Source organism: Arthrobacter sp. efr-133-R2A-63, assembly GCF_030209795.1.
Taxonomy (GTDB): Bacteria; Actinomycetota; Actinomycetes; order Actinomycetales; family Micrococcaceae; genus Arthrobacter; species Arthrobacter bambusae_A.
In genome coordinates, this window is the sequence record NZ_JARVRG010000030.1 from 56,784 (window position 1) to 110,786 (window position 54,003).

59 protein-coding genes, 3 tRNA genes and 1 pseudogene (1 of these 63 cut by a window edge) are annotated in these 54,003 nt (G+C 65.2%); 39 read left to right on the forward strand and 24 right to left on the reverse strand.

What is annotated here, in order from left to right; all coding sequences use genetic code 11:
- The 3 genes in view from QRN45_RS16535 to QRN45_RS16545 are tightly spaced (at most 30 nt apart) and all read right to left on the reverse strand, a layout consistent with a single transcriptional unit that may run on beyond the window.
- Positions 1-328, reverse strand: the beginning of a protein-coding gene (locus tag QRN45_RS16535) for a macrolide family glycosyltransferase (protein WP_284764057.1). 962 nt of this gene lie to the left of the window's left edge; only the first 328 of its 1,290 coding nucleotides appear in the window; its start codon is at positions 326-328; its stop codon lies beyond the left edge, outside the window.
- 28 nt (positions 329-356) lie between these two features.
- Positions 357-1,070 (reverse strand): DNA alkylation repair protein, encoded by a 714-nt coding sequence (locus QRN45_RS16540; RefSeq protein WP_241707270.1) that lies wholly within the window; start codon positions 1,068-1,070, stop codon positions 357-359.
- Between the two features lie 30 nt (positions 1,071-1,100).
- Entirely contained in the window at positions 1,101-1,250 is a 150-nt protein-coding gene (locus QRN45_RS16545; protein ID WP_171983445.1) for a hypothetical protein, read from the reverse strand.
- Between the two features lie 133 nt (positions 1,251-1,383).
- Between QRN45_RS16545 and QRN45_RS16550 the strand changes: the two genes are divergently transcribed.
- The 4 genes from QRN45_RS16550 to QRN45_RS16565 are packed head-to-tail and all read left to right on the forward strand — an operon-like array spanning position 1,384 to position 4,475.
- Positions 1,384-2,172, forward strand: coding sequence for a hypothetical protein (locus QRN45_RS16550; protein ID WP_241707272.1), 789 nt, complete (start codon positions 1,384-1,386; stop codon positions 2,170-2,172).
- Positions 2,172-2,921 (forward strand): LamB/YcsF family protein, encoded by a 750-nt coding sequence (locus QRN45_RS16555; protein WP_241707273.1) that lies wholly within the window; start codon positions 2,172-2,174, stop codon positions 2,919-2,921. Before QRN45_RS16550 ends, QRN45_RS16555 begins: the two co-directional genes overlap by 1 nt.
- Positions 2,905-3,552, forward strand: a complete 648-nt coding sequence (gene pxpB, locus QRN45_RS16560; RefSeq protein WP_284764061.1) for a 5-oxoprolinase subunit PxpB — start codon at positions 2,905-2,907, stop codon at positions 3,550-3,552. Before QRN45_RS16555 ends, pxpB begins: the two co-directional genes overlap by 17 nt.
- Positions 3,552-4,475 (forward strand): 5-oxoprolinase subunit C family protein, encoded by a 924-nt coding sequence (locus QRN45_RS16565; protein WP_284764062.1) that lies wholly within the window; start codon positions 3,552-3,554, stop codon positions 4,473-4,475. Before pxpB ends, QRN45_RS16565 begins: the two co-directional genes overlap by 1 nt.
- A 196-nt stretch (positions 4,476-4,671) precedes the next feature.
- Here the strand turns inward: QRN45_RS16565 and QRN45_RS16570 are convergent, their stop codons facing one another.
- A complete protein-coding gene (locus QRN45_RS16570; protein ID WP_502870728.1) occupies positions 4,672-5,877 on the reverse strand; it encodes a DUF445 domain-containing protein in 1,206 nt (401 codons plus the stop codon).
- 206 nt (positions 5,878-6,083) lie between these two features.
- On the opposite strand from QRN45_RS16570, the gene QRN45_RS16575 reads away from it, so the two are divergent.
- Complete coding sequence (locus QRN45_RS16575; RefSeq protein ID WP_284764065.1) at positions 6,084-6,980, forward strand: glycerophosphodiester phosphodiesterase; 897 nt, start codon at positions 6,084-6,086, stop codon at positions 6,978-6,980.
- A gap of 69 nt (positions 6,981-7,049) precedes the next feature.
- Here QRN45_RS16575 and QRN45_RS16580 read toward each other — a convergent pair whose 3' ends face one another.
- Positions 7,050-7,787 (reverse strand): fumarylacetoacetate hydrolase family protein, encoded by a 738-nt coding sequence (locus QRN45_RS16580; protein WP_284764067.1) that lies wholly within the window; start codon positions 7,785-7,787, stop codon positions 7,050-7,052.
- A 183-nt stretch (positions 7,788-7,970) separates the two neighbouring features.
- Between QRN45_RS16580 and QRN45_RS16585 the strand changes: the two genes are divergently transcribed.
- The 3 genes from QRN45_RS16585 to QRN45_RS16595 are packed head-to-tail and all read left to right on the forward strand — an operon-like array spanning position 7,971 to position 9,522.
- Positions 7,971-8,465, forward strand: a complete 495-nt coding sequence (locus QRN45_RS16585; RefSeq protein ID WP_284764068.1) for a DoxX family protein — start codon at positions 7,971-7,973, stop codon at positions 8,463-8,465.
- On the forward strand, positions 8,462-9,214 hold the full coding sequence (locus QRN45_RS16590; RefSeq protein WP_264637240.1) for an AzlC family ABC transporter permease: 753 nt from the start codon (positions 8,462-8,464) through the stop codon (positions 9,212-9,214). Before QRN45_RS16585 ends, QRN45_RS16590 begins: the two co-directional genes overlap by 4 nt.
- A complete protein-coding gene (locus QRN45_RS16595; RefSeq protein ID WP_078106844.1) occupies positions 9,211-9,522 on the forward strand; it encodes an AzlD domain-containing protein in 312 nt (103 codons plus the stop codon). The genes QRN45_RS16590 and QRN45_RS16595 overlap by 4 nt, the downstream gene beginning before the upstream one ends.
- 55 nt (positions 9,523-9,577) lie before the next feature.
- On the opposite strand, the gene QRN45_RS16600 is transcribed toward QRN45_RS16595, so the two are convergent.
- A complete protein-coding gene (locus QRN45_RS16600; protein ID WP_241707286.1) occupies positions 9,578-10,198 on the reverse strand; it encodes a TetR/AcrR family transcriptional regulator in 621 nt (206 codons plus the stop codon).
- 70 nt (positions 10,199-10,268) lie between these two features.
- On the opposite strand from QRN45_RS16600, the gene QRN45_RS16605 reads away from it, so the two are divergent.
- Genes QRN45_RS16605 through QRN45_RS16620 form a run of 4 tightly spaced genes read left to right on the forward strand, consistent with a single transcriptional unit; the run spans position 10,269 to position 12,794 of the window.
- Complete coding sequence (locus QRN45_RS16605) at positions 10,269-10,592, forward strand: thiamine-binding protein (protein WP_241707288.1); 324 nt, start codon at positions 10,269-10,271, stop codon at positions 10,590-10,592.
- 40 nt (positions 10,593-10,632) lie between these two features.
- Entirely contained in the window at positions 10,633-11,316 is a 684-nt protein-coding gene (locus QRN45_RS16610) for an O-methyltransferase (protein ID WP_264637241.1), read from the forward strand.
- Between the two features lie 15 nt (positions 11,317-11,331).
- Entirely contained in the window at positions 11,332-11,835 is a 504-nt protein-coding gene (locus QRN45_RS16615) for a GNAT family N-acetyltransferase (RefSeq protein ID WP_284764069.1), read from the forward strand.
- A gap of 56 nt (positions 11,836-11,891) precedes the next feature.
- Positions 11,892-12,794 carry a spermidine synthase gene (locus QRN45_RS16620; protein WP_264637243.1) on the forward strand — a complete coding sequence of 301 codons (903 nt, stop codon included), beginning with the start codon at positions 11,892-11,894 and terminating at the stop codon, positions 12,792-12,794.
- Between the two features lie 49 nt (positions 12,795-12,843).
- Here the strand turns inward: QRN45_RS16620 and QRN45_RS16625 are convergent, their stop codons facing one another.
- On the reverse strand, positions 12,844-13,740 hold the full coding sequence (locus tag QRN45_RS16625) for a LysR family transcriptional regulator (protein WP_078106838.1): 897 nt from the start codon (positions 13,738-13,740) through the stop codon (positions 12,844-12,846).
- A 129-nt stretch (positions 13,741-13,869) separates the two neighbouring features.
- Here QRN45_RS16625 and QRN45_RS16630 point away from each other — a divergent pair, with 129 nt between their 5' ends.
- The 3 genes from QRN45_RS16630 to QRN45_RS16640 are packed head-to-tail and all read left to right on the forward strand — an operon-like array spanning position 13,870 to position 17,173.
- The gene (locus QRN45_RS16630; protein WP_284764071.1) at positions 13,870-15,246 is read left to right on the forward strand and encodes an MFS transporter; all 1,377 of its coding nucleotides are present in this window, start codon (positions 13,870-13,872) and stop codon (positions 15,244-15,246) included.
- Positions 15,243-15,986, forward strand: a complete 744-nt coding sequence (locus QRN45_RS16635; RefSeq protein WP_078106836.1) for a 3-hydroxybutyrate dehydrogenase — start codon at positions 15,243-15,245, stop codon at positions 15,984-15,986. The genes QRN45_RS16630 and QRN45_RS16635 overlap by 4 nt, the downstream gene beginning before the upstream one ends.
- A gap of 44 nt (positions 15,987-16,030) precedes the next feature.
- Positions 16,031-17,173, forward strand: a complete 1,143-nt coding sequence (locus QRN45_RS16640) for a GGDEF domain-containing protein (protein ID WP_284764072.1) — start codon at positions 16,031-16,033, stop codon at positions 17,171-17,173.
- 42 nt (positions 17,174-17,215) lie between these two features.
- On the opposite strand, the gene QRN45_RS16645 is transcribed toward QRN45_RS16640, so the two are convergent.
- The gene (locus QRN45_RS16645; protein ID WP_502870727.1) at positions 17,216-17,416 is read right to left on the reverse strand and encodes a helix-turn-helix domain-containing protein; all 201 of its coding nucleotides are present in this window, start codon (positions 17,414-17,416) and stop codon (positions 17,216-17,218) included.
- Between the two features lie 35 nt (positions 17,417-17,451).
- Entirely contained in the window at positions 17,452-17,736 is a 285-nt protein-coding gene (locus tag QRN45_RS16650) for a hypothetical protein (protein WP_241707303.1), read from the reverse strand.
- A gap of 251 nt (positions 17,737-17,987) precedes the next feature.
- Here QRN45_RS16650 and QRN45_RS16655 point away from each other — a divergent pair, with 251 nt between their 5' ends.
- On the forward strand, positions 17,988-18,653 hold the full coding sequence (locus QRN45_RS16655; protein WP_284764073.1) for a hypothetical protein: 666 nt from the start codon (positions 17,988-17,990) through the stop codon (positions 18,651-18,653).
- Positions 18,654-18,686: 33 nt separating this feature from the next.
- On the opposite strand, the pseudogene QRN45_RS16660 reads toward QRN45_RS16655, so the two are convergent.
- Both QRN45_RS16660 and QRN45_RS16665 read right to left on the reverse strand, forming a co-directional pair.
- Positions 18,687-18,963: pseudogene (locus QRN45_RS16660) on the reverse strand (LysE family transporter); the annotation flags it as partial.
- Positions 18,964-19,052: 89 nt separating this feature from the next.
- Positions 19,053-20,525: an amino acid permease gene (locus QRN45_RS16665; RefSeq protein WP_284764074.1), complete on the reverse strand. Its 1,473-nt coding sequence runs from the start codon at positions 20,523-20,525 to the stop codon at positions 19,053-19,055.
- Positions 20,526-20,812: 287 nt separating this feature from the next.
- On the opposite strand from QRN45_RS16665, the gene QRN45_RS16670 reads away from it, so the two are divergent.
- From QRN45_RS16670 to QRN45_RS16685, 4 genes are all read left to right on the forward strand, one after another.
- Complete coding sequence (locus QRN45_RS16670) at positions 20,813-21,616, forward strand: IclR family transcriptional regulator (protein WP_078106826.1); 804 nt, start codon at positions 20,813-20,815, stop codon at positions 21,614-21,616.
- A gap of 209 nt (positions 21,617-21,825) precedes the next feature.
- Positions 21,826-23,568 (forward strand): urocanate hydratase, encoded by a 1,743-nt coding sequence (gene hutU / locus QRN45_RS16675; RefSeq protein ID WP_241707306.1) that lies wholly within the window; start codon positions 21,826-21,828, stop codon positions 23,566-23,568.
- 94 nt (positions 23,569-23,662) lie between these two features.
- Positions 23,663-25,255, forward strand: coding sequence for a histidine ammonia-lyase (gene hutH, locus QRN45_RS16680; RefSeq protein WP_284764076.1), 1,593 nt, complete (start codon positions 23,663-23,665; stop codon positions 25,253-25,255).
- Between the two features lie 194 nt (positions 25,256-25,449).
- Positions 25,450-25,698 (forward strand): hypothetical protein, encoded by a 249-nt coding sequence (locus tag QRN45_RS16685; RefSeq protein ID WP_078106823.1) that lies wholly within the window; start codon positions 25,450-25,452, stop codon positions 25,696-25,698.
- 105 nt (positions 25,699-25,803) lie between these two features.
- Here the strand turns inward: QRN45_RS16685 and QRN45_RS16690 are convergent, their stop codons facing one another.
- The 3 genes from QRN45_RS16690 to QRN45_RS16700 all read right to left on the reverse strand — a co-directional run bounded on the left by QRN45_RS16690 (position 25,804) and on the right by QRN45_RS16700 (position 28,764).
- Positions 25,804-26,025 carry a hypothetical protein gene (locus QRN45_RS16690; RefSeq protein WP_284764078.1) on the reverse strand — a complete coding sequence of 74 codons (222 nt, stop codon included), beginning with the start codon at positions 26,023-26,025 and terminating at the stop codon, positions 25,804-25,806.
- Positions 26,026-26,281: 256 nt separating this feature from the next.
- The gene (hutG, locus tag QRN45_RS16695) at positions 26,282-27,247 is read right to left on the reverse strand and encodes a formimidoylglutamase (protein ID WP_284764079.1); all 966 of its coding nucleotides are present in this window, start codon (positions 27,245-27,247) and stop codon (positions 26,282-26,284) included.
- Positions 27,248-27,321: 74 nt separating this feature from the next.
- A complete protein-coding gene (locus tag QRN45_RS16700) occupies positions 27,322-28,764 on the reverse strand; it encodes an NCS2 family permease (protein WP_284764080.1) in 1,443 nt (480 codons plus the stop codon).
- A gap of 115 nt (positions 28,765-28,879) precedes the next feature.
- Between QRN45_RS16700 and QRN45_RS16705 the strand changes: the two genes are divergently transcribed.
- Complete coding sequence (locus tag QRN45_RS16705) at positions 28,880-29,542, forward strand: copper resistance CopC family protein (RefSeq protein WP_264637248.1); 663 nt, start codon at positions 28,880-28,882, stop codon at positions 29,540-29,542.
- Here QRN45_RS16705 and QRN45_RS16710 read toward each other — a convergent pair.
- Positions 29,539-30,267, reverse strand: a complete 729-nt coding sequence (locus QRN45_RS16710; RefSeq protein ID WP_372489604.1) for an NAD(P)/FAD-dependent oxidoreductase — start codon at positions 30,265-30,267, stop codon at positions 29,539-29,541. The genes QRN45_RS16705 and QRN45_RS16710 overlap by 4 nt on opposite strands.
- Positions 30,268-30,657: 390 nt before the next feature.
- On the opposite strand from QRN45_RS16710, the gene QRN45_RS16715 reads away from it, so the two are divergent.
- Together QRN45_RS16715 and QRN45_RS16720 are read left to right on the forward strand one after the other, a co-directional pair.
- Positions 30,658-31,710, forward strand: a complete 1,053-nt coding sequence (locus tag QRN45_RS16715) for a universal stress protein (RefSeq protein WP_241707312.1) — start codon at positions 30,658-30,660, stop codon at positions 31,708-31,710.
- Between the two features lie 39 nt (positions 31,711-31,749).
- A complete protein-coding gene (locus tag QRN45_RS16720; protein ID WP_284764081.1) occupies positions 31,750-34,533 on the forward strand; it encodes a PEP/pyruvate-binding domain-containing protein in 2,784 nt (927 codons plus the stop codon).
- 1 nt (position 34,534) lies between these two features.
- Here QRN45_RS16720 and QRN45_RS16725 read toward each other — a convergent pair whose 3' ends face one another.
- Positions 34,535-35,077 carry a metallopeptidase family protein gene (locus QRN45_RS16725; RefSeq protein WP_264637249.1) on the reverse strand — a complete coding sequence of 181 codons (543 nt, stop codon included), beginning with the start codon at positions 35,075-35,077 and terminating at the stop codon, positions 34,535-34,537.
- Between the two features lie 159 nt (positions 35,078-35,236).
- Here QRN45_RS16725 and QRN45_RS16730 point away from each other — a divergent pair, with 159 nt between their 5' ends.
- Together QRN45_RS16730 and QRN45_RS16735 are read left to right on the forward strand one after the other, a co-directional pair.
- The gene (locus QRN45_RS16730) at positions 35,237-36,289 is read left to right on the forward strand and encodes a LacI family DNA-binding transcriptional regulator (RefSeq protein WP_264637250.1); all 1,053 of its coding nucleotides are present in this window, start codon (positions 35,237-35,239) and stop codon (positions 36,287-36,289) included.
- A gap of 48 nt (positions 36,290-36,337) precedes the next feature.
- Positions 36,338-37,258, forward strand: coding sequence for a carbohydrate kinase family protein (locus QRN45_RS16735; RefSeq protein WP_264637251.1), 921 nt, complete (start codon positions 36,338-36,340; stop codon positions 37,256-37,258).
- Positions 37,259-37,330: 72 nt separating this feature from the next.
- Here the strand turns inward: QRN45_RS16735 and QRN45_RS16740 are convergent, their stop codons facing one another.
- Complete coding sequence (locus tag QRN45_RS16740) at positions 37,331-38,254, reverse strand: DMT family transporter (RefSeq protein ID WP_264637252.1); 924 nt, start codon at positions 38,252-38,254, stop codon at positions 37,331-37,333.
- A 288-nt stretch (positions 38,255-38,542) separates the two neighbouring features.
- Between QRN45_RS16740 and QRN45_RS16745 the strand changes: the two genes are divergently transcribed.
- From QRN45_RS16745 to QRN45_RS16785, 9 genes are all read left to right on the forward strand, one after another.
- Positions 38,543-38,615: transfer RNA gene (locus tag QRN45_RS16745), tRNA-Glu, on the forward strand.
- Positions 38,616-38,714: 99 nt separating this feature from the next.
- Positions 38,715-38,788 (forward strand) — tRNA-Asp (locus QRN45_RS16750).
- Positions 38,789-38,838: 50 nt separating this feature from the next.
- Positions 38,839-38,914, forward strand: a tRNA-Phe gene (locus tag QRN45_RS16755).
- Positions 38,915-39,112: 198 nt separating this feature from the next.
- On the forward strand, positions 39,113-39,586 hold the full coding sequence (locus tag QRN45_RS16760) for an Asp23/Gls24 family envelope stress response protein (RefSeq protein WP_241707318.1): 474 nt from the start codon (positions 39,113-39,115) through the stop codon (positions 39,584-39,586).
- Complete coding sequence (locus QRN45_RS16765) at positions 39,583-39,774, forward strand: DUF2273 domain-containing protein (protein ID WP_078106814.1); 192 nt, start codon at positions 39,583-39,585, stop codon at positions 39,772-39,774. Before QRN45_RS16760 ends, QRN45_RS16765 begins: the two co-directional genes overlap by 4 nt.
- Positions 39,771-40,154 carry a hypothetical protein gene (locus QRN45_RS16770; protein ID WP_241707319.1) on the forward strand — a complete coding sequence of 128 codons (384 nt, stop codon included), beginning with the start codon at positions 39,771-39,773 and terminating at the stop codon, positions 40,152-40,154. The genes QRN45_RS16765 and QRN45_RS16770 overlap by 4 nt, the downstream gene beginning before the upstream one ends.
- Entirely contained in the window at positions 40,151-40,864 is a 714-nt protein-coding gene (locus tag QRN45_RS16775; RefSeq protein ID WP_241707320.1) for a DUF6286 domain-containing protein, read from the forward strand. The genes QRN45_RS16770 and QRN45_RS16775 overlap by 4 nt, the downstream gene beginning before the upstream one ends.
- On the forward strand, positions 40,861-41,472 hold the full coding sequence (locus tag QRN45_RS16780) for a hypothetical protein (RefSeq protein ID WP_241707321.1): 612 nt from the start codon (positions 40,861-40,863) through the stop codon (positions 41,470-41,472). The genes QRN45_RS16775 and QRN45_RS16780 overlap by 4 nt, the downstream gene beginning before the upstream one ends.
- 200 nt (positions 41,473-41,672) lie before the next feature.
- Positions 41,673-41,978 (forward strand): hypothetical protein, encoded by a 306-nt coding sequence (locus QRN45_RS16785; RefSeq protein ID WP_078106810.1) that lies wholly within the window; start codon positions 41,673-41,675, stop codon positions 41,976-41,978.
- A 115-nt stretch (positions 41,979-42,093) separates the two neighbouring features.
- On the opposite strand, the gene QRN45_RS16790 is transcribed toward QRN45_RS16785, so the two are convergent.
- Positions 42,094-43,842 carry a glycoside hydrolase family 13 protein gene (locus tag QRN45_RS16790; RefSeq protein ID WP_241707367.1) on the reverse strand — a complete coding sequence of 583 codons (1,749 nt, stop codon included), beginning with the start codon at positions 43,840-43,842 and terminating at the stop codon, positions 42,094-42,096.
- Between the two features lie 239 nt (positions 43,843-44,081).
- On the opposite strand from QRN45_RS16790, the gene QRN45_RS16795 reads away from it, so the two are divergent.
- The 5 genes from QRN45_RS16795 to QRN45_RS16815 all read left to right on the forward strand — a co-directional run bounded on the left by QRN45_RS16795 (position 44,082) and on the right by QRN45_RS16815 (position 48,788).
- Positions 44,082-45,362: an ABC transporter substrate-binding protein gene (locus QRN45_RS16795; RefSeq protein ID WP_284764084.1), complete on the forward strand. Its 1,281-nt coding sequence runs from the start codon at positions 44,082-44,084 to the stop codon at positions 45,360-45,362.
- Positions 45,363-45,449: 87 nt separating this feature from the next.
- The gene (locus tag QRN45_RS16800; RefSeq protein ID WP_241707323.1) at positions 45,450-46,469 is read left to right on the forward strand and encodes a carbohydrate ABC transporter permease; all 1,020 of its coding nucleotides are present in this window, start codon (positions 45,450-45,452) and stop codon (positions 46,467-46,469) included.
- Positions 46,466-47,341, forward strand: coding sequence for a carbohydrate ABC transporter permease (locus QRN45_RS16805; protein ID WP_078106806.1), 876 nt, complete (start codon positions 46,466-46,468; stop codon positions 47,339-47,341). Before QRN45_RS16800 ends, QRN45_RS16805 begins: the two co-directional genes overlap by 4 nt.
- A complete protein-coding gene (locus tag QRN45_RS16810; RefSeq protein WP_241707324.1) occupies positions 47,338-47,610 on the forward strand; it encodes a hypothetical protein in 273 nt (90 codons plus the stop codon). The genes QRN45_RS16805 and QRN45_RS16810 overlap by 4 nt, the downstream gene beginning before the upstream one ends.
- 119 nt (positions 47,611-47,729) lie before the next feature.
- Complete coding sequence (locus QRN45_RS16815) at positions 47,730-48,788, forward strand: LacI family DNA-binding transcriptional regulator (RefSeq protein WP_241707325.1); 1,059 nt, start codon at positions 47,730-47,732, stop codon at positions 48,786-48,788.
- Positions 48,789-48,822: 34 nt separating this feature from the next.
- Here the strand turns inward: QRN45_RS16815 and QRN45_RS16820 are convergent, their stop codons facing one another.
- From QRN45_RS16820 to QRN45_RS16845, 6 genes are all read right to left on the reverse strand, one after another.
- On the reverse strand, positions 48,823-49,692 hold the full coding sequence (locus QRN45_RS16820) for a DUF8083 family protein (RefSeq protein WP_078106804.1): 870 nt from the start codon (positions 49,690-49,692) through the stop codon (positions 48,823-48,825).
- 33 nt (positions 49,693-49,725) lie between these two features.
- Complete coding sequence (locus QRN45_RS16825) at positions 49,726-50,532, reverse strand: exodeoxyribonuclease III (RefSeq protein ID WP_241707326.1); 807 nt, start codon at positions 50,530-50,532, stop codon at positions 49,726-49,728.
- A 64-nt stretch (positions 50,533-50,596) separates the two neighbouring features.
- Positions 50,597-51,166, reverse strand: coding sequence for an HdeD family acid-resistance protein (locus QRN45_RS16830; RefSeq protein ID WP_284764086.1), 570 nt, complete (start codon positions 51,164-51,166; stop codon positions 50,597-50,599).
- 148 nt (positions 51,167-51,314) lie between these two features.
- Positions 51,315-52,520: an acetyl-CoA acetyltransferase gene (locus QRN45_RS16835; protein WP_284764087.1), complete on the reverse strand. Its 1,206-nt coding sequence runs from the start codon at positions 52,518-52,520 to the stop codon at positions 51,315-51,317.
- Positions 52,517-53,200, reverse strand: coding sequence for a CoA transferase subunit B (locus tag QRN45_RS16840; RefSeq protein ID WP_284764088.1), 684 nt, complete (start codon positions 53,198-53,200; stop codon positions 52,517-52,519). The genes QRN45_RS16835 and QRN45_RS16840 overlap by 4 nt, the downstream gene beginning before the upstream one ends.
- Before the next feature lie 26 nt (positions 53,201-53,226).
- Entirely contained in the window at positions 53,227-53,973 is a 747-nt protein-coding gene (locus QRN45_RS16845) for a CoA transferase subunit A (protein ID WP_284764090.1), read from the reverse strand.
- Positions 53,974-54,003: the final 30 nt, after the last annotated feature.

Genomic DNA, 54,003 nt, shown 5'->3' on the forward strand with positions numbered 1-54,003 from the left:
CCTCCCTCGCGCCCTTGAGGATCCGCTCGAGCAGTCCCGACATCATTCCGGACGGCATTCCCGCGAACATCCCCGTCATCGGCGAAGGTGCCGGAGCCCCCTCGGCCGGCGCCGGGCCACCCTCTGCGGAACGCTCGCGCGGCGGGAGGAAGGCCGCCAGGTCCTCTCCACTCGGAAAGAACGCGGCGCCGGCGGATTCAACGGCCTTCGCGTACTTCGCCGACGTGGCGTACGTGACCCGGTGGCCTCTACGGACCAGCTCTGCGACCACTGGCAAGGTCGGGTTCACATGTCCCGCGGCAGGCAAACAAATGAAGGCTATATGCATGGCGCCACTTCCTCGGGTGTCGGATGCTTCACTTGGAGAGATCGGTGCCATGAACGCTGCGCCGGCGTGATTTCAGCCCAGTCTCCAACTTGGTCCGCACCTCGCGCTTCACCCGCGCGGCAAGCTCGGTCTCATGCATTTCCAGGAAGGTCCGGACGGCGCGCGGATCCCACGGCACCAAGGACCGCAGCGCCCAACTGACTGCCTTGACCACGGTGTCGTCGCGATCATTGATCAAGATCCCGACGACGCCGAGCGTCCGCTGTGTGTCGCCCGTTCCCCACCGGGACCTCGTGTTCAGGACTGTCGTGGAGACAAGCGCAATGCGCCGCCACCAATGGTCCGGGCTCCGTGCCCAGCGGTCGACGACGGTGTCCGGGATGAGCCCTTCCCGCCACGCGGGTCCCACCAAGACGGTCGCAAAAGCATCGGCCTGCCCCCAAGTGGTGATGCCTTCTCCCAAGTGTTCAAGCCGGGCTGGCGTCAGCTCGGCGAAAGCCGCCTGGTGGGCATTGATGAATTCCCATCCCTCCCAGGCAAAGCCGGCTCGCACAAGCCCTTCGGCGAGATTGAAGACGACGGCGGCGTCCATCGTGGCGATTTCCGCTGAAACCCGGCGGCGGACGGTGCGGAAGCTCGCGGCGTCGTGCTTCTCCAAAGCGCGCAGTTCCCCGAGGACGCGCGCCAATAATTGCCCCGGTTGGGTATCCCCCGGAGAGACGAGTACTCCGTGCGAAGCCACTTTCGGCCCCCCGATTTCGCCGGCTGAACGCTATTTTGCGGGGGCGTCGTCGGTATCCGGCCCTTCGGCGGGTTCCTGGCTGTGAAGGCCCGTATCGTGGGGCACCCAGCCCTCGGTTTCCCCTTCGGCAGGGGCGTCACTGTGGTGGCGGACGTCGTTGGTCTCTGCTGCCTTGTTCATTCCGGATACTTCCTGTCCTTCGTTGGACTGTTCCCGCGAACGCCTTAAAGTCTACGCCGGGGACGCGGCGTGTGGCCTAGGCTAGGCCAAGGAACTACCGAACGAATCCAACGGCTGAATGCAGAGGTGAAGAATGGCAAAACGACCCAACCCGGCAGTAAAGATTGCGCAGGAAACCGCGCACAACGCCATGTTCGACGCCAGCGGCAAAGCCAAGCCCGGTGTCCATAACGTGCTGCTTCGCGCCGTCGAAGTCCAGCGTCCCCTTGTCCTGGCCAACCTGCGACGCCTGCAGCGCAAACACCCGCAGGCCACGGCGGCCCAGTTGGCCGCGAAACTGGAGCGCGACTACCTCCGCGCAGTCACCGGTGGGGGTGCCGCGGTCGGGGCAACCGCCGTCGTGCCCGGGATCGGCACCGCAGCCTCGCTGGGACTGTCCGCGGTGGCCACGGTCGGCTTCCTGGAAGGAACCGCGCTGTACGCCGCTTCCCTGGCCGAACTCCACGGCATCCGCCTGACCGATCCGGACCGTGCACGAACCATGGTCATGGCCATCATGCTCGGCGAGGAAGGCACCGCCCTGCTGGGCGCCCTGAGCGGACAATCGCTCGGCAAGGGCAGAGGCGTCACGCAGGCCTGGGGCAAGACCCTCACCAAGAAGCTGCCTGGCGGAGGATTCGGCGTCATTCGCGACGCCATCCAGCGCGCCTTCCTCAAGCGGCTCGTCCGGCGCCAAGGTGCCGCTTTCCTCGGCCGGGCCCTCCCTTTCGGCGTCGGGGCCGTGGTGGGCGGCGTCGGAAACCGCGTCATGGGGCGTGCCGTAGCGGCCTCGGCGAGGGAAGCATTCGGTCCCATGCCGGATATCATCCCGGGCGAGTTGCTCCCAGCCGCCCGCCAGAACGCGCTGGAAGGCGGAAAATAGTGGATCTCAACGCTGATTCGGGGGAGTCGTTCGGCTCCTGGACCATGGGGAACGACGCGTCAATGTTCCGGATTGTCAGCAGCGCCAACGTTGCCTGCGGCTTCCACGCCGGAGATCCGGTGACCATGCTGGACAGTTGCCGGGCCGCCTTCGAACTCGATGTCCGGGTGGGCGCCCACGTGGGCTACCGGGACCTGCACGGCTTCGGGCGCCGATCGATGGACATGTCCTTCGATGAGCTCTTCGGCGACGTCCTCTACCAGCTAGGTGCACTGGACGGCATGGCCCACGCTGTCGGAGCCTCCGTGGACTACGTCAAACCGCACGGCGCCCTGTACAACCGGATCGTCAACGACGTCGAGCAGGCCGAAGCCGTGGTGGCCGCAATTCACGCCTACGATCCCGGGCTTCCCGTCCTTGGCCTACCGGGTTCGGCATTATTGCGGCTCGCCGAAGAATCCGGGCACCCGGTGTTCCGGGAGGCTTTCGTGGACCGCGGCTACATGCCGGACGGAACGCTGGTGCCGCGCTCGCAGGACGGCGCGGTGGTGCACGACGCCGCCGCAGTCGTCGAGCGGGCCGTGCGCTTTGCCGTGCGGGGCGAGGTGCTGGCGGTGGACGGCACAGTGGTGCGCGTGAAGCCCGATTCGTTGTGCATCCACGGTGACACCCCGGGCGCTGTCGAGCTGGCTGCGGCGGTGCGCGCCGGCCTCGAGGAAGCTGGTGTGGAGATTGAATCCTTCGCCTGACCGGGAGCTTTTGCCCTGCGGCGACAGCGCCTTCTTGGTGGAATTGCCGGAACTGGCAGCCGTCGTCGCGTACTACCGCGGGCTGACCGGGGCCGAAACATCGGCCGGCGTTTCAGCGCCGGAGGGGATCATCGACGTCGTGCCCGCCGCCCGCACTGTCCTGGTCACCTTCGATCCCGAAACGATCCGTCCTTCGGAAGTCCGCGACTGGCTGCAGTCCGCAGAACCGGCATACGACGTTGCAGCTTCGGGCCGCGAAGTGACCATCGAGGTCTCTTACGGTGGCCCGGACCTCGCGGAAACGGCGCGGTTCCTGGGCATGGGCGAGGCCGACGTGGTCAAGCTCCACTCGAGCTCGGAGTGGACGGCCGCGTTTTCCGGCTTTGCGCCCGGCTTCGTGTACCTGGTCACGACCCATGAGCGGCTCCGCGTCCCGCGTCGGAACACTCCACGCACCGCCGTGCCGGCTGGCTCTGTTGGCCTCGCCGGTGAATTCAGCGGGGTCTACCCGCGATCCTCCCCGGGCGGTTGGCAGCTGATTGGAACCACGACGGCGGCACTATGGGATGCGTCCAAAGCCGAGCCCGCCCTGATCCGGCCGGGCGACCTGGTCCGGTTCGTGGAGGCCTGATGGGGATCGTGGTGGTGAACCCCGGCCCGCTCACCTTGGTGGAAGACCTTGGCAGGCAGGGCTGGGCCTCGCTGGGGCTGAGCCCCTCCGGCGCCCTGGATCGGCAATCCCTTCGCCTTGCCAATCTGCTCGTGGGGAACCCAGCGGAAGCGGCCGGGCTGGAAACATTGCTGGGCGGGCTTCGCCTGCGGTTCGTCACGGCGTCGACCATTGCGGTGGCGGGCGCCGAGGGGATCGTGACCCTGGACGGTGCCGAGATTCCGCTGAACCAAGCCGTCCGGGTGGCTCCGGGCGCCGTGCTTGATTTCGGTTCGCCGCTGTTCGGACTGCGGTATTACCTGGCAGTACAGGGCGGCATCGACGTGCCCACGCTCCTCGGTTCAAGCAGCACGGACATGCTCTCCGGTGAAGGCCCCGCACCGTTGACCTCGGGTGGGCAGTTGGGAATCGGGCGGGCTTCCGCTGGCAACGGCCCGAGCTCCGGAGCCAGGACGGGGGCTGGAACCGGGGCTGGAGCCGGGGCTGGAACCCGCGGCAAGGCACATGTCCTCCCTGCTATCCGCCGCGCTCCTGATCCGGGGCGCGCCATCACGGCCCGCGTGGATCGCGGCCCCCGTGCTGACTGGTTCGACCTCGACTCCTGGCGCCGCCTGGTCAGCCAGGAATGGACCCTGTCGCCTGATTCGAACAGGATCGGTGCCCGGCTGGTGGGCCGTCCGCTCACCCAGACCCGGCTCGAAGAACTGCCCAGCGAAGGCATGGTGCTCGGCGCTCTGCAAGTGCCGCCGTCGGGCCTTCCCACGGTATTCCTGGCAGACCATCCCGTGACGGGTGGCTACCCGGTGATTGCGGTGGTGCGTCGCACGGACCTGGACTTGTTAGGCCAAGCCCGCCCCGGCCAGCGGATCCGTTTCCTGGGCTGAGGATCCCCATCACTGGACATGCCCCTTCTGGGCTGCGAGGAGTGGACATGTCCCTTGTTCGTGCCCACGCCGCGTTGGACATGCGCGTTCCTGGGTAGGTGGAGTGGACATATTGGCATCATGTCCGTTGCTCAGGGGCAGGGGTGGGCATGTCCCTTCCAGCCCGCCGGTACCGATGCCCGCACGGGTACCCGCGTCAGCCGAACACCAAGTGCGCCACTGCGAAGATCGCGAGACCGGCCAGGGACCCCACCACCGTGCCGTTGATCCGGATGTACTGCAGGTCCTTACCGACCTGGAGTTCGATCTTTTGTGAGGTTTCCTCGGCATCCCAGCGCGCGACGGTGTCCGTAATGACCCCCGCGATGTCGGATCGGTACGTTTTGACGAGGTACCCCGCAGCATCGCCGATCCAGGCATTGACCTTGCCCGCCAGTTCGTCATCGTTGACAAGCCGCAAACCGAAGTCCCGGACGGCGCCCTTGAAACGCTGTGTCAGTTCGCTGTCGGGATCGTCGACGGCGGTGAGCAGCGCGTCCTTAATGGTTCCCCACGTGCGGGAGGCGAGCTCGCGGACCTCGGGATCACCGAGAACCTGGGTCTTGATTGTCTCGGCACGGGCAATCATTGCAGGATCGTGTTGGAGATCCTGGGCCAGATCCCCGAGGTAAGTATCGATCGATTGGCGCACTTGGTGATCGGGATCCTGCTGCACAGCCCGGATGAACTTGGCGATTTCGTTGTAGACCCTGTCGCCCACGATGTCGTCCACGAAGGACGGAACCCAGAGGGGCGAACGGTCGGACACGAGCCGGTTCACCGTGGAGTGGTTCGCTTCCACCCAATCCGCCGCCCGGTCAACCAGAAGATCCACGAGCTTGTGGTGGTGGCCGTCGGCAAAGATCCGTTCGGCCATCCGGCCCACGGGCGGTCCCCAGGGCGGAGTGAGCAAGTGCTTGCGGACCATGCCCTCGATCACTGCCTGCACGTCGTCGTCGTTCAAGACGGTGAACGCGCCGCGGATCAGTGCTGAACCTTCCTTGGCAATCCGCTCCGGACCGCCGGGGGAGGCGAGCCACGTGCCGGCTTTCCGGGCGATGTCCACGCTCGCGAGCTTCTCCTGGACCACCTGCTCGGACAGGAAGTTGGTCTCGACGAATTCGCCAAGCGAAGCGCCGATCTGGTCCTTCCGCCGCGGGATGATGGCCGTGTGCGGGATTTTCAAGCCCATGGGGTACTTGAACAGGGCGGTGACGGCGAACCAGTCGGCCAGCGCTCCCACCATGCCGCCCTCGGCAGCTGCCCGCACATATTCCAGCCACGGATACTGCTTCTGCAGGGCGAAAGCGGCCGTGAAAACCACCGCCATGACAATCAGGAGCGCCAGCGCCACGGATTTCATCCGACGGAGGGCAGCAGCCTTTTCGGCGTCGCCGTTCCGTTGCCCGACGCCGGCGGCAACCGTGGAGGCGTTCGTGGCACTTGCGTGCCGGGCAGCCTCCGCCGTCGGGTCGCTATCGCTGTCCGTCACCGGGATTTGTTCAGAGTTCACCTGCATGTGCCCAGCGTAGCCCCGTCGCCGTCGTGGGCGTGGGCTACCGTGTCCCCATGACGATTGACAACCCCGGTCGCCCGGAGCAAACGGAACAAAGCACGCGGCCCAAGGTCTACGCCCACCGCGGAGCCAGTGCCGCATTTGCGGAGCACACGCGTGCCGCCTACCTGAAGGCAATCGCCGACGGCGCCGATGGCGTCGAGTGCGACGTCCACCTGACCCGCGACCAGCACGTGGTCCTGCTTCACGACGCGAACTTGGACCGCACCTCTGACGGCACCGGTCCGGTGGCCGAAAAGACGCTCGAAGAGCTGCGGCAGCTGGACTTCTCCTCCTGGAAGGGCGCCAGGATTCCGGACCAGTACGGCGCAAAGTCGGACCAGCTCCTGACGCTCCCGGAGTTGCTGGACATCCTGCGCGATGCCGGCAGGGCCATCGGCTTGGCCATCGAGCTCAAGCACCCGAGCCCGTACCAGCTCAAGCTCGAAGACCGCGTGCTGGAGCTTCTGGCCGGCGAAGGGTGGGACGCGGAGACCTCAATGCTGGACAACATCGAGGTTTCCTTCATGAGCTTCAGCCCGGATTCAGTCAAGCACCTGCTCCAGTTCGTTCCTGCGGAGCACATTTGCCAGCTCGTGGACGACGTCACAGTGGAGGATGTGCGCGATGAACTTGGACTGGGAGCTTTCACCGGGGGAGCCGTGGCCAACGTGATGAAGGCCGCCCAGCAGGAGGGCGAGCGGATCCTCGACGACTGTGAGGTCGGACTGGCCGGCCCGGGCATCGATTACGTCCGGAAGCACGCCCGCACCGTCCAGCGCTGGCTGGAATCAGGCCGCCGCTTCCGGGTATGGACCGTCGATTCGGAGAACGATGTTGCCCTGTGCCAAGGCCTCGGCATCCACGAGATCACCACGAACAAGCCGGCGCAGGTCCTGGCCCAGCTTTAGGCACCCCTGGCACCCAACTAACTCGCAGTTGTTGTCGTTCTGGGGCTCCAAAACGACAACAACTGCGAGTCAGATGATCGTGTTGCTAAGGGTGCCGATGCCGCCCAGCGTGATGTCCACCCGGTCGCCAGGCTGGACAGCAACGAAGGTGTTCGGAGCTCCCGTCATGATGATGTCTCCCGGTCCCAGGGTGAGCCATTCGGTGACGTACACGAGGCACTCCGTGATGGAGGACGGCAGGTTGAAGGAACCGGACCGTGCCTTGACCTCGCCGTTGACTATAACCTCGGTGCTCACGTTGTCCGGATCCTCGATCCCGGTTTCGATCCACGGCCCTAGCGGGGTGTAGTTGGTGCCGGACTTGCCCTGGAAGAGCCTCTCGTCGACCTGGTTCTGGTCGACATTCGTGACGTCGTTGACCACTGTGTAGCCCAGGACGTGGTCCAGGGCATTCTCGGCCGTGAGCTTGTCCGCACGCTTTCCGATGACGGCGGCAAGCTCGCCTTCAACGTTCACCGTGCCCGCGTTGCGCACGGCCACGATGTCGTCACCGGGACCGGCGATGCTGTGGACCGACTTGTGCCAGGCCTGGATGGGCAGCACGTGGTTGTTGTTGCCCAGGTTGTGCCCGATTCCCAGCACCACGGAAGGCCGGACAGGGGCGAGGAACTCGGCGTCGTCCGCGGAGCTGGTTTCTCCCGTGAAGGAAAGGACCTCGGCAAAGGGATCCTCGATATGGTCCCAGCTTCCGTTGCGCAGGACAGCATGCTGAGGGCCGGAGGGTGTCTGTAGTCGGGCGATGCGCATGGAACTCCTCGTTGAATTTCGTGGGGCAGTGAACGCGGGCGGTGGTCGGAGCCAAGCCCGACCAAGGAAGAACATACATTATGTTGAACCTGGTACAGCATTCTGAACAATTGTGAACGGTGTGTGCTCGGCTCTTCACCTTTCCGGTTACCGCGCCGGGCGGGGCTGTGGTTGCATGAATACATGCCTTTTTCGTGGTCCGCCCGGACAACCCAGACAATCTCCGCGGCGGCCATGAGTGCACTGTTACTCGTGAGCGCCAGGAAGCACTTCCAGGAGCCGAAGTTCTACGCTCCGGTTGTCCCGGACTATCTCTGCCGCAAGGACCACGCGGTCGGAAGCGCCACACTCGAGGACGGCCACGACAGGGGCGGCGCAATCGCGCCGCGTAACGGCGCATTGGCGGTCATGTCCCGGGAGGAATGGATCGCGGTGAGCGGACTGCTTGAGGCGGCTGCCGCCGTCGGGCTTATCATTCCTGTCACCCGCAAGGCTGCGGCCCGCGGCACCACGCTGATGTTCACGGCATTCCTGGCCGGGCACGTAGACGCGCTCCGCCGTGCATACTCTCCCGGCGGAACCGCATCCGCGCGGCGGATTCACACGCTGCGGCTGCCCTTGCAGGTCCCCTTGATCCTGTGGGCATGGAGTTTGGCCGGAGCGAAACGGGGAGCATGAAACTCCTCGAATCCCCGGCGGTGAAGGTGGGCCTCTCCATCAGCATCGCAACGGGCCTCTACGGCATCTCGTTCGGGGCGTTGGCCTCGGCCTCCGGGTTCAGTTTCTGGCAGACCATGGCGTTCAGCCTGCTCATGTTCAGCGGAGGCTCGCAGTTCGCCTTCATCGGCGTCGTGGCCGGGGGCGGGTCCGGCATTGCAGCCATGACCGCGGCCGCGCTGCTGGGCTTGCGGAACGGCATCTACGGGATGCAGATGAACGCGCTGCTGCGCCCCCGCGGTTGGCTCAGGTACCCGCAAGCCCATATCACCATCGACGAATCCACGGCCACTGCCTCGGGCCAACGGAATCCGGACGAACAGCGCCGCGGGTTCTGGACCGCCGGACTTGGCATCTTCGTGCTGTGGAACATCTTCACGGCCGTCGGCGCCCTGGCCGGCGACGCCTTGGGCGATCCCAAGCAATGGGGGCTCGACGGCGCCGCCGTTGCCGCGTTCCTCGGCTTGCTCTGGCCACGGCTCAAGGGCCGTGAGCCGTGGGCGATTGCCGCAGCCGCTGCGCTGGCAACCATCGTTGCGGTCCCGTTCGTTCCAGCAGGCGTGCCCATTCTCGTGGCTGCCGTGGTGGCCGGGGCCATCGGCTGGTTCAGTCACGGTCGCAGCGACGAAGGGATGGAGCCCGACGTCGATCCCTACCCGCACGGTCATCCAAGCACTGACGCTTCCAGCCGCGAAAGGAACGCCGAATGAACCTCTGGCTCTGGATCCTCATCGCCTGCGGACTGGCGTACCTGACGAAGCTTTCGGGCTATTTCGTGCCGGCGAAGCTGCTGCGGAGTCCGCGGATGATGCGTGTGGCCGGCACCATGACCATCGGCCTCCTGACGTCCCTGACCGTCGTCAATGCGGTGGCATCGGGGCAGTCCCTCGCCTTCGACGCCCGGCTCGGTGCGCTCGCAGCGGGGGCCGTCGCGCTGTGGCTCCGGGCCCCGTTCCTGGTAGTGGTCATCGTCGGATCGGCAGCGGCCGCTGGGCTCCGGCTGCTCGGCTGGCACTGAACCGCCGCGGGTGGTTCCGATCGTCGCCGCGGTGGGCAACGCCGTCGTGCGCTGGTTACTGGAAGGTCATCCCGGGGATGGGTGTCTGCTGCGGCAGCGGGCGCGACGGGCGTTCGGTGCGGATGGCGTCCTCAAGCAGGGCGACCGGCCGTTCCCAGGCGCGCGACCCCGGCTCCATGGTGTCGACGGCGCCGATCAGCATCGCAACAAGGCGCACCATGTCCTCAATGGAAATGTCCCGGCGCAACGAACCCTGGCCCTGGCCGCGGCTGAGGAGTTCGGCCATGGAATCGATCAAGCCGCCCGTGATACCCACAAGGAGTCCGCGGCGGCCGGCGACAGCGCCCAGCAGGTTGGCGTCTTCGCTGGCAACCTGGACTACGGCGTCGATCACGTTGATGAGCCCGACGGCGGCATCCATGCCCGCGAGGGACTCCGCCACGACCGGGTCCACGTGAAGCCTGAGTTGCCGCGACAGGGCGGCCAAGACGAGTTGTTCCTTGTCGGCGAAGTTGCGGAACAAGGTAGCCGGGCCGACACCTGCGGTGGCTGCGATCGTCTGGAGGGGAACCTCCGGCCCCAGCTCGCGGAAGCACTGGCGCGCCGCCGTGATGATCTTGTCGACATTGCGCGCAGCGTCAGCTCTAAGTGGCTTGCGTTCCAAGGGCCGGTCCATGCTGCTCACAGTAGCAACGGAGGGCCTCCAATCACTTTTGTGACATTCTTGCCCGTGAAAGACTGGATTCATGTTGCTTGCCTTTTCAGTCGCCCCGTCCGGCCAGCCCACTGCTGGCGCCGCATCCGTTGATGGCTCGGTGCACGACGCCGTTGCCGAGGCCGTGAAGATCGTCCGCGAATCCGGGCTCCCCAACCAGACGGACTCGATGTTCACCACCATCGAGGGGGAGTGGGATGAGGTGTTCGACGTCGTCAAGCGCGCCACCGAGGCCGTGGGCAAGTATGGAAACCGGGTGTCCTTGGTGATCAAGGCGGATATCCGGCCCGGATACGCGGGAGAACTCACCGGCAAGGTCGAGCGGCTGGAAAAGGCGATCGCCCAAGGGGAGTAGGTCCTTCCCAGTGTCCCGTGCCCGGTGCCAGACTGGGGCCATGTTTGAACACAAGGCCCAGCCCGGCTGGGTGGCCGTCGAGGAATACTTGTCCAGCGCCGTCGTCCGCCCGAACGCCGCGCTCAAGCACGCGGTGCAGTCCGCCCTCGACGCCGGGATGCCGCCCATCGAGGTTGCGCCCAACGCCGGCAAGCTGCTCAGGATGCTGGTGCAGCTTTCCGGTGCGCGGCGCGTGCTGGAGATCGGTACCTTGGCCGGCTTCAGCGCGATCTGGATGGCCCAGGGACTGCCCGACGACGGCCGCCTGGTCACGTGCGAATACGTCCGGAAACACGCTGAAGTCGCCAGGGCGAACCTGGACATGGCCGGGATCGGCCACAAAGTGGACATCCGGATCGGCCCGGCGCTGGAGACCCTCGCGGCGCTGGCCGAAGATCCCACGCGGGACGGCCCGTTCGACTTCGTCTTCATCGATGCCGACAAGGAGAACGATTCCAACTACCTCGACTGGGCCATTCGGCTCGGGAGGCCGGGCACCGTGATCGTGATGGACAACGTCATCTGGGAGGGGGCCATCCTGGATCCTTCGATGGATGAGGTGAACGCTCCGGGCATCGTAGGGGCACTCGAGATGATGGGCAGGGATCCTCGACTCGACGCAACGGCCATCCAAACCGTCGGATCCAAGGGCTGGGACGGCTTCGCGATAGCCCGCGTGGTGTGACGCTAGGCTGTGCGCATGGAATTTACCCTTCGCGCCGCAACGGTTGACGACGTCGAGCCCCTGACACGCATGCATTTGGCTGCCTGGCGGGAAAGCTACGGGCACCTCTTGCCCGAGGAGTTCTTCGCCTTCCGTGAAGCCACCATCAACACGCGGATCGAGAGGCAGCGCGAAGCATTGGCGGTCTCGTACAGCCCGATGCTCGCCCATGACGCCGACGGAGCACTTGTGGGAATCGCTTCTTCCGGTCCGTCCCGCGATGAGGACGGGCCATGCGACGTGGAACTCCAGATGATCTACACCTTGCGTCGCGTGCACGGTTTGGGAGTGGGGCAAGCATTGCTCGACGCCGTGATCGGCAACTCTGCCGCCTTTCTATGGGTGCTTGAAGACAATCCACGTGCCCAGGCGTTCTACCGCAAGAATGGTTTCCAGCCCGACGGTACGCGTCAGCTCCTGCCGCCGGATTGGCACGAACTGCCTGAGATCCGGATGGTGCGTGCCGCCGTCGGGGGCTGACCGCAAGGCTGGGGCGTCAACTAGGGTTGAAGGATGACCGGAAGAAGGCGGCTGTAGTGGCGAAGCGTGGCAAGGGCAGGGGCGCCGGGCAAGCTGCCGGAGTCATCGAGGTGCCCGCGGGCACGAAGCCGAACGGACCCGTGGAAGGCGTCTACTACATCGACACCGGCGACTGCGAACTCGTTGCCGACCCGGACAATTCCAACGGCTGGCTCCTGAAGATCAACGGCGTCATGAGCTCGCACATCGATGTGGCAGAGCCGTTGTTCCTGGACTTCGAGTACATGCGCTGGATAGCGGCCCTCGTGGAATCCAAATGGCCGCCCGAGTCCAAGCCGAAGTTGCGGGCCTTGCATCTTGGCGGCGGCGCATGTTCCCTTGCCCGGTACTTCCACGCCGCCTACCCCGACGCGCGCCAAGTTGTGGTGGAGCTCGACGGCAAGCTGGCCGACTACGTCCGCGGCTGGTTCGACCTCCCGAAGGCTCCGCTGCTCAGGATCCGCGTGGGCGAAGCCCGGGAAGTCACGGAAGGCCTTACTCCGGGCACCCGCGACCTCATCATCCGGGACGTCTTTGCCGGCGCCCTCACACCGCGGGCGCTCACAACCCGCGAATTCAACGATCACGCATCGACGGTGCTGGCTCCGGGCGGCCTTTATGTGGTGAATTCCGGAGACGCTCCGGACCTCAAGAACGCCCGCGAGGACGCCGCCACCATTGCAGACACCTTCGCGCACACCATGATCATTGCCGACCCCGCGATGCTCAAGGGCCGGCGGTACGGGAACATGATCATGGCCGGCAGCCACGAGCCGTTCGGCGACGATCCGCAACTGGCCCGGAAGCTGCTCGGCGGGGCCGTTCCGGCGCATATCTGGAACGATGCCAAGGTCCGGGCATTCGCCGTCGGCGCCCAGATCCGGCACGACCCCCGGCCAGCCGCATCGACTGCTGAGTAACGGCCGTTTTGGGCGCCCAAAACGACAGTTACTCAGCAATCGATGTTGCTCAGCGGCGCGCCAGCAGCAGCTCGCGGTGGGCGGCCGTCTCCTCTTGCAGGGCGTGCACGACGGCGGCAACGGCCGGGCGGCGCATCGAGTCGGGCCGCAGGACCATCCAATAGGGCAGCAGCTCCGCGAAATCCGAGGGCAGCAGCCGCACCAGGTCCGGGTGCCGGTCCGCCATGAAGCACGGGAGGAAACCGACGCCGGCTCCGGCGCGCGTCGCTTCCACGTGGACGAAGACGTTGGTGGAGCTCAGGCCGTCGCGCATGGAGGGGACCAGCCGGCGCGGGGCATCGAGATCGTCCACCTGCAGCATGGAATCCACGAAATAGACCAGCTGATGCTGCGTCAGCTCCTCCACCGTGCCGGGCAGGCCGTGAAAAGCCAAGTACTCGCGCGAGGCGTACATTCCCAGCATGTACTCGCCCAAAAGCACAGCCTCGGCCCGGTGCACCTGGGGTTCGCCCACCACCACCTCGAGGTCCAGTCCGGAACGTTGCTGGAGCGCCCGACGCGTTACGGTGATGATCTCGACCGTGAGGCCAGGATGCGATCGCCGCAATCGCGCCACGGCGGGTGCCGCGATGTATGCGCTGAAACCGTCGGTTGCGGTCATGCGTACGACGCCGGCAATCGGGTCCGGCGCGCGGTCTTCCGGTCCCAGCGTGCCCACTGCCGCTTCGATCCGCTCTGCCACGCCCACTGCCTCGGCACCGAGCTCCGTGACTTCCCAGCCACCCGCAGCCCTCGCGAGCACACGGCCGCCGAGCGCCTTCTCGAGCGCGGCGATCCTGCGGGAAACGGTGGTGTGGTTCAGGCCCAGGGCCTGGGCCGCCGTCGTGAACTTTCCTGAGCGCGATACCGCGAGCAGGACAAGGAGGTCGTCGGGATTCGGATTCATATCTGCAATTCTGCACATATAGGGTGCCATTTTGGGTATTGAAGCCCCGGAATTGTGCGGCAATACTCATTGGAGCATTTCGTGTTGTGGATCACAGCACGTGTCAGTGTGGACACTAAGGAGATGGACATGAGCGTAGGACAACGCTCCCCAGCAGGCGCCCCCCCCGGCAAGGGCGCAGGCCTCAAGAAGATCGTTGCCGCTTCGATGGTGGGCACGGTGGTTGAATGGTACGAATTCTTCCTCTATGCCACCGCCGCAACGCTGGTTTTCGGCAAGTACTTCTTCCCGCCCACCGGCAACGACCTGGACGGCATCATCCAGGCGTTCCTGACGTACGCGGTGGGCTTCGTGGCCCGCCCACTCGGTGGCATCGTCTTCGGCCAGATCGGCGACAAGCTCGGCCGCAAACCCACCCTGCAGCTCACCATCGTGATTGTCGGGGTCTCCACTTTCCTCATGGGCTGCCTCCCGGGCTTCGCCGACCTCGGCTACTGGGCGCCGGCCATGCTCGTGGCGCTCCGCTTCATCCAGGGCTTCGCACTGGGCGGCGAATGGGGCGGCGCAGTGCTGCTGGTGGCAGAACACAGCCCCAAGGAGTCCCGCGGATTCTGGTCAAGCTGGCCGCAGGCCGCCGTTCCCGTCGGCAACCTCCTTGCCACGCTGGTCCTGTTCGTCATGTCCGCCACCCTCAGCAGCGCTGCCTTCCTGAGCTGGGGATGGCGCGTGGCCTTCTGGCTCTCCGCAGTGATCGTCTTCGTGGGCTACTACATCCGCACCCACGTGACCGAGGCTCCCATCTTCCTTGAGGCAAAAGCCCAGGTGGAGAAGGAAGAAGCCGTGAGCTACGGCGTCGGCGAAGTCATCCGCAAGTACCCCAAGGGCATCCTCCAGGCCATGGGACTGAGGCTGGCCGAGAACATCATGTATTACCTCGTGGTGAGCTTCTCCATCGTGTACCTCAAGAGCGTGGACAAGTACGACACGTCCTCTTTGCTGCTCGCCCTGCTGATCGCGCACATTGTCCACTTCGTCGTCATCCCGCAACTGGGCCGGCTGGCAGACACTTGGGGACGCAAGCCGGTTTACCTGATCGGCGCCATCAGCGGTGCCACCTGGCCGTTCTTCGCCTTCCCCATGTTCGACACCAAGAACCCCGTGGTGATCGTCCTCGCCGTGACCATCGGCCTGTGCCTGCACGCCTTCATGTACGCGGGGCAGCCGGCCATCATGACCGAGCTCTTCCCCACCCGCATGCGCTACTCGGGCGTCTCCCTTGGCTCGCAGGTCACCTCGATCTTCGCCGGTTCGCTCGCCCCGCTGCTGGCGACCGAGTGGCTCAAGGACACCGGATCCTGGATGCCCACCGCCATCTACCTGGTGATCTCCTGCGCGATCACCGCCGTCGTGGTCCTGACGCTCAAGGAGACCCGCGGCGTGGCGCTGGAAGATGTCGACAACGCTGACGCCGTTCGCCACGGACTCCCCGTGGGAGCCCGGGCATGACCCTGGAGGGCCGCAAGGCCCTGGTCACCGGCGGGGCGAGCGGCATCGGGGCGGCATGTGCCACGGCCCTCGCCGCGCGGGGCGCGAAGGTTGTGGTGGCCGACGTCGATGCCGACGGAGCCGCGGCGCTCGCCGACACGCTGGGCGGCACCGCCTGGGCCGTCGATCTGCTCGACACCGAAGCGCTCGCCGGCCTCAGCCTGGATTGCGACATCCTCGTCAACAACGCCGGCATCCAGAAGGTTGCTCCGATCGAGGAGTTCGAACCGGCGGATTTCCACCGCATCCTGACCCTCATGCTCGAGGCCCCGTTCCTGCTCATCCGGGCCGCACTCCCGCATATGTACGCCAACGGATTCGGCCGGATCATCAACATCTCCTCGGTCCACGGGCTGCGGGCATCGGCGTTCAAGAGCGCATATGTCTCGGCCAAGCACGGGCTTGAGGGGCTCAGCAAAGTGACTGCCCTTGAGGGCGGCCAGCACGGAGTCACCTCCAACTGCATCAATCCGGGGTACGTGCGTACGCCGCTCGTCGAGAAGCAGATCGCAGACCAGGCCCTGCTGCACGGCATCCCCGAATCGGAAGTCCTGGCGAAGGTCATGCTGACGGAGTCCGCGGTGAAGCGCCTCGTGGAGCCCGCGGAAGTAGCGTCGCTGGCCGCGTGGATAGCGTCCGACGACGCCGGCATGGTCACCGGGGCCAGCTACACGATGGACGGGGGCTGGTCCGCCCGTTAACTGCCCCTCAATGTCGTAGGCTGGTGCGCACGAGGGGAGCACATATGGGTCTCGATCCGGCCAGCTTGAAGATAGCTCTGGGCATTGTCGCGTTTACGCTCTGCCTACTGTTCTTCGGATCGTTCCGCCGGACCCGCTCCGCGTACAGCGGCTGGTGGTGCCTCGCCCTCGTCTTCTTGCTCTCGGGGAACATGGCGTACCTGCTCAGCGGCACTTCCCAGCAAGTCTGGGCGGGTCCCCTCGGCAATGCTTTGCTGGTGGCGGGTGCGTTCAGTGTGTGGGCAGGCTCGCGTTCGTTGAGGTTGCTTCGGACGCCGCGATGGCAGCTCCTCGCGGGACCCGCCGCCACCGCCGTGGCCGCCGCGCTGGAGAACCCCGCCACCAACGTGTGGTCCGGCGGCCTGGTGTATCTGGCCATGATGTCCTTGGGCATGGGTTTGGCAACCGTTGAACTCTGGCGGTTGAAGCCCAGCGTTTCACAGGCCCACCGCTCCTTGGCACTCGCCGCGGGAGTGCTGGCGTCCTTCTTCTTTTGCCGGGGGATCGCCTACCTCGTGGAAGGGCCCGACGGCCCGGACTTCGGTACCTACCTCAGCTCGGCAACCACCAGCGTGGTCACTATCGTGCTCCTGGTCACCGTGTCCTTCAGCATGACCGCACTGAGCAACGAGCAGCTCATCAACGGCCTCAACGAACGCGCCACCCGGGACGGCCTGACGGGGCTCCTGAACCGCACGGCTTTCATGGAATTGGCTACCCAGGAAATCAACAGGCTGCACTCCGCGGGATCGGTTTGCACGCTGATCCTCGCCGACCTCGACCACTTCAAGTCCCTCAATGACAGCCATGGCCACGCTGCCGGCGATACCGCCATCCAAGCCTTCGCTGCAGCGTGCCAGGCCTCGGTCCGCCACACAGACCTCGTAGGGAGGTATGGCGGAGAGGAATTCACCATCCTCCTTCCAGGGGCCGATGTGGAGAGCGCCGAGATCATCGCCGGCGAAATCAGCCGCCGTTTGGCCTCGGCAGAAGCTCCGGACGGCATCACTTTCCCCACGGTGAGCTATGGCATCGCCCCCAGCACCCTCGACAATGCCGAGGTTGCCCACATGGTCGTGGCCGCCGACAAAGCCCTCTACCAGGCCAAGTCCCTCGGCCGGAACCGCGCGGTCTGCGCAACCTCCTAACTGCGACACCGCGCCGCCGTCGTGCGCTGGTTCGCGCAGGGTTCAGTCGTCTGCCGAGCCGCCGTCGTCCGGATTAGGCCCGGCCTCGTCAACGGCGGAATGCTCGATGTAGGACTCAACCGCCGACTCCGGAACGCGGTAGGACCGCCCGAACCGCACAGCATGAATGGCATGGGAGTTCACGAGGCGGTAGACGGTCATCCTGGAAACCCGCAGCGCTTCGGCGACCTCTGCAATTGTCATGAATCGGTTGGCTGGAATGCCGGCGGCGGACATGTTCACCACGGCTTTCTCAGCTGGCGGTAGTCGTAGTAGACCACGGCGCCGCGTCTCGGTACGACGGTATGCAAGCCAACCGACGAGCCTTTGATGACAGCCACGACTCCCTCTTGGCATCCGTTGAAGGGATCGTCACCGGCCACATAGTCGCCCACCTTGAAAGGGGACGCCGTCGTTTTGGCGTGTTTGGCTGCCCTGGAATATAGCTGGCACAGTCGCGAAGCCAGCTCGCGGCGGCGCTGCTTGCGCATCCGCGCGGCGTGCCTTGAATACGGATCGAACATCGGAATCACTCCTTTGCAGTCGCGATCTACCAAAGGTAGGCGCCGACCACACGTGACACATGAGTGACTTTCACCCGTTATGGAACATGGGCCACTCACGTCACTTGGACCACTACTCGGACACGTCCCAAGGCAAGCAAGTGGTCACCCGGGTAGTCCGGGCAAAGACGGGTAGGGGCTACGCATGCCGGGCTGGGCGAACAGTCCCTACGCTCAAGGCAAATGTTCCGTCAGGTCTGGGAGGGGGAACAATGAGGCGAGCTGCAAAGACAGGAATCGTCGTCGCGGGCGTGGTGGCGGTCGGGCTGGCGGGGGCAATTACCCTCAACGCCACACAGAGCTCATCAACCTCGATTGCCGGCGCGGCGCCGTCGGTCACCGTCAGTGCGTCGGCTTCTGCGGCTGGTGCAAGCGCGACGCCGGCCACGACGCCGAGTGCCTCCGCGTCAGCGCCGGCCGCCAACAGTGCAGCCGCCAACACTCCGGCCGGCGCCGCACCTTCAAGTCAGGCCCCGGCACCCGCCCCGGTCCCTGCCCCGGCGGGCAGCGCCAAGCCCGATGCCCCTGTCCCGGCGCCCGCCGTGCCCGCTCCGGCTCCCGCTGTTCCTGCTCCTGTGGCGCAGGGGCTCGACGCGGCCGGGATCCAACGTATCGAGGGCAGCTGCACTGCGAGGCTGCAAAGCGATGCCGCCCACTCCGCCATCGTGACCGGAACCGTGGTGCCCCGGCCATTCACCGTTGTCTCCATCGCCTTCTCCGGGAACCCTGTCCAGTCAACGGCGGCCTCGGGCCTCGCGTCGTACGACATCCTCATGAAGATCACCACCAAGCTTGTCGATGGTCCGGCCCAGGACAGCGTTCGGGTTTGCCGGGTCTACGACTCGGACTCGCACGTGGATTGGCTTCCTGCCGGCTGAGTCCGCAGTTGCATCGGGTCCTAGGCGCGAAGTCTTGGTGCCGGTGAGCGCCAGGGTTCCGCCGAGCCCGATCATCATGACCCCGCCCGTGGCACCCAAGGTGGAGATCCGCCGTGGTGAGCTGGAGCGGAATGCTGCCGCCCGAACATGCCACGAATTGGGGCAGCACGGCCACGAAGAACACGATTGACTTCGGGTTGCTCGCACCCACGATGAAGCCCACGCGGATCAGCCGCCACAAAGACCGCGACGGCGGCGCACCGGCCGCCGTCGAACGCCCGCCGCGGTGGCGGATCGCCTGTACCCCGAGGATCTGCGGAACCATTCCTGATGGTAACTGGCCTGCGGTGACGGTCGACGGCTGGGCGGGAGCCGCCGTCGTCGTCCTCGTCAGGGACGCTAGGAGCGCCGGGCGACCACCGGCATCGAGGCTGTTTCGTCGACCAGCTCGGCGCGCAACCGTCCGCCGCCGCGGACCCAGAGCTTGTAGGCCAGCACCAGCAGCCCGAGCCACACGGCGCCGACGTACAGGGCCACGCGGGTGTCCTCGAAGACGCCAAGGATCACGATCACGAGGGCCATGAAGGCGATGGTTGCCACCGACGCCGCAGGCCACCACGGCGAGGCGAATTCCGACGCCGGAAGTCGCTTGCGCTTGATTTCGCGCTTCATGGCAACGTGCGAGGCGAGGATCATGACCCACACCCAGACTGTCGCGAACGTGGCGATGGATGCGATCACGAGGAAGACGTCCTCGGGGATGACCGCGTTGAGCACCACGCCCACCAGTAGGATGCCGCCCATGAGGACCACGGTCATCCACGGAACACCGTGCCTTGAGATCTTGCCGAAGCTCTTCGGGGCATGCCCTTGCTGGGAAAGCCCGAAGAGGATGCGTCCGGCGCCGAAGATGTCGCTATTGATGGCCGACAGTGCCGAGGTGATGACTACGGCATTGAGGATGTGGGGCGCTGCGGGGATGCCGAGGCCGCTGAAGATCTGCACGAACGGGCTGCCGTTGTTCCCGATTTCGTTCCACGGGAACAGGCTCATGAGCACACCGAGCGTCAGGACGTAGAACAGCAGTACGCGCACCGGGACGGTGTTGACGGCCTGCGGAATGACCTTCTTGGGGTCGGCGGCTTCACCTGCAGTAATGCCGATCGTTTCGATCCCGCCGAAGGCGAACATGACGACGGCGAACGAGGCCAGGAGACCGCCGAAACCGTTGGGGAACAGGCCTCCGTGGTCAACGAGGTTACCCAGCCCCGGCGCCACACCGCCGTTGCCGGAGCGGAAGCCGAACACGATGATCCCAGCGCCGCCGGCAATCATGGCGATGATCGCCACCACCTTGATGAGCGAGAACCAGAACTCGAGCTCGCCGAAGACCTTGACGCTTAGGAGGTTCATGGCGCCGAGGAGGAAGATAATCGCCAGGACCCAGATCCACCGGTCCACCTGCGGGAACCAAAAGCCCATGTAGATGCTGAAGGCCGTCACGTCCGCGATTGCCACGATGGCCATCTCGAAGACGTAGGTCCACCCGGTGATGAACCCTGCCAGCGGTCCGAGGTAGCGCCTGGCGTACTGGCCGAACGAGCCGGAGACGGGGTGGCGGACGGCCATTTCGCCGAGGGCCCGCATCACCATGAAGACGGCGGCCCCACCGATCATGTATGCGAAGAGAACCGACGGGCCGGCCTTTTGGATCGCAGACGCGGAACCGTAGAAGAGGCCTGTTCCGATGGCCGAACCGAGCGCCATGAAGCGGATGTGGCGGACGTTGAGGCCGCGGCTGAGAACGGTGGTGACCGCGCCTTCGACGACTTTGGCGGCCGGCGTCCTGACGGCTGTTGGGGCTTGCTGCATGCGAATACCTTCTCGTCATTGGGAGGGGGACTGTTAACCAGCAGACCATTCCGGAGCGGGCTGTGATGGGACTCACGGGACATCGTTGTCTCGGTTCTCAGACGCTGCGCCGCCGATTCGTTGTTTCGGGTGCGAATGTCTGGTATTCCAGACACCTTAATGTTCTGATTGGCTTTCCGATCCGCTCCGCTGGGCGCACGCTTAAGTACGGGATCCCGGACACCTGCCTGGCCGCCTTGGAGGCAGAAGGGGTGGGCCGGGCATTACCGTGCACTCGAAGAGGAGCCATGACCATACAGCCATCCACTCAAGGCCGGGCCGCTTCCAAGGTCCCGGCTGCCGAGAACACCCTGCGCATCCTGAAGTTGCTTGCGTCCCGGCGTGGCCCGATGGCAGCGTCCAACATCGCCACCGCGCTGGGCCTGCCCCGGTCCAGCGTCTACCACCTGCTTGGCGTCATGGAGGCCAACGGATTCGTCCTGCACCTTCATGAGGAGCAGCGCTACGGGCTCGGCATCAGTGCCTTTGAACTTAGTTCGGCGTACTCGCGGCAAGAGCCATTGTCGCGGCTCGGCCGCCCCATGCTCGCCGCCCTCGTGGATGCGATCGGCGAGAGCGCGCACTTGGCCGTCCTGCACGGCCGCGATGTGCTTTACATCGTGGAGGAGCGGGCTAAGAACCGCCCGTCCCTCGTGACCGACGTTGGGGTCCGGCTTCCCAGCCACCTCACGGCCAGCGGGCGCGCGATCCTGGCTGCACTGCCGAAATCGCAGGTCAGGGCCCTTTATCCGAACGCCGCCGCCTTTACCGCCCGGCACGAGATGGAATCGCCCATCATGAAGTACTCGGCCTTGTCATCGCATTTGGACCAGGTCCGGCAGCGCGGGTACGCCACGGAACACGGCGAAGTCACGCCCGGCTTCGGTTCCGTGGCCGCCGCCGTCACCGATCATTTGGGCTGGCCGACGGCGGCAGTCGCGGTGACATTCCTCGAGGACCGGGTGCCGCCTGAGGAATGGCCCGCGTTGGCGGCCCGGATCCAGAAAACGGCGGACGAACTCTCGATCCGCATCCACGGCCGCCCGTCCTAGCCGGCCCCCACCCTTCCTAGCCCGCCCCCGCCCAACTGACTCGCAGTTGTTGTCGTTTTGGGCGCTCATAACGACAACAACTGCGAGTCAGTTGAGTCTGGTATTCCGGACAGTAGCCTCCCTAAAGCCATTCCAAGACCCTTGCGGAGGGGCTCTACTGGATACAGAAGGACTTCCACCTAGCAACCTCCAGAGACGAAGGAGTCATCATGGCACCCGCCGATTTCACTACCGGAGCCCGCCCTGTCCGGGCCGCCCGCGGCACCGAGCTCACCGCGAAGAGCTGGCAGACAGAAGCGCCGTTGCGCATGTTGATGAACAACCTGGACCCGGAGGTCGCCGAACGACCGGATGACCTGGTGGTGTATGGCGGCACGGGCCGGGCAGTGCGTTCCTGGGCCGCGTTCGACGCGATCACCCGGACCCTGGAGACCATGGAGAAGGACGAGACCCTGCTCGTCCAGTCCGGCAAGCCCGTCGGCGTGTTCCGCACCCACGAATGGGCGCCGAGGGTGTTGCTGGCCAACTCCAACCTCGTGGGCGACTGGGCAACGTGGCCCGAGTTCCGCCGCCTCGAGGCCGAGGGCCTGATGATGTACGGGCAGATGACCGCGGGGTCCTGGATCTACATCGGCACCCAGGGCATCCTGCAGGGCACCTACGAAACCTTCGCCGCCGTCGGGAACAAACTCGCGGCCGCCAGGCATGACACCGGCCGCCACCCGGCCCCCGCCGCGGAAGGCTCCACCGAGGGGCCGCTCGCCGGGACCCTGACCCTGACCGGCGGGTGCGGTGGCATGGGTGGGGCCCAGCCTTTGGCCGTGACCCTGAACGACGGGGCCTGCCTGATCGTGGACGTCGACGAGACCCGGCTGCGCCGCCGCGCCGGCAAACGCTACCTGGACGAGGTCGAAACCGACCTCGACGCCGCGATCGCCAAGGTCCTCAAGGCCAAGGAAGAGCGCCGCGGCTGGTCTGTCGGGTACGTCGGCAACGCCGCCGAAGTCTTCCCCGAACTCCTCGCCCGGCACAAGGCCGGGGAGCTGACCATCGACGTCGTGACCGACCAGACCAGCGCCCACGACCCGCTCTCCTACCTGCCCGAAGGCATCACCGTGGCCCAGTGGCACACCGAGGCCGAAGCCGACCCCGAAGGATTCACCAAGAAGGCCCAGGCCTCCATGGCCCGCCATGTCCAGGCCATGGTGGAATTCCAGGACGCCGGCGCCGAGGTCTTCGACTACGGCAACTCGATCCGCGACGAGGCCCGCAAGGGCGGCTACGACCGGGCGTTCGAGTTCCCCGGCTTCGTCCCGGCCTACATCCGTCCGCTGTTCTGCGAGGGCCTGGGCCCGTTCCGCTGGGTCGCGCTCTCCGGTGACCCCGAAGACATCGCCGTGACCGACGCCGCGATCAAGGAACTCTTCCCGGAAAACACCCACCTGCACAAGTGGCTCGACGCCGCCGCCGAGCGCGTCGAATTCGAAGGCCTGCCCGCCCGCATCTGCTGGCTCGGCTACGGCGAACGCGCCAAAGCCGGCCTGCTGTTCAACCAGCTCGTCAAGGAAGGCAAAGTCAAGGCCCCCATCGTGATCGGCCGCGACCACCTGGACTCCGGTTCCGTGGCCTCCCCCTACCGGGAAACCGAGTCCATGGCCGACGGCTCCGACGCGATCGCCGACTGGCCGCTGCTGAACGCCCTGATCAACACCTCCTCCGGCGCCACCTGGGTCTCCATCCACCACGGCGGCGGCGTGGGCATCGGCCGGTCCCTGCACGCAGGCCAGGTCTCCGTCGCCGACGGCACCGACCTCGCCGCCGAGAAACTCGAACGCCTCCTCACCAACGACCCCGGCATGGGCGTCATCCGCCACGCCGACGCCGGCTACGCCCGCGCCGTCGAGGTCGCCCACGAACGCGGCGTCCGCATCCCCATGCAGGAAACCAACTAACCAGACCCCACAACCCCAACCAGCTCGCATTAGATGTCGTTATGGCGCCCCAAAACGACAACAACTGCGAGCTAGTTGGGAAGAACGAGGAAAAATGACAGTTACAACACACCAGCCGCTGACCGTCACACTCGGTTCCAGCGGAGTCACGCCGGAGGACGTCGTCGCCGTCGCACGCCACGACGCCAAGGTGACCATCTCCCAGGAAGCCTTGGACACGGTTGCCAAGGTCCGCGCCCACATCGACGGCCTCGCGCACAGCGAAGTCCCGGCGTACGGCGTCTCCACGGGCTTTGGCGCCCTGGCCAACCGCCACATCCCCAACGAACTCCGCACCCAGTTGCAGAAGTCGCTCATCCGCAGTCACGCGGCCGGCATGGGCCCGGCAGTCGAGCGCGAAGTGGTCCGCGGCATCATGTTCCTGCGCGCCAAGACCCTGGCCTCGGGCCGCACGGGCGTTCGCCCCGTGGTCCTGCAGACCATGGTGGACGTCCTCAACGCCGGCATCACCCCCGTGGTGCGTGAATTCGGCTCCCTGGGTTGCTCCGGCGACCTCGCGCCGCTGTCCCACTGCGCCCTCGTCCTGATGGGCGAAGGCGAAGCCACCGGGCCCGACGGCGAGCTCTACGGCGCCGCCGGCAAGAAGCCGGTTGCCGAGCTTCTTGCCGCACACGGCATCGAGCCGGTGGTCCTCGCGGAAAAGGAAGGCCTTGCGCTCGTCAACGGCACCGAGGGCATGCTCGGCATGCTGCTCATGGCGATCGCCGACCTGCACCTGCTGCTTACGACGGCGGACATCACCGCCGCTCTCAGCGTCGAGGCGCTGCTCGGCACGGACCAGGTGTTCCTGCCGGAGCTGCACGCGGCCCTACGGCCCCACCCGGGCCAGGCCGCAAGCGCGGACAACATGCTGCGCGTGCTGTCCAACTCGCCGATCGTCGCTTCGCACCGTGTCAATGACACCAAGGTCCAGGACGCATACTCGCTCCGCTGCGCACCCCAGGTTGCCGGCGCGGTCCGCGACACCGTGACGCACGCCGAACTCGTGGCTTCCCGCGAGTTGGCTGCGGCCATCGACAATCCCGTGGTGCTCCCGGACGGCCGCGTGTCCTCCAACGGAAACTTCCACGGCGCCCCGGTGGCGTACGTCCTGGACTTCCTGGCGATCGCCGTGGCGGACCTGTCCTCCATCGCCGAGCGCCGCACGGACCGCATGCTGGACCCGGCCCGCTCGCACGGTCTCCCGGCCTTCCTTGCCGACGACCCCGGAGTGGACTCGGGCCTCATGATCGCCCAGTACACGCAGGCAGGACTTGTCTCGGACAACAAGCGACTGGCCGTCCCGGCGTCGGTGGACTCCATCCCGAGCTCCGCCATGCAGGAAGACCACGTCTCCATGGGCTGGCATGCTGCCCGCAAGCTCCGCAAGGCGATTGAGAACCTGCGCCGCGTCCTGGCTGTGGAACTCGTGACGAGCACCCGTGCCCTCGACATCCGCACCCAACTGTCCGGTGGCGAACTCACCCCGGGCCCGGCCGGCACCGCCGTGATCGAGGTGCTGCGCGGCGTCGTCGACGGTCCTGGTACCGACCGGTTCCTCTCACCTGAGCTGGAAGCCGCGGACCGTCTTGTAGGCGCCGGCGAGGTGCGGACGGCCGCCGAATCCGCCGTCGGAATTCTCGCCTGACGCCGAACAAAATACTGTTCGCGTGAACAATAGGAAGCGCCCCGGAAATGTTCGGCAATACGTCCACCGGGGCGCTTTCTGTGTAGTAGAACTTATGGGGTACGGCATTGTCCACGCCGACGATGTCGTGGGCTTGCCGGGGAATATCCGTTCACAACTGAAGTAGCGAACATCCACAAAGGGGTAGAAGTTCAATGAAGGCACGCGGGACAGTCCTGTCCAGGCGAATCGCACAGTCCGCCGTCGTTTCCAACTGGGGAACGTTGAAGGTGGGGGAGCGGATCGAAGTCGTAAGGCACGCACATGTGGTCGCGGCGGGGGAGGTGCAGGAAGTCTCGGACAGCGGCAACGTTGTGTGGCTTGAACCCGCAGGACCTGGCGCCGACGAAGCCGCCAAGCAGCTTTTCATGAAGTCCGACGGCGTGGAGTTGCGCCGGGCGTAGTGACTCTATAGCTCAAAAACCGGGGCTTGTTTCCCATTCCGCGCCTTCTTGGCGTGGTCTGGGAAACAAGCCCCGGTTTTGTTGTACCTATTTCTAGGATCGATCCTAGGCGGCGAGGACCTCGCGGGTTTGGCCGAACGGGACCGACTCGTCCAAGGCAACCGTGTAGCTTCCGGGCTCCCGGCGGGTCACCAGGATCCCGCAGCGGCTGTCTTCGGCAGCGGCTTCGATGAGCGTGCTGACGGCTTCGTCAAGTCCGGCATGGACCTCGTCGACGGACGAAAAGGACAAATGGATCTCGTTGTTTTCAATCGTGGCAGTGCTCATTGGGGGCCTCCTTCTACAGGATGCCGCGTTGGGGGAGCGGCAATTCCTGCATAAAAGATAGCAAAGAGTCATGGGATGTCTGTCATTCTGCGAGCTGGATCACCGGCGGGCCAAGGCCCGGGCGCCAGGGTGGGGAGGCCGAGCCTGACCCAACTAACTCGCACTTAATGTCGTTTTCAGCCCTCAAAACGACAACAAATGCGAGCTAGTTGGGCAGGACGGGCAGGCTCGGGCGGGGCGGGCGCCTCAGGGCGGCCTACGCCAGCAGCGTGTTCACCAAGCGCGCGGCCACCTTGGCGGTCCGCGAGTCGATGTCGAACTCCGGGTTGAGCTCGGCAACGTCCAGGTGCAGGAGTTTCCCACTCGCGGCAAGCTGTTTGCACACAGCGCTGATGACTGGCAGCGGCACCCCATACGCCGCGGGTGCGCTCACCCCGGGAGCCACCGACGCCGGAAGCACGTCCAGGTCGATCGTCAGGTACAGCACGTCCACGGTGTCCAGGAACCGCGCCACGAAATCCCGAACGGCCTCCGCGGAGCAGTCCTCGTCCAGCAGGTACTTCACGCCTAGGCGGTCTGCCGTGTCGAAGAGGGTGCGCGTGTTGTTTGGCTCGGAGATTCCGACGACGGCGTAATTCAGTTCGCGGCCCTCGGCGGCTTCCGCCCGGGCCATCTGCAGGAACGGCGTTCCCGAGCTCGGCACCGGCTCGTCCCGCAGGTCGAAGTGCGCGTCCAGGTTCAGGACTCCGAGGCGCTTGCCGCCCCGCACAGCCTCCGAGCCTGCCACGCCCAAATAGCTGGCGAAAGCAGTTTCGTGCCCGCCGCCGAGCAGCACCGTGAGCTTGCCGCCGTCGAGCAGTTCCGAAATCACGCGGCCCGCGCGCTCCTGGCCGGCCTCCAGCGAGCCGTCCTCCACGACGACGTCGCCGGCGTCGAACACGTCCCGCTCGAAGTGGAAAGCCAGCGGACCCAAGGCTTGGCGGATCGCCTCCGGGGCGGCCGCCGCGCCGATACGGCCCTTGTTGCGCCGCACGCCTTCGTCACTGCGGAAGCCCACGACGACGGCGGGCCGGGCGCCTGCTTCCGTCGCGCCGGGGGCGGCCGCATCGGGAGTGTGGGGCGCCACGGCCTGCCACCAGCGGCGGTGCCCCTCGCCGTCGCCGTCGAAACGGCCGGTCCACGGCGTCGGGCGGACATCGGCAACTGCGCGGGAAATCTCCATGGTTAAAGCTCAGCGCATGACGGAGCCGAGAAGTACCGCTTCCAGGCGGAGGGTGTCCGGTATTCCGGAAAGGCTTATTTGACTCCCAGGAGTTCCTCGACGGGACCGATCCCGAAGAACAGCAGGAACGCCGCGGCCACGGCCCACATGAGCGGATGGACTTCGCGGGCGCGGCCCTGGAACGTGCGGATCAGGGCGAAGGAGATGAACCCGGCGCCAAGGCCGTTGGCGATCGAGTAGGTGAACGGCATGAGGGCCATGGTCAGGAACGCGGGAATGCCGACGCCCCAGTCCTGCCAATGGATCTTGCCCACCTGGGACACCATCATGAAGCCCACCACCACCAGGGCGGGGGCGACGGCCTCGAACGGGACCAGGTTGATGAGCGGGGTGAAGAACATGGCCACGAGGAACAGCAGGCCGGTCACGATCGAGGCCAGGCCGGTGCGGGCACCTTCGCCGATGCCGGCGCCGGATTCCACGAAGATCTGGTTGGAGGACACGGAGGAGCCGCCGCCGATGATCGCGCCGAGGGCGTCCACCTGCAGGACACGGTCCACGTTGGGGATGTTTCCGTGTTTGTCGATGTTTCCTGCTTCCCTGGCCAGGCCCACCATGGTGCCCATGGCGTCGAAGAAGATGCTGAGCAGGATCACGAACGCGAGCAGCGTGGCGGCAATGATGCCAAGGTGCTGGAACGCGCCGAAGGGGTTCGCCTTGCCAATGAGGGACAGGTCCGGAGCGGCCCACTGGGTGAACTTGGGCGCCACCAGGGACCAGCCGCGGGGATTGTAGGTCTTGCCGTCGAAGCTCGGTCCGATGTGCAGCGTGAATTCCAGGATGGCCGCGAGGGCCGTGGAGACGATGATGCCGATCAGGACGGCGCCACGCACTTTGCGGACCACCAAGGCGATGGTCAGGACGAGGCCGACGACGAACACCAGGGTGGGCCAGCCAAGCAGCTTCCCGTCGACGCCCAGGCCCAGTGGGACAGTGGTGCCCGCGGCGTCCGGGATACGGCGTACAAAGCCGGCATTGACCAGGCCGATCAAGGCGATGAAGAGGCCGATGCCCACCACGATCGCGGTCTTCAGGGCCTCAGGTACCGCTTTGAAGACCGCGGTCCGGAATCCGGTGAGCACCAGGATCAGCATGGTGAGGCCCGAAAGCATCACGAGGCCCATCATGTCGGGCCATGTCAGGCCCGGGTGTGAGGCAATCGTGACTGCCACGAAGGCGTTGACGCCCAGCCCGGTGGCAATGGCGAAGGGATGCTTGGCCCAGGCTCCCATGAGGATCGTCAGGATGCCGGCGACGAACGCCGTGGTGGCGGCGACGGCGGCGAAGCCAAGGGAATTGCCGCTCGAGTCCGTCCCGGAGAGGATCAAAGGATTGAGCACCACGATGTAGCTCATGGCAAAGAAGGTCGCGAAGCCGCCTCGGATTTCTCGCGAATAGTTGGATCCGCGTTCCGAAATCTTGAAGTAGCGGTCGATGGCTGAGCCCTGTTTGAGCATGGGGGTCTCCGGGGATCGGGGAAGTGTGCTCTCAAATCCTATGCCCGCGGCTTAGGTCCTCCCGTGAATTCGCCTAGTCTGTAAGGAATCCAACATCAAAGGGAGTCATTCGCTCATGCGCCCTATCCGCCAGCTCCTGGCCGTCGTCGTCGCTTTCACAGCGGTCCTTTTCTCTGCCGCCCTGTTCTCGGCAGCACCCGCCTTCGCGCACGACACGGCCGAGTCAACGTCACCGGCCAACGGCTCAACGGTCGCCAACGTTCCGGACTCCGTGTCCGTCACGTTCAACAACCGGCCGCTCCTGCTCGGCTCACAAATCCAGGTGAACGACTCCTCAGGCCGGAACTGGGCAGATGGGTCCGTCGAGATTGTGGACACCGTGGTGTCGCAGAAGCTGCGGGCGGGCGCGCCCGCCGGAGCCTTCACCGTCGTCTGGCGGGTTGTCAGCTCGGATTCGCACCCCATCGAAGGCACCTTCACCTTCACTGCCAAGGCAGGAAGCACGACGGCGGGCGGAGGTTCTGCGAGCACGGCACCTTCGGTGGAGGTGCCCACCGCCGGCACTGCCGCGCCGGGTTCCACGACGACGCCGGAGAAGGTGCCCGATGCCTCCCAGCCGTTCCCGTGGAGCATCGTGGTCTTCGCGGTGGTGGCCGCCGGCCTGCTGGTGTTCCTGGGCGTTACCGCACGGCGCAGGCTGGCAGGTGGAGATTCCGGTGAATCCGATGATGAAGAGGACTCTGAGGACGAGCCCGGCAGCCTGGAGAAGAAGCCCTAGGCCAGCGCAGGAATTGCTGCAAAGGTGCCGGTGAGGGCCCCGTGGACGCTGTCCGGGTGGACCTTGGCGGAAATTGCCTGTCCCACCACTTTGGCTTGGCGCAGGACTTCCTTTGGCGTGGGTGTGGCAAGTTCGCCGACTCCAACCAGGTACATTCCCATTGCGCGCATGGCCGCGACGAGGTTCTGGCCGATCGCGATGCCAAGCTCGGCGAGCATTCGCCGCAACTGGCTCTGTCCACAGCGGGTGACAACGACGTGGTCAGCCAAAAGCACTCCGTTGGCGGTGTGCACGGCCCATTGGTAGGAGACAACGCCCGGGGCTGCCAAGGCCTCCGTTGCAGGATCCTGTCCGGTCGGGTTGGAAAGCCCGGAGTCGGAAACCACAGCTCCGGAAATCACGGTCCCCGCGGCGGCCTCGTCCAGGCGATCGAGGCGGACAGCCCGCGTGCTGCTCCGGACGTCGAGGCCGTGGCTGGCTGCGTAGTTGCGCAGGTGCCTCAGGATTTCGCTGCGCTCTTGGAGGCACGCGGCGTCGGCGGCGTCGCAGCGCTGCAGGATACCGGTGTTGAGGGACTGCAGGGGGCCGGGGACATACATTCCGTCCACCACGATGGCATCTACTCCGTAGCGGCTGAGTTCGCTGGCCACGGCCAGTCCGGGCATGCCGGCACCGATGACCACGGCGGTGGTGCGTTCCGTACTCGCAGCAGGCATGGTTGACACAGCTTGGCTCCTCTTTGAAGGTGCGTTGCCGAAGGCAACACCGGGGGTCGGCGTCCGGGTCCCCAAGCGGTCGCGAATGATGGCCGTTGATGTGTTGAAAAACACTATCCCCGGTCACCAGTGCCTCGAACATTACAGAAGAAATCGCGTGGTGGATAGCCCCGGCATCGGCATGTCTGCCGCTGCGTTTTTCCCGCCACGATTCGGTGGATTTCCACGCCCCGGGCGGGTTTCCACATACGCTTCTTCCGGCTTGATTCGGCCCTTGCAAACGAGAATAGTGAGCATTGGAGACCGCAACTCACGGCAGGCGCGCGAGAAACACGTTGTGGGCGCGGGCTCTGGCAGAATAGCCGCAACATCAGCCAGCAGTGCGAGGAGGCAGGCCCCATGGACCAGCACGGCAAACACTCTGAGAGCCATCGAGCAGAGACCGAAGGCAACGGAGAGGAACCGTCCATTGCCCCGGGTGGAATTGTGGTGGGCGTTGACGGCAGTGAACACGGCCAGTGCGCCCTCCTTTGGGCAGCGCGCGAGGCCGAACGCAGGCAGCTTCCCCTGCATGTAGTCACGGCTTACTCTGTGCCCATCTTTGCGGCTTCCGGCCTGGACGGCGGCTATGCGACAGTGGATGACTCCGTTATCCGGGAAGGCGCCGAGGCCATCGTCAAACAGGCCCTTGAGAAGGTCTCGGGCTACGCCATCGACGTCGATGGCTCGGTGGAGAACGGAGATGCCTCCGGCGTGCTGCTCGATCTGTCCGAAACGGCCGAGCTCCTGGTCTTCGGCACCCGGGGACGGGGCGGGTTCGTGGGCAGGCTCCTGGGCTCCGTGAGCAGTGCCCTGCCGGCGCACTCCAAGTGCCCCACCGTGACCGTCCCGCTCTTCTGCGCAGACCGGTTCGGTGAAACCACAGAGGACAAGCACATCAAGGCCGAGCGCGCGAAGGCCGGCCCCCACGTCATTGAGAATGTGGTGGCCGTCGGCGTGGACGGCTCGGAACAGGCCCGCGTTGCCGTCTTGGAAGCTGCGGAGCAGGCCCAACGCATGGGAGCGAAGCTGCGCGTCATCTGCGCCGTTCCCGAGTACAGCGGCTCGTTGGCGTGGGTTCCGGCACCCCTGGACAGGGAAGCGCTCTTCAAGGACATCAGGGTTCAGCTGGACGCGGGCTTGGCGTGGCTCAAGAGCCACTTCCCCAAGCTTCCGGCGGAAACACAACTGCTGGACGGTGCACCCGTGGAAGTCCTCGTGGAGGTGAGCCGCGGCGTCGAACTCGTGGTGCTGGGGACGCGCGGGCGGGGAGGCTTCGCAGGGATGCTCCTCGGATCGACGTCGGATGGAGTGCTCCACCATGCCAAAGGGCCCGTGCTGGTTGTTCCCGACCGCGAGGATCCCAGGCTGGCCGACCGAGTCAACTTCGGTCCCATGCTCGGCGCCGCATAAGCGGCACGGCCAAGGACCGGTGAACGCAGGCGAACGGCAATGGCGGAGTACGCACAGCCCGGGGAAGGCCCGCGCCTGATCGTCGAGTTGCGCCGGATCCGGGCAACCATGCTTCCGGAAGTCGGGGGCAAGGCGGCCAATCTGGGCGAAATGATCTGGGCGGGACTTCCGGTCCCGCCCGGTTTTTGCCTGACCACCGAGGCTTATCGGCGCGCGCTTCAGCCTGATGGAAGTCCCGAGGCAGCCCTCAAGGACGTTTTTAGTGGCCTTGAGGCCGTGGACCCCGGCGACCTTGAGGGGCTCGCTTCCCTCGCGGCCCGCGCCAGGGAAGCAGTGCTCGACGCCGGCATCCCGGCAGAGGTCGAAGGAGCCGTCCGCTCGGCCTACTCCGCGCTGGGCCATGAAGTCCCCGTCGCAGTCAGGTCCTCTGCCACCGCCGAGGACCTGCCCTTTGCGAGTTTCGCCGGACAGCAGGACACCTACTTGAACGTCGTGGGGATCGACGCCGTGCTGCAGGCCGTCGTGAAGTGTTGGGCTTCCCTATGGACTGACCGGGCGGTCAGCTACCGTGCAGGCAACGCGATCGACCACGCGACGGTGGCGCTCGCCGTCGTCGTCCAACGGATGGTGGACGCTGAGTCTGCCGGAGTGTTGTTCACCGCCAATCCGGTGACCGGGCGGCGCCGCGAGGCGGTGATCGACGCCAACCCCGGCCTCGGCGAGGCTGTTGTCTCGGGTTCCGTGAATCCGGACCACTTTGTGGTGGATTCGCTCACCGGCAGGATCACGGAACGAATGATCGGTGACCGGAGGCTGGTGATTCGCGCCGTTTCCGGCGGCGGAACCGAAAGGCTCAATTTGTCCGGAACATCCGACGCGGCCGCGCAGGATCAAACCGCCGGGGATGCCTGCCTTGCCGACTCCCAGATCAGGGCGCTCGCTGTCCTTGGCCAGCGCGTCGAGGAGCATTACGGAGCACCGCAGGACACTGAATGGGCCATCGATGGCGAGGGCAAACTGTGGCTCACCCAAGCCCGGCCTATCACCACGCTCTACCCGCACATGACCCGGCAACCCGCAATCCCCGGTCCCCACGCGTACCTTTGCTTCAGCCTCGCCCAAGGCCTTACCCGTCCCTTGACTCCCATGGGGCTTGCCAGCATCAGGCTCATGGGATCATCGGCAGCCGTCGCCGCGGGATTCCGCGTTCCCGAACCACGGGATGGCCCTTCGCCTTATTACGAGGCGGGGCAGCGGATCTATTTCGACTTCACTTCGGTGCTCCGGAGCAAGGCCGGGCGGGCCGTCGTGCCCAGGATTTTCGACGTCATGGAATCACGGTCGGCCGCAATCATGCGCGAGCTGTTCGATGACCCGCGATTCGCGCTCACCAGCAAGACGCCTTTCAAATTGCTCAGGCACATTGGCCCGATCGTGCTCCGCTTCCACCTTCCGGAGACACTGCTGCGCGCGCTCTTTCGGCCGGACGCTGCCCTCGACAAGGCGGAACGGCTGGGGGAGGACCTGTATGCAACGCATGAAGTCCCCGCCGATGCCACCCCCCGTGAAAAGCTGGACCGCGCCGAGCGGATACTGCGCGAAGAATTGTTCCCGATACTGCCCAATATTCTGCCCCCGGTGGCGCTCGGCTTCGCGATGATCGGGCTGGTCCGGAAGCTACTTGGCGAACAAGCCTCCTGGGGTGAGCTCCAAACCATCATCCGCGGCCTGCCCAACAACGTCACCACGGAAATGGACCTTGCGCTATGGCGGCTTGCGGCCAGCATTCGTGACGATCCCGCTTCCTCGGAGGCATTCACCGGCGGGGATCCAGCTGCGCTCGCGGAGGGGTATCGGAACGGCGGGCTGCCGATCGTCGCGCAATCGGGGCTGGCCTCCTTCCTGCGTGACTACGGGCACCGGGCCGTCGCCGAAATCGACCTGGGCATGCCCCGTTGGTCCGACGACCCGACCCACATCATCGGAGTCCTGGTCAATTACCTTCGCCTCGACGATCCCCGCCTGGCGCCGGACAAACAGTTCGAAAAAGCAGCGCGCGACGCCGTGGAGCAAGTCGCGGTGCTGGTGGCACGTGCGCGGTCCAAGAGTCCGCTTCACGCCAGGATCGTGAAAATGGCACTTGAACGGACACGCATGTTTGCGGGACTCCGCGAGATGCCCAAGTATCACCTCGTACGTGGCTTCGCCGCAGTGCGTGCCCAGGTTTCGGAGGTAGGGGAGGCCTTGGCGGACGCGGGAATCATCGATGACGCCGGTGACGTCTTTTTCCTGGATTTCAACGATGCCCGCAATGGCTTGGACGGCAAGGATCTCCACGAAGTAGTGGCCCAGCGGCGCGAGGCGTACGAGCTTGAACTCAAGCGCCGCCACGTGCCTCGCGTCCTGCTCTCCGACGGCACCGAACCGGAAGCGCTGCCCGCCGGTTTCCTTCGCCACGAGACGGTGGCTGCAGCTTCGGGCAGCACAGAGAAGGGGAGCGCACTGCCGGACGGCCTGCTGCACGGAACCCCTGCTTCGGCGGGAACGGTGACGGCAGTGGCCAGGGTGATCATGGATCCGGTGGGCGCGCACCTCGAACCCGGCGAAATCCTGGTGGCACCCTCCACGGATCCCGGCTGGACGCCCCTCTTCCTGACCGCCGGGGGACTTGTGATGGAGATGGGCGGCCCCAACTCCCACGGAGCTGTTGTCGCCCGTGAGTACGGGATTCCCGCCGTCGTCGGCGTCCCGGATGCGACCTCCCGGGTCAGTACGGGACAAACGATCACGGTGGACGGGGCCACGGGGACGGTGGCTATCTAGCCTATCCCCAGCCGAGCTCGTGCAGGCGGTCCTCGCCGATGCCGAAGTGGTGGGCGATCTCATGGATCACGGTGATGGCAACCTCGTCGATCACTTCCTGGCGGGACTCGCAGATATCCAGGATCGGCTGCCTGAAAATGGTGATCCGGTCCGGGAGGGAACCGGCATCCCACCAAGAGTCCCGTTCCGTCAAAGGCACCCCCTCGTACAGGCCAAGGAGCACGGTGTCCGGGTCCTCTCCGGGCTGCGGGATGTAGTCGTCCTCGATGAAGATGGCCACGTTGTCCATGGCCCGCGCCGCTTTGTCCGGAATGAGGAGCAAGGCATCACTGACTGCCGCCTCGAAGTCTTCCGGCGACATCTCGAAAGGAACAGTGGCGAACTGCGCCGCCCCGGAACCCGCCCCGGAACCAGCGCCAGTACCCACCCCGGAACCAGCGCCAGTACCCACCCCGGAACCAGGGAGAGGGGAGGAAATGCGCGGGCCGCCGGGGGCATCGCCGTCGGGAACGATCGGCAGGCCGGGAGGAAAATTCACGGGCATGTTCTGACTCTAGTCCGCGGCCCGGTCATTGACGCACGATGTGCTGGCAGCTACAGTTTTCCGGGCTGGTAATTCGTATAACCAAGCCCCAGGTTAAGCCCGGCCAAGCGTGCGGATCCTGTGACAAGCCCCCGAAGTTTCGAGCAGACAGGCCAGCCCATGACCCGCCCCGGCAGTCGTTCCGGCACGACGATGAACGACGTCGCTGCGGCTGCCGGCGTTTCCCAGGCCACAGTCTCGCTGGTGCTCAACGATGCCGCGGGAACCAGGTTCTCGGAAGAAACCCGGCGCAAGGTCCATGCTGCCGCCCATGAACTGGGGTACCGGACCAACGCCCACGCCAAAGTGCTCCGGGACGGCGTCGCCGGAATGATCGGCTTCGTCGGCGATTTCGTGGCCACTGCGCCATTCGCCGGCAAGATCATCGAAGGCGCCCAGGCAAGGGCTTGGGAGGCCGGACTGCTCCTCCTGGCCGTCAACACCGGCGGCGACAAAGCCCTCGAGGCTGCGTCGCTGGAAACCATGCTGTCCTATAAGGTCGCCGGAGTGGTTTACGCCGCCATGTACCACCGCGTTCTCGACGTGCCGGACGTCCTGGCTGAGGTGCCCGCCGTCGTGCTCAATTCCCGCGACCGATCCGGACGCTTTCCAAGCATCGCTCCGCAAGAGGAGCTCGGCGGCTACATGGCCACCAAACGCCTGGTGGACGCGGGCCACCGGCGTATTGCGATGGTCAACATCGGCGCGGTGGACGGCGAGCTTCCTGCCGCCGCCGGACGCCATGCGGGCTATCTCAGGGCACTCAGGGAGGCTGGCCTCGACACCGATCCCGGGCTCCACCGGATCGGCGACGGGCATGAATCGGGCGGTTTCGACAATGCCCTGGCGCTCATGACCGGTCCGCAGCCACCCACCGCCATCTTCTGCGCCAACGACCGCACCGCCTGGGGCAGCTACCAGGCGCTGGCCCAGCTTGGACTGTCCATCCCGCACGATGTGTCGCTGGTGGGTTTCGACAACCAGGAAACGCTCGCCCCGCATTTGCGGCCCGGTCTGACCACGCTCGAACTGCCCTTCCTCGAGATGGGCAGGCGTGCCATTGAAGTGCTCCTGGCCGGCGCGGAACGTGATGGCAGTACCGAATACTTTGAATGTCCCCTTGTCGAACGCCATTCCGTGGCGGCGCCACTGAAAACGGCTACTAGCTTCTGAAATCCACCACCAGTCACTGAATCTCCCCAAGCAAGGAACAGGAAACGCATGAACCACTCGCACCTCGCGTCCGAGCCGCTCGACGTCGTCGTGGTCGGCGAAGCGCTCATCGACATCGTCAACTCGCCCGAAGGGCAGACCGAATATCCCGGCGGCTCGCCGGCGAACGTCGCCTACGGCCTTGGACGGCTCGACGTGAAAGCCGGACTGCTGACCGCCGTCGGGCGCGATTCCCGGGGCGAGTCCATCGCGGCGCACCTGGCAAGCGCAGGAGTGGTTGTCCTGCCGGGCTCACAATCGCTCGCGAAGACCGCGACGGCGACGGCGGAGATCGCCGCGGACGGTTCGGCGGAGTACACCTTCGACATCGAGTGGAAGCTGGCTCCTGCCGCGCTCCCTTACGCCCCGAAGATCCTCCACACAGGTTCGATCGCCACGTTCCTCGAGCCCGGCGCCGCCGTCGTCAGGACCCTCCTGGAGCAGGCCCAAGGCGGGTGCATCGTCACGTACGACCCCAACATCCGCACCGACCTCCTGGGCAGCCACGGCGAGGCACGGCGCATTTTCGAGGAGCTCGTGCCGCTGACCAGCGTGGTGAAGCTCAGCGACGACGACGCGTTCTGGCTCTATCCGGGCAAGTCCTTGGAAGAGACTGCCAAGCACATCCTGGGCCTCGGAGCAGGCCTGGCCGTGGTGACTCGGGGCGCGCAGGGCTCCCTCATGGCGACGCCGCACACCCAGCTGACGGTTCCCGCGGTGACCTCAGTGGTCGCGGACACCATCGGGGCCGGCGATTCCTACATGTCGGCTCTGATCCTCGGGCTGCTGCTGCGCGGCAGCCAAGGGCTTGCGCCCACGGTCCTCGAACGCATCGGACAGACCGCTTCCATGGCCGCGTCCATCACGGTGGGGCGGCCCGGAGCCAATCCGCCCACGCACCGGGAGCTCCTTGCCGGGATGGCGAGGTAGGACGGCTGGGACGCGACGGCGGCCGGGCCCGGCCCGGCTTGCTTCCGGGAGCGAGGTCGGACCGTCCGGCTTCTAGCGCGAGGTGATCCTCCGCGAGCGGCGCCGCGTCAGCCCGACGCCTACGAGGCAGATGACACCGCCCACGAGTCCCCAAATGGTGGGGATCTCCTTGAGCACCGCCCAGGAGATCAGGATCGTGGTGCCCGGAACCAAGTAGGTCGTGGCGGCGAGTTTGCCGGCCTCGATGAGGGACAGTGCATAAGCCCACGTGGTGAAAGCGATGGCCGTCGGGAAGATTCCGAGGTACACCAAGCCAAGCGTGGCCGGAAGGGGCGCTGCCTGCACTTCGGTCACCAGCTGGCCGGCCCACGGCAAGCAGCACACTGCGCCCACCATAATGCCAAACCAGGTGGCCTGCGCCGCGGAGAACGTGCGCAGCACGGGCTTCTGGACGATGACGCTTACCGCGGCGAGCACGGCGGCAAGAAGGCACAACAGCACTCCGGCCACATCCGCCGTCGAGCGCTGTCCCGAACCGAGAGCGATCAGGGCAACGCCGCTGAATGCCACGAGGCTGCCGATGATCAGCCAACGCGGAAATCCTTCTTTCAGGATGACGCCGGCGAGGACGGCGATCAGGATGGGCGATACGTTGATGAGCATGGCGCTGGTTCCGGCATCGAGCATGTGCTCGGCGGCGTTCAGGGCGAGGTTGTAACCTGCGAACCACATGACGCCGTAGGCGAGGATGGGCAGCCATTCGCGGCCTTTGGGCCAGCGCTTGAGCCTGGGCAGGGCGACAATTCCGAGCGCGACGGCGGCAACAACCAGCCGTCCGAGCGTCAGCGAGCCGGGGGAGAAACTGGGTCCCACGGCGCGGATGCCTACGAAGGCGGACGCCCAAAGGACAACGGTGACGATGACGGCGGCGATGCCGAGCTTACTGATGGTCCGGGAGGGAGTGGTCGCCGGAGAGAGGGGGGTGCTTGTGGCCATGATGCCAATCTAGCCCGGGAAGGGCTGGACGGACTGGCGGAATTCGGACGTCTTTCAACAAGAAACCGCCAACTCTGTCGTAGCGGTTTTGAACGGGACGCTGCGTCCCCGTTTGCGTTCCGGTTTTCGCTCCGGTTTTCGCTCCGGTTTTCGCTTCGCGGGAGGCGATTTGGGAATATCCCCGACTATGCTCTAAAGTTTTAGAGTCCAGTTCGGACGAGCGAGAAGCGGTATGCAGGCGGGAAATCGCATTGCGTTGTCGGCCGTCGCGAATTCGGATTGTTCCAGGCCCCCATCGTCTAGCGGCCTAGGACACCGCCCTTTCACGGCGGCGGCACGGGTTCGAATCCCGTTGGGGGTACGCAAGGAACTGGTCAAGTCGGGCTGAAAAGTCTGGTAGGCTGGAAGCCTTGAAAAAGGCGGTGGAGATGCCGCAATCGCAGTAGAGATACTGCAGCAAGGCCCTGTAGCGCAGTTGGTTAGCGCGCCGCCCTGTCACGGCGGAGGTCGCGGGTTCAAGTCCCGTCAGGGTCGCTCTGATTGCCGGAAGAAGTTCCGGCAGTCATGGTGACATTGTCACCTAAGGCTCTGTAGCTCAGTTGGTAGAGCGTTCGACTGAAAATCGAAAGGTCACCGGATCGACGCCGGTCGGAGCCACCACTGGGAAGCGTCAGTTCTTCGGAACTGGCGCTTTTCTTCTTTTAAAGCCTGCAGCGGAAAAGCCCTGGCTATTAACTTTGTGCGCAAAAGCCGAACATTTCCCGGGGTGATCCAGCAGAATTTCACGGCAAGGGCCGCTTGTCTCCGCCTTCTCTTAGCCACGCGCTAGTGTGGTACTCAAGAGAAGGGGAGGGCTACATGGACCAGCAGGAAAGCTACACCGTGCCTGAACCGGAAGCCGTTGGGGCTCCGGTATCCGAGGACCGGCAAACGGTGGCAGGAAGTGGCCGCACAGTGATCTCGGATTCCGCCGTCGCCAAGGTTGCCGGCATTGCCGCCAGGGCCGTTCCGGGCGTCTATTCCCTCGGATCGGCTCCATCGCGCGCCCTCGGAGCCATCCGCGATGCCGTCGGCAGCCAGGACCATGCCGCAGGTGTCCGCGCCGAGGTCGGAGAGACCCAAGTGGCCGTGGACCTCAATCTTGTGGCCGTCTATGGATACCCTTTGCATGATGTCGCCAACCAGGTCCGCGCGGCCGTCTACCGTGCGGTCGAATCGCTGGTCGGGCTGGAAGTCATTGAGGTCAACGTTGAGATCAACGACGTCTACGTTGCCCCGCCCGTCAAAGCCGGAACAAAAGGCGCATTATCGGAAAGGGAGCCACTCCAGTGAGCATGACTGTTGTCGGGATCGGGATCGGCGCCTTCGTGGCGTTCATGGCCTTCCAATTCGGGCTGTGGGGTTTCATCATTGCCCTTCTCTTCATGGGCATCGGCGCACTCCTGGGCCGCGCCGCGGACGGAAAGCTTGACCTGCGCAGCGTGCTGGATGCCCTCACCGGCCGCCGCTCGTCGTCATGAGTTCCACGGCTGAGGCTGTGCAGCCTGCCGTCTCCCTGGCCGGACACAACCGAATCAGCACCCAGGCCCTCACCACTTTGGCCCAGGCGGCCGCTGCCGAGGCGCTCGGCGTCTCGGCGCAGGATGTGCGCGCCGAGTGGTCGGACGACGACGGCCTCCTGGCACTCTCGATAGCCGCCCCGATCCGTGTGCCCTCGCTGACCGAAGTCCTCAGGGACCCGCTGCGTGTCGAAGGATACGGCGGCACGGTTTGGGACCGGGCCGTCGCTGCCAAGACCGCCATCCTTGAGCGTGTCACCCAGCTGAGCGGTTCCACCCTGAGCCGCGTGGACATCCGGATCAGCGGCGCACGCGTCAGCGAAGGAGCCCGCGTCCAATGAGCCACGCCCAGACCCCGCACGCCCGGCGCAGCCACCCCGACCGCGGCCACCCGGACACTTTGCACGCAGCGGATACGGCCGACGGCGATACCCCCGGCGCCCCGGCACCAGGGACCTCCGACGTCGGCGACCGGATCGACGTCGGACTCCAGCGCATCCTCAAGCGCGAGACCCGCTCCTCCCGCGCCGGAATGGCGGGACTGGCGGCGGCCCTTGTGATTGCGGCCTGTGTCTATGCCCTCCTCGAATCCGCCTTGCGCGCCATCGGCCAGCCGCCGTGGCTCATCGATCCGCAAACGGCCGCTGAGCGGCTCACTGCCCTGCCCGGAGGTACTTCGCCCTTGCTGCTCGGTGCGCTGGGCGGGGTCGTCGCCATGGTTGGGTTGATCTTCTTCTTGAACGCGGTCCTTCCCGGCCGGAAGTCCCGTCACTTGCTTCAGGATCCCCGGGCCGGAGTAGTGGTGGACGACGAGGTCATCGCTTCGGCGCTGGCCCGGGCCGCCCGGACCGCAGCGAACGTCACCCAGGAGCAAGTCATGGTGGTGGTTTCGCAGCGGTTGGTTGTGGTCAACGTCAGGCCCACCTCGGGGGTGCCCTTGCGCGAGGAACGGATACTTGCGGCCGTGGAGGATGAACTTCAAAGGATGGCGCCTTCGCCTATGCCTTCAGTCCGTGTCAATGTCGCGACGTCCGGGGTGATCGGGGCATGAACGGCACTCCGCACGTCCTCAACCGCATCCTGATCGGCATCCTTGGCCTGAAGCTGCTGGCCATTGGCATTCTCCTGATGCTGCTCGCCACGGTTCCCGCCGTCGGGAGGTGGTGGCAGGGCTGGTCCACCGGGCTCTGGGAACACGCCAAGTACCTCTCCGAGCAGACCCGTATTCCGGGACGGGAGGAAAGCTGGCTCTGGATTGCGGCAGCTGCGGTGCTTGTTGTGCTGATCGTGCTCATGGTGGCCTGGGTATCGCAGCAGGGCAAAGGCCGCGCCAACCTCATCGTGTCGGAATACGACGACGCCCGGACCCCTGGCGACGTCAATATCGGAGGCAACCTTGCCGAGCAGGCGCTCAAGGCGGCCCTCGCGGAACGCGCGGACCTCGCCGGCGTAACGGTGGCAACGTACGAGGTCAACGGTCGCCCCGGGCTCCGTGTCCGGGTCCAGCCCCGTCAAGGCGTTTCCCCGCACCTGCTGGCCGCAGACATCTCCCGCCTCGTGGAGGCACTGGACCTGGTAGTCGGGCGGAAGACACCCGTATTGATTCATATCGGGGCCGGAGCGCGCACCAGATTCAGCAAGGCCGAGCGCGTTCGCTGAGCCGACCCGCAGCCGTTGTTAATCGGATGGCTATGTGCTTTCCCAGGCGTTTTGCGTTGCAGGGGTGCGCATTGGGCCATAGTTTGAAGGGTAGGGGGAACTCTTCCCTTTGGTTGGGCTTGCCCGGCCGGCACCGGACCTTGGGTCCGAGTCAAGCCGATGGACCAAAAGCACTTTGGACCAGGAACAAGGAGAAAACCATGAGCGAAGAAGTCAACAACATCAAGCAGAGCGCCGAAGCTGCAGCTGAGCAGGCCAAGCACGTCGCGGGAGATGCCGCGGAGCACGTCAAGGTTTTTGCCGGTGAGGCGGTCGGGAACGCAAAGGAATTCGCCGGCGACGCCGCCGAGCACGTCAAGGAATTCCTCTCGGGCGACGTGGCCGAGAAAGCCAAGGACCTCGCAGGGGATGTTGCAGGAAACGCCAAGGAAATCGCCGGGGACGTGGCCGGGAACGCCAAGGGCCTCGGCTCCAAGATCGCCGGATTCTTCAAGGGTGGCAAGTAGGCTCCACGCCATGACGGCGCGTTCCTGACCCTCTTTGGATACAGAACGGGGCCGACACGCACAACTTGCTGCGTGTCGGCCCCTTTTCCGTGTGAAAGAAGGTCAGGAAGGGATCCTACCGCGTCACGAGATACGCCCCGCTGTCCGGGAGAATCGACGTCCCGCCTGAGGCGCCATCGCTGGACAGTTCCACTCGCAGCCCGGCCGGGACAGGGAGAGCCACAGTGCCCATATTGACCACTACCAGGACGTCCCGGTTGTGGAAGGCCAGGACTCCGTTGGCGGGATCGTGCGCTTCAGCCCACTGGAACGTCCCCGAGCCGAGGCGGTGAGAGCGGCGGAATGCCAGGACTGCGCGGTACAGCTCCAAGGTGGAGCCGCCGACGCCGGCCTGCAGGTCCGCCGCCAGCTCCCCGAACTCTTCGGGCTGGGGGAGCCAGGGCGCCGCGGGTGCCGTGCCGGCAGTAGCGGCGTCGGCCGTACCCGCCGACGCCGCGTCCGAGAACCCGAAGCCGGCTTCAGCGGATTTCCAGGGCAGCGGCACCCGGCACCCATCGCGGCCGCGTTCCACGCCCTTCGTCCGGAAGAATGATGGGTCTTGGCGCGCTTCGGCCGGCAGGGACGTGTGCTCCGGAAGGCCGAGTTCTTCACCTTGGTACAAGTAGGCCGAGCCCGGCAGGGCGAAGGACACCATGGAGGCTGCGCGTGCCCGCGCGAGGCCCAGATCGGCGTCGGGCTGTTCGTCCTCCGCCGCGATTCCCTTGGGGAACGTGGTGGGATCTGCCAGCCCGAAACGGCTGGGGTGCCGGACGGTGTCGTGATTGCTCAGGACCCAGGTGGAGGGAGCCTCGACGGATCCGGCCGCGTCCAACGAAGTTTCGATGGCCACTGCCATGCGCTCCGCATCCCAGCCTGCCAGGAGGAAATCGAAGTTGAATGCCTGCTGCATTTCGTCCTTGCGCACGTACCGTGCCAATCGCTCCGCAGGCTCCACCCACGCCTCGGCAACCAGCATGCGGTCGCCGTCATATTCGGCGAGGACTCTGTTCCATTCGCGGTAGATCTCGTGAACGCCGTCCTGGTCGAAGAAGGGCGACGGCGGGTCCAGCGGTGGCTTGACCTTGTGCTCGACGGCCGTCGCGACGGCCCCGGCGGGGCTGTCGGCAGCGGGGACGATGTGCAGCTTGGCGGTATGCGGTTCGACGGCTTCGCTGTGGGCTCCTGGTGCGGACAAGCCACCTTCGACCATGGCGGCGGCGCCTTCCCAGTCCGGCAAGCCGGCTTCCTTGACCAGGCCGTGGGCAACATCCACCCGGAAGCCGTCAACTCCGCGGTCCAGCCAGAAGCGCAGCACCGAACGCATCTCCTCATGGACCTCGGGATTCTCCCAGTTGAGATCGGGCTGCTTCGTGTCGAAAAGGTGCAGGTACCACTCGCCCGGAGTGCCGTCGTCGTTCGTCAGGCGCGTCCACGCGGGGCCGCCGAAGATGGATTTCCAATTGTTCGGGGCCAAGGCCCCGTCCCCGGAGCCCGGCTTGGAATCTTTGCCCGGGTGGAACATGTAACGCCCGCGTTCGGGGGAGCCGGGGGCGGCAGCAAGGGCTTCGCGGAACCAGGCGTGCTCGTCCGAAGTGTGGTTGGGGACGAGGTCGACGATCACCTTGATGCCGAGGCTGTGTGCCTTCTCCAGCATGGCGTCGAAGTCCTCCAAGGTGCCGAAGAGCGGATCCACGGCCCGGTAGTCCGCTACGTCGTATCCGGCATCTGCCTGCGGCGACTTATAGAACGGGGAGAGCCATACGGCATCCACGCCGAGCTCCTGCAGGTACGGCAGTTTTGCGGTGACCCCGGCAAGGTCGCCCATCCCGTCGCCGTTGCCGTCGGCGAAAGAGCGAGGATAGATCTGGTACACCACGGCGCTTGCCCACCACGCGGAATTGCTGGAACCGGGGGTTGGGATCGGGGAGTGCGGCACTGGATTCCTCTCGACGACATATTTTTGTGTAAACGCTTGCATTACTACCCGGAAGCTTACTAATGTGAGGCTCACCACATCAACCGCGCAGCGGAAATACCTGGTCCACTCACTGAGGAGTTCCCAGCATGAACACACGCAAGTACCTTTTGCCGGCTGCTGTTGCCGGCGTGCTAGCCATGTCCCTGTCCGCCTGTGGTGGCGGCGGTGGCGGCAGCACAGCCTCAAGCGGCGGAGATGCCGCAGCAAACCTCGACGGACGCGGTCCCATCACCTACGTCCAGGGCAAGGACAACAGCAACGTTGTCCGCCCGCTCGTCGATAAGTGGAATGCGGCACACCCGGACCAGAAGGTCACCTTCAAGGAGCAGTCCGACCAGGCGGACCAGCAGCACGACGATTTGGTCCAGAACTTCCAGGCCAAGAACGCCAACTATGACGTCGTTGACGTGGACGTCATCTGGACCGCCGAATTTGCCGCGAAGGGTTGGTTGCAGCCGCTCTCGGACAAGATGAGCATCGATACCTCCAAGATGCTGCCGGCTACCGTCAAGACGGCCACGTACAACAACACGCTCTTCGCGGCACCGCAGACTTCGGACGGCGGCATCCTCTTCTACCGCAAGGACTTGGTGCCCACCCCGCCCAAGACCTGGGACGAGATGATGAGCATGTGCTCCATCGCGAAGTCGCATGGAATCGACTGCTACGCGGGGCAGTTCGCCAAGTATGAAGGCCTCACCGTGAACGCGGCTGAAGCCATCAACTCGGCCGGCGGCACGATCGTTGGCGACGACGGCAAGTCCACCGTGACTTCCGCGGCGGCCAAGGCCGGCCTTACCAACCTGGTCACGGCCTACAAGAACGGAAACATCCCCACCCAGGCCGTGACGTACCAGGAAGAACAGGGCAGGCAGTCCTTCGAAGACGGCAAGCTCCTCTTCCTGCGCAACTGGCCTTACGTCTACAACCTCGCCAAGACGGACGGCTCCTCCAAGGTGAAGGACACCTTCGGGATGGCTCCGCTTCCGGGTAAGAGCGGCCCCGGCGCCTCATCCCTCGGTGGCCACAACCTCGCCGTCAGTGTGTACTCGCAGCACAAGGCGACGGCCAAGGACTTCCTGGCCTTCATGACCAGTGAAGAGACCGAGAAGTTCTACGCCACGCAGGGTTCCCTGGCGCCGGTCATCGGTTCCTTGTACGACGATCCGACCCTGGTCCAGCAGCTGCCGTACCTTCCGGTGCTGAAGACCTCGATTTCGAATGCCGTGCCGCGCCCGGTCTCGCCGTTCTACCCTGCAGTCACCAAGGCCATCCAGGACAATGCCTACGCTGCGATCAAGGGTGACAAGTCCGTCGATCAGGCGATGACCGATATGGACACGGCCATCAACTCGGCCAGCCAATAGCAACACCTCCAGTGAACCTCGGGCGGCTGGCGCTTCAAGCGAACGGCCGCCCGAGGGGCACGCTATCAATTTCCGGAAGGAGGGGAAATGTCCACCCTAGCGCAGCCTAAACGGGCGCCAGAGACACCAAGCCCCAAACCCAAAAAAGGTCAAAAAGAAGTAGGACAGGACCGGGCGGCCACATCGCAAGGCCGGTGGGCGTTCTGGTTGATTTCCCCCGCCTTGGTACTGCTTGCCGTGGTCATCGTGTACCCGGTGGTCAACGCGATTATCATGGCCTTCCAGAAGGACCAGGGCCTTGACCCGGTCACCAAGGTCTTCGTCTCGGGTGGACCCGCCGGCTTCGACAACTTTGTCCACTGGTTGGCCCAGCAATGTGGCTCCGCAGCCTGTGCGCCCGGCACCCTTGGCTCCCAGTTCTGGAGCGCCGTTGGAACGACGTTCTTCTTCACCGTCGTCACCGTCGTCTTGGAGACTGTCCTCGGATTCTGGATGGCCGTCATCATGGCCCGGACTTTCCGCGGTCGCAGTGCCCTTCGCGCTGCTGTCCTGGTTCCGTGGGCCATCCCGACAGCCGTCACCGCCAAGCTGTGGTTCTTCATCTTCGCTTTCGACGGAATCGCCAACAAGCTTTTCGGCACGGCAATCCTGTGGACAGGCAGCGAGTGGCCGGCCCGCTGGGCGATCATCATTTCGGACGTCTGGAAGACCACGCCGTTCATGGCCCTGCTGATTTTGGCTGGCCTGCAGATCATCCCGGCGGAAGTATACGAGGCGGCCAAGGTCGACGGCGCCTCGGCATGGCAGCGTTTCACGCAGATCACCCTGCCGCTCGTGAAGCCGGCGCTCATGGTGGCTGTCCTGTTCCGTGTCCTTGACGCACTGCGCATGTATGACCTGCCGGCCATCATGACCCAAGGCTCGAATGGCACGACGACGTTGTCCATCTTGGTGGTTGACCAAATCCGTCAGGGATTCAACTCAGCAGCGGCGTTGTCCACCATCACCTTCCTCATCATCTTCCTCGTGGCGTTCATCTTCGTTCGTTTCCTGGGAGCCAACGCTGTCGCCTCAGCCACGCCTAAGACCAAGGGACAGGAAAAATGACCGCCGTGAGCTTTGACACCGCGCCCAAGACAGCTGCCCGACGGCGGGAACGCTGGGCGAGCGGACGAACGTACCTCAGCGCTGCGCTCATCTTCATCTGGTGCTTGATTCCGTTCTACTGGATGATCGTGACCGCGTTCCGCGACGTTGGATATACCTTCGACTCGACGCCATTCTTCACCCACGTCACCTGGGACAACTTCACCACGGTCTTCTCGGAGAACCTGGGCAACCACTTCGGCCGGAACCTCCTGAACTCGCTCTTCGTGGCGGGCGTAACCACCGTGGTTGCCCTGCTGTTCGGCGTGTTTGCGGCCTACGCCTTGTCCAGGCTCGAATTCCGCTTCAAATTCCTTGTCCTCGGCTTCGTCCTCGGTGCATCAATGTTCCCGGGCGTGGCCTTGGTGACGCCGCTGTTCCAGTTGTTCACCAACATCGGCTGGTACGGCACATATCAGGCGCTGATCATCCCGAACATCTCGTTCGTGCTTCCGTTGACGGTGTACACCTTGACGTCCTTCTTCCGGGAAATGCCGTGGGAGCTGGAAGAATCAGCTCGAATTGATGGCTGTACACAGGGCCAGGCATTCCGCAAGGTGATCATGCCGCTTGCTGCGCCCGCCGTGTTCACCACCGCCATCCTGGCGTTCATCGCTTCGTGGAACGAGTTCCTCATCGCGAGCCAGCTGTCGAATGACCAGACCAAGACGGTCACAGTGGCTATCGCCTACTTCGCCGGTGCACAAGCCCACCAAGAGCCGTACACCGCCGTCATGGCAGCCGGAACGGTTGTCACGATTCCGCTGGTGATCCTCGTACTGGTCTTCCAGCGCAAGATTGTGGCCGGCCTGACAGCGGGCGCCGTCAAATGACGCAAACTCCTGATTCGGCCGGGCCGTCCCTCGGCGGCCCGGCCAAGGAGCAGAACACGCGGGTGAAATCGGCTGAAGATTTCGACCTAGTGATTGGTTTTCTCGGTTTTTGGGCCTTGGTCCTGCTGGTCATCACGGTGGCCGCCGAACTCACGGCCCAGCCCGCACTGGGCTGGGCCCTGGGCCTGTTGGCAGTGTTGCTGGCCCTGTGGGGAATGCTTCGGCTTCGGCGGCGGCTCCCCGCGCGGACGTCAAGGCGCATCGGTTGAGAAGCGAGCCGAAATAAATAGAGCGGAATCGGCGGAGGGAAACCAGGCGGAATACGCTGGTTATCTGCCGTCTGGGAAGGAACCCCCGGCTTCCGCACGGAATCTTTGAGGGGGCTTGAGTGGCAAAAACGAGTGAACGTTCCCAGCGTGGCGGCCACGCAGGAGCCAGCATTGAGGACGTCGCACACGCCGCAGGCGTTTCCACCGCCACCGTTTCCCGCGCGGTGCGCGGCCTTCCCAGGGTGTCTCCTGCGACCAGGGAAAAGATCCTGCGGGTCGCAGGAGAACTCGGGTACGTGGCGTCGTCGTCCGCTTCCGGGCTGGCTACGGGCCGCACCAGGACAATCGGTGTCCTGGCCCCCTACGTGGACCGTTGGTTCTTCTTCAAGGCGATCGAGGGCGTAGACCGTGAGCTCCACGCCCGCGGCTACAACCTCTCCCTGTTCAACCTGGGCGGGCAGCGCGGAGCGCGGGAACGGCTCTTCAGCAAGACGATGGTCTACAAGCAGATTGATGCACTCCTGGTCCTCTGTATGTCCCTGACCCCCGAGGAAATCGCCGATCTCCAGAGGATCGAAATCCCCTTGGTCATTGTCGGCGGTCCGGTGGAGGATTGCCCCAGCATCGGGATCGACGATTACGCAGCCTCGGTGGAAGCCACCATGCACCTGTTGAATCTCGGCCACCGCGAGATCGCGCTGCTCCACGGCCAGGACGATTCCGACCTGAACTTCACCGTCCCACGACTGCGCGTTGACGGCTTCACGGATGCCATGACAAGCGCTGGCTTTTCCATGCCGCCGGAATGGGACATTTTCGGAAACTTCACCGTGGGCAGTGGCCAGGAAGCCTTCGACGAGCTCTGGAGCAAACCGGGGCCAAAACCGACGGCGATCTTCTGCGCCTCCGATGAAATGGCCATGGGAGCCATGTTGCAGGCGCGGCGCCGTGGCGTCCGCGTACCGGAAGAATTGTCCATCATCGGCATTGACAACCATGAATTCGCCGAGGCCATGGGCCTGACAACCGTGGCCCAGGACCCCGTGGAACAGGGCCAACTGGGCACCCGCATGCTGTTGGACGAACTGGCAGGGGCCGCAGGGTCGGTGAGGTCCATGAAAGCGCCCCACCGGCTGATTGTCCGTGAGACCACGGGTCCGCCCCGTTCCAAGGACTGACGAGGCCAAGAGCTCCGGACGCGAAGCTGAGGAGCTACGAAGCCCGGGCCAACTGCCTGATGGGGATCCAGCGGGAAGCCAGCCTGCGGTAAGCCGCGGCCGCTCCCGTCATGTCACCCTCGGCCAGGCATTCGATGCCGAGCCTGACGTCCATGGGTGACTCGTCCGGGTATACCTTGTCCGCCACGGCGCCATAATCCAGCTCGACCATCGACTGCACATGGAACAATTCGAGCCATTCGGTGAGCTGTGTGAGGTCGTCCAGCATGTCCAGGTCCGGGGCGGCGAGGGCGAGGTTGGCGACGGCAAAGCGCGCCCGGTCCAAGGCATCGGTCAGCGAGGCCCAGACCCTCACCGTCAAGATGCGTCCACCGGATTCCACCACATCCTTGCGGTCCGATTCCTGGAAGAGCGAGAACCAGCTGAAGGGGATGCCCCACGTGGAGGCCCGGGTGTGCACGCGCTTCGCGTCGTGACTGGCGTTGATGCGGTCTATGCGTGCCTGGTGCCGGTCGCGCTGGTCCACGGGGATGAGCAGGTCCGCGAGCGGCCCGTGGATACCTTCCATGAGGGCATTGGCAGCCAATCCTGCGCGGATGACCAGCTGGCTGGGGCAGTAAAGCAGCCGGCCGCCGTCGGGGTCGTTCGGATCACCGGTGGGAATCCGCGTGATGCGGACAAGATCGGTGCTGCCGGTGGGGAACGGATCCCCGCCCTTGCGCGTGACCCGACCGAGGGAAGCGAGCAGCTCGGCATTTTCGACGGCGGCCCGCGAACCGCTGCGGGTCCCGCTCGCCACGAGCTGTTGCCGCTGGTCTTCCGGGAATGCCTCGAGTGGTTCATAGACGCGCAACGCTGAAGAGAAAGGCAGCCCAGCCTGACTCCCGTATAGCTTTCCGCTCATCGCGGGCCCGCCTCCTCCGTCAATTGTTGCTGCTCAGTCCGTAAGCTCCACGATCACGGGAGCGTGGTCCGAGGCGCCCTTGCCCTTGCGCTCTTCGCGGTCGATCGACGCCCCGGTGACGCGGGCGGCCAGCGCGGGAGAGGCCAGGACGAAGTCGATACGCATGCCCTCCTTCTTGGGGAACCGCAGCTGCGTGTAGTCCCAGTAGGTGTAGACGCCGGGACCCGGCGTGTAGGCGCGCGCGACGTCGGTGAAACCGGCCCCTTCGAACGCCCGGAAGGCCTCACGCTCGGGTTCGCTCACGTGGGTGAGCGCGTTCGCCCGGAAGTAATCGATGTCCCAGACATCCTCGTCGAGCGGCGCGATGTTCCAGTCGCCCATGAGCGCCACCTGGGTTTCGGGGTTCTCTGTGATCCAAGCGGCGGCGTGTCCCTTCAGGGTGTCCAGCCACTTGAGCTTGTAGGGCATGTGCTCGTCGTCGAGCGAACGACCGTTGGGAACGTAAAGGCTCCACACCCGTACCCCTCCACACGTTGCGGCAATGGCGCGGGCTTCCTGAACAGGATCCTTGCCCGCCTTTCCGAAGGCGGGCTGGTCAACAAAGGTGCGTTCGACGTCGTCGAGCCCTACACGCGAGGCGATCGCCACGCCGTTCCATTGGCTCAGGCCGAAATGGGCAACCTCGTAGCCCATGCGCTCGAAGAGCTCCCACGGGAAGTTGTCGTCCTTGCACTTGGTTTCCTGTATCGCGAGGACGTCGCAGTCACTGCGCTGCAGCCAGGCCTCGACGCGGTCGGCACGTGCGCGGAGCGAATTCACATTCCAGGTAGCTATCTTCACAGCCACTAACTTACCGAACTTGGGCCTTGGCGCATCCCCCCGGGGCGGATTGCTACCGCTGGTGCTAATGGGCGAGCATCACCGAAGAAGAGGACGCGCGCCTGCGGAGCCTGATGCCGGAGGCGATCAACAGAACGCCACTGACCGCGGCGTAGCTCGCGAGGAGCGCCACCACGCCCAGGAATCCGGCTGCCGGATTGACGAGCACAAAAAGTCCGAACAAGGTGGTGACCACTGCCGTCACCATCCAGATCCACCAACCCCTGACCGTTGTCCTGATGTCCCTGGCAAGGATGATTTGCGAGATCCCCAAGATGAGTGCCCAGGCTCCGATCAGGACGCCCAGTGCCGCGGCGGTGATGCCCGGCCAGGAAACGGCCACGAGGCCCGTTGCGACCGAGATGAAGCCACCGATCAGGCTCCAGCGGGAGTGGCGCGCAGGGTCGTAGAAATAGTGGGCCATGTTGGCGAGCCCGTCGGTAATGGCAAACACGCCGAACACGTAGACAAGGGCAAATACCGTGGCTACCGGCAGGGAAGCGACCAGGAAGGCAAAGAGAAGGGCCAAAGCTCCCCGGAAGATGAGCGCCGTTCCTGAATGCTGAAACAACTTGCGTCCCGCGGTGTCGGACATAGGGTCAGTTTAGACCCGGCGAGGTAGCTGGGGAATGGGCAGGCCGGAACTCCCCACCTTTGGGCTTGGACCCAACGGCGGCCCGCGTCACTATGCGGGCCGCCGTCGGCGTCGGACTTTAAAAGTGGGGAGTTCCAGCGGGCATCCGCTAAACAGACTCCAAAATCGAAACGTAGTTCGCGATGCCCACGCCGCCCATGTTCTGCACGGCTCCGCGGCGGGCGTTGGGCAGTTGCATGGCGCCGGCGGTGCCCGTGAGCTGCATGGCTGCGATGACGTGCTGGGACACGCCTGTAGCGCCCACGGGGTGGCCCTTCGCCTTGAGGCCGCCGGACACGTTGATGGGCAGCTTTCCGTCCTTGTAGACCCAGCCTTCCTGCACGGCCCGGGAGCCTTCGCCGCGCGGGGTCAGTCCCATGGCCTCGTACATGATCAGTTCGGCGATCGTGAAGCAATCGTGCACTTCGGCGAAGTCCAGTCCGTCGATACCGAGGCCGGCCATCCCCAGCGCGCGTTCCCAGGACACCCGCGTGGCGGCGAATTCGGTGGGGTCGCGGCGCTCTGCCGGGAAGAAGTCGTTCGCTTGCCCGAAGCCCGCCAGCCGTACGGGTTCGGTAGCAGCGCCCGACGCCGGGCCCAGGGAGAGCACGACGGCGGCGGCGCCGTCGGACACGGGGGAGCAGTCGGTGCGGCGCAGCGGTTCGGCAACCATGGGGTTCTTCTCGGAAACCGTCCGACAGAACTCCTCGCCGAAATCGCGGTGCATCTGCGCGTAGGGGTTGTCCATGCCGTTGTGGTGGTTCTTGGCGGCGATGGATCCGAGGATGTCGCCCAGACCTGCACCAGCGAAACCCGCTCCGTAGCGCTTCTCGTAGTGCTTGGCCACCTCGGCGAACAACCCCGTGAAACCGGTGGTGGAGGCCTTGCCCGCCATTTCGTAGGACGCGCCCAGAAGGGCTGCTCCGACAACGTCGGCTCCGGCGTCGGTCATCTTCTCGGCGCCGATCACCAGGACGTTGCGGGCCGCCCCGGCAAGCACGGATTTCACGCCCTGCTGGAATGCCGCGGAACCGGAGGCGCAGGCGTTCTCGGTCCTGGTTGCGGGCACGTTCGCCAGGTCCTCGGACAGCTGCAGGGCCAGGGAGGACGTGAAGCCCAGGGGCTGCATGCCTGAGTTGAACTGGCCGAGGTAGATCTCGTCGATGTCCCGTGGCTCGAGCCCGGAGTTCCGGATGGCCTCCGCGGACACCTGGACGATCAAGGACTCCAGCGTCTCGTCCGTGAGTTTGCCGAACCTGCTGTGTCCCCAGCCGGTGAGGAGGACATCTTTGCCGAACTGGTCTTTCAGGCTCATGCTGTTGCTCCTTCGAGAGCGGAGGTGGTTTCCAATGCGACGGCGAACGCGGCCTCCGTTTTATCGCGGAGTTCCTCCACGGTGACCCCGGGGGCGAGACGGGTAAGGGTGAGCTGCCGCCCGCCGTCGTCGTTCCGCACAAGGTCAAACACCGCGAGGTCACTCACGATCCGGTCCACCACCCCCAGTCCGGTCAACGGCAGGATGCATTCGCGGACGATCTTCGCGCTCCCGTCCTTGGCGTTGTGTTCGGTGAGGACCACGACGCGCGGAGTTCCCGCCACCAGGTCCATGGCACCGCCCATGCCCTTGACCATCTTTCCCGGGATGGTCCAATTGGCGAGGTCGCCGTTGCCGGAAACCTGCATGGCGCCGAGGATTGCAACCTTGACATGTCCGCCGCGGATCATCCCGAAGGACGTCGCGGAGTCGAAGATGCTGCCGCCGGGCAGGACCGTGACAGTCTGCTTGCCGGCGTTGATGAGGTCGGCGTCTTCCTCGCCTTCATACGGGAAAGGCCCCATGCCGAGTAGGCCGTTCTCGCTTTGCAGGACAACCCGCACGCCGTCGGGCAGGTTGTTGGCGACGAGGGTCGGAATGCCGATGCCGAGGTTGACGTAGTCGCCGTCGTGGAGTTCCTCGGCCGCAATGGCTGCCATTTCGTCTCGGGTCCATGCCATGGTGGTGCTCCTTCGCTGGTGTGTGCTTAGACGGCCGGGGCTTCAGTGCGGGTCCGCACGGTGCGCTGCTCGATGTCCTTGGGCCGGCCGCTCGCCTGGACCAGCCGCTGGACGTAGACGCCGGGTGTCACGATGTGGTTGGGATCCAATTCGCCGGGCTGCACGATCACCTCGGCCTCGGCAACGGTCACAATGCCCGCCGTCGCCACGACAGGGTTGAAGTTCCGGGCCGTGTACCGGTAGATCAGGTTGCCGTCCGTGTCCGCGGTGTGTGCGTGGACCAGTGCGACGTCGGCGACGATCCCGCGCTCGCGGACGTACGTCACGCCGTCGAACTCCTCGAGCGGCTTGCCCTCGGCAACCAAGGTTCCGACGCCGGTCCGCGTGTAGAAGGCGGGAATCCCGGCGCCGCCGGCGCGGAGGCGCTCGGCGAGGGTGCCCTGCGGAGCGAACTCGACCTCAAGCTGGCCCGAGAGGTACTGCTCGGCGAAGAGCTTGTTCTCGCCCACGTAGGAGGCGATGACCTTGCGGACCTGGCCCGCTTCGATGAGGACACCGAGCCCCTTGCCGTCAATGCCCATGTTGTTGGAGACCACTGTCAGGTCCTTGACCCCCGAATCGCGGACAGCGTCGATCAGGTCCGCGGGGATGCCGCTGAGCCCGAAACCTCCGACGGCGATCGTCTGGCCGTCGCGCAGGACGTCCTGCAGTGCAACGGCTGAGCTGGGATGGATTTTGGCCGTGGCTTTGTCCTCGTCTTTGAGTAAGGTCACCCAGCACATATCCACTTTGTGGACACTGCG

Excerpts from the sequence above, each read along its gene's own strand:
- QRN45_RS16595 (WP_078106844.1), top strand. The coding sequence starts at position 9,211 with ATGAACCTCTGGCTCTGGATCCTCATCGCCTGCGGACTGGCGTACCTG.
- QRN45_RS16685 (WP_078106823.1), top strand. The coding sequence starts at position 25,450 with ATGAAGGCACGCGGGACAGTCCTGTCCAGGCGAATCGCACAGTCCGCC.
- QRN45_RS16690 (WP_284764078.1), bottom strand. The coding sequence starts at position 26,025 with ATGAGCACTGCCACGATTGAAAACAACGAGATCCATTTGTCCTTTTCG.
- QRN45_RS16735 (WP_264637251.1), top strand. The coding sequence starts at position 36,338 with ATGAACCACTCGCACCTCGCGTCCGAGCCGCTCGACGTCGTCGTGGTC.
- QRN45_RS16575 (WP_284764065.1), top strand. The coding sequence starts at position 6,084 with ATGACGATTGACAACCCCGGTCGCCCGGAGCAAACGGAACAAAGCACG.
- QRN45_RS16630 (WP_284764071.1), top strand. The coding sequence starts at position 13,870 with ATGAGCGTAGGACAACGCTCCCCAGCAGGCGCCCCCCCCGGCAAGGGC.
- QRN45_RS16645 (WP_502870727.1), bottom strand. The coding sequence starts at position 17,416 with ATGACAATTGCAGAGGTCGCCGAAGCGCTGCGGGTTTCCAGGATGACC.
- QRN45_RS16810 (WP_241707324.1), top strand. The coding sequence starts at position 47,338 with ATGACGCAAACTCCTGATTCGGCCGGGCCGTCCCTCGGCGGCCCGGCC.
- hutU (WP_241707306.1), top strand. The coding sequence starts at position 21,826 with ATGGCACCCGCCGATTTCACTACCGGAGCCCGCCCTGTCCGGGCCGCC.
- QRN45_RS16565 (WP_284764062.1), top strand. The coding sequence starts at position 3,552 with ATGGGGATCGTGGTGGTGAACCCCGGCCCGCTCACCTTGGTGGAAGAC.
- QRN45_RS16830 (WP_284764086.1), bottom strand. The coding sequence starts at position 51,166 with ATGTCCGACACCGCGGGACGCAAGTTGTTTCAGCATTCAGGAACGGCG.
- QRN45_RS16780 (WP_241707321.1), top strand. The coding sequence starts at position 40,861 with ATGAACGGCACTCCGCACGTCCTCAACCGCATCCTGATCGGCATCCTT.
- QRN45_RS16635 (WP_078106836.1), top strand. The coding sequence starts at position 15,243 with ATGACCCTGGAGGGCCGCAAGGCCCTGGTCACCGGCGGGGCGAGCGGC.
- QRN45_RS16625 (WP_078106838.1), bottom strand. The coding sequence starts at position 13,740 with ATGAATCCGAATCCCGACGACCTCCTTGTCCTGCTCGCGGTATCGCGC.
- QRN45_RS16585 (WP_284764068.1), top strand. The coding sequence starts at position 7,971 with ATGCCTTTTTCGTGGTCCGCCCGGACAACCCAGACAATCTCCGCGGCG.
- QRN45_RS16545 (WP_171983445.1), bottom strand. The coding sequence starts at position 1,250 with ATGAACAAGGCAGCAGAGACCAACGACGTCCGCCACCACAGTGACGCC.
- QRN45_RS16705 (WP_264637248.1), top strand. The coding sequence starts at position 28,880 with ATGCGCCCTATCCGCCAGCTCCTGGCCGTCGTCGTCGCTTTCACAGCG.
- QRN45_RS16805 (WP_078106806.1), top strand. The coding sequence starts at position 46,466 with ATGACCGCCGTGAGCTTTGACACCGCGCCCAAGACAGCTGCCCGACGG.
- QRN45_RS16835 (WP_284764087.1), bottom strand. The coding sequence starts at position 52,520 with ATGAGCCTGAAAGACCAGTTCGGCAAAGATGTCCTCCTCACCGGCTGG.
- QRN45_RS16650 (WP_241707303.1), bottom strand. The coding sequence starts at position 17,736 with ATGTTCGATCCGTATTCAAGGCACGCCGCGCGGATGCGCAAGCAGCGC.
- QRN45_RS16730 (WP_264637250.1), top strand. The coding sequence starts at position 35,237 with ATGACCCGCCCCGGCAGTCGTTCCGGCACGACGATGAACGACGTCGCT.
- hutH (WP_284764076.1), top strand. The coding sequence starts at position 23,663 with ATGACAGTTACAACACACCAGCCGCTGACCGTCACACTCGGTTCCAGC.
- QRN45_RS16840 (WP_284764088.1), bottom strand. The coding sequence starts at position 53,200 with ATGGCATGGACCCGAGACGAAATGGCAGCCATTGCGGCCGAGGAACTC.
- QRN45_RS16720 (WP_284764081.1), top strand. The coding sequence starts at position 31,750 with ATGGCGGAGTACGCACAGCCCGGGGAAGGCCCGCGCCTGATCGTCGAG.
- QRN45_RS16655 (WP_284764073.1), top strand. The coding sequence starts at position 17,988 with ATGAGGCGAGCTGCAAAGACAGGAATCGTCGTCGCGGGCGTGGTGGCG.
- QRN45_RS16820 (WP_078106804.1), bottom strand. The coding sequence starts at position 49,692 with ATGAGCGGAAAGCTATACGGGAGTCAGGCTGGGCTGCCTTTCTCTTCA.
- QRN45_RS16760 (WP_241707318.1), top strand. The coding sequence starts at position 39,113 with ATGGACCAGCAGGAAAGCTACACCGTGCCTGAACCGGAAGCCGTTGGG.
- QRN45_RS16670 (WP_078106826.1), top strand. The coding sequence starts at position 20,813 with ATGACCATACAGCCATCCACTCAAGGCCGGGCCGCTTCCAAGGTCCCG.
- QRN45_RS16580 (WP_284764067.1), bottom strand. The coding sequence starts at position 7,787 with ATGCGCATCGCCCGACTACAGACACCCTCCGGCCCTCAGCATGCTGTC.
- QRN45_RS16570 (WP_502870728.1), bottom strand. The coding sequence starts at position 5,877 with ATGAAATCCGTGGCGCTGGCGCTCCTGATTGTCATGGCGGTGGTTTTC.
- QRN45_RS16715 (WP_241707312.1), top strand. The coding sequence starts at position 30,658 with ATGGACCAGCACGGCAAACACTCTGAGAGCCATCGAGCAGAGACCGAA.
- QRN45_RS16590 (WP_264637240.1), top strand. The coding sequence starts at position 8,462 with ATGAAACTCCTCGAATCCCCGGCGGTGAAGGTGGGCCTCTCCATCAGC.
- QRN45_RS16615 (WP_284764069.1), top strand. The coding sequence starts at position 11,332 with ATGGAATTTACCCTTCGCGCCGCAACGGTTGACGACGTCGAGCCCCTG.
- QRN45_RS16640 (WP_284764072.1), top strand. The coding sequence starts at position 16,031 with ATGGGTCTCGATCCGGCCAGCTTGAAGATAGCTCTGGGCATTGTCGCG.
- QRN45_RS16600 (WP_241707286.1), bottom strand. The coding sequence starts at position 10,198 with ATGGACCGGCCCTTGGAACGCAAGCCACTTAGAGCTGACGCTGCGCGC.
- QRN45_RS16770 (WP_241707319.1), top strand. The coding sequence starts at position 39,771 with ATGAGTTCCACGGCTGAGGCTGTGCAGCCTGCCGTCTCCCTGGCCGGA.
- QRN45_RS16610 (WP_264637241.1), top strand. The coding sequence starts at position 10,633 with ATGTTTGAACACAAGGCCCAGCCCGGCTGGGTGGCCGTCGAGGAATAC.
- QRN45_RS16665 (WP_284764074.1), bottom strand. The coding sequence starts at position 20,525 with ATGCAGCAAGCCCCAACAGCCGTCAGGACGCCGGCCGCCAAAGTCGTC.
- QRN45_RS16785 (WP_078106810.1), top strand. The coding sequence starts at position 41,673 with ATGAGCGAAGAAGTCAACAACATCAAGCAGAGCGCCGAAGCTGCAGCT.
- QRN45_RS16605 (WP_241707288.1), top strand. The coding sequence starts at position 10,269 with ATGTTGCTTGCCTTTTCAGTCGCCCCGTCCGGCCAGCCCACTGCTGGC.
- QRN45_RS16775 (WP_241707320.1), top strand. The coding sequence starts at position 40,151 with ATGAGCCACGCCCAGACCCCGCACGCCCGGCGCAGCCACCCCGACCGC.
- QRN45_RS16725 (WP_264637249.1), bottom strand. The coding sequence starts at position 35,077 with ATGCCCGTGAATTTTCCTCCCGGCCTGCCGATCGTTCCCGACGGCGAT.
- QRN45_RS16740 (WP_264637252.1), bottom strand. The coding sequence starts at position 38,254 with ATGGCCACAAGCACCCCCCTCTCTCCGGCGACCACTCCCTCCCGGACC.
- QRN45_RS16800 (WP_241707323.1), top strand. The coding sequence starts at position 45,450 with ATGTCCACCCTAGCGCAGCCTAAACGGGCGCCAGAGACACCAAGCCCC.
- QRN45_RS16550 (WP_241707272.1), top strand. The coding sequence starts at position 1,384 with ATGGCAAAACGACCCAACCCGGCAGTAAAGATTGCGCAGGAAACCGCG.
- QRN45_RS16795 (WP_284764084.1), top strand. The coding sequence starts at position 44,082 with ATGAACACACGCAAGTACCTTTTGCCGGCTGCTGTTGCCGGCGTGCTA.
- hutG (WP_284764079.1), bottom strand. The coding sequence starts at position 27,247 with ATGGAGATTTCCCGCGCAGTTGCCGATGTCCGCCCGACGCCGTGGACC.
- QRN45_RS16700 (WP_284764080.1), bottom strand. The coding sequence starts at position 28,764 with ATGCTCAAACAGGGCTCAGCCATCGACCGCTACTTCAAGATTTCGGAA.
- QRN45_RS16790 (WP_241707367.1), bottom strand. The coding sequence starts at position 43,842 with ATGGGCGACCTTGCCGGGGTCACCGCAAAACTGCCGTACCTGCAGGAG.